This is a genomic window from Haemophilus sp. oral taxon 036 (genome assembly GCF_002998595.1).
In the GTDB taxonomy this organism is placed as follows: domain Bacteria; phylum Pseudomonadota; class Gammaproteobacteria; order Enterobacterales; family Pasteurellaceae; genus Haemophilus; species Haemophilus haemolyticus_K.
The window spans coordinates 1,186,885-1,244,555 of sequence record NZ_CP027235.1; the positions used below are offsets into that span (position 1 = coordinate 1,186,885).

Annotated in this window: 57 protein-coding genes and 1 other annotated feature (2 of these 58 only partly in view); of the genes, 37 read left to right on the forward strand and 20 right to left on the reverse strand. The window is 38.0% G+C overall.

Features of this window, described 5'->3' with window-relative positions; translation table 11 throughout:
- Positions 1-751, forward strand: partial view of a Dam family site-specific DNA-(adenine-N6)-methyltransferase gene (locus C3V42_RS05740; RefSeq protein ID WP_065265407.1) — the 3' portion only. It extends 104 nt beyond the left edge of the window; the window shows 751 of its 855 coding nt (coding positions 105-855); its start codon lies off the left edge, out of view; it ends in the stop codon at positions 749-751.
- Here C3V42_RS05740 and C3V42_RS05745 read toward each other — a convergent pair.
- Positions 741-1,070: a DciA family protein gene (locus C3V42_RS05745; protein ID WP_065265487.1), complete on the reverse strand. Its 330-nt coding sequence runs from the start codon at positions 1,068-1,070 to the stop codon at positions 741-743. The two genes, C3V42_RS05740 and C3V42_RS05745, sit on opposite strands and share 11 nt — an antisense overlap.
- Before the next feature lie 77 nt (positions 1,071-1,147).
- On the opposite strand from C3V42_RS05745, the gene secM reads away from it, so the two are divergent.
- The 3 genes from secM (at position 1,148) to mutT (ending at position 4,756) form a co-directional block, all read left to right on the forward strand.
- Positions 1,148-1,450, forward strand: a complete 303-nt coding sequence (secM, locus tag C3V42_RS05750) for a secA translation cis-regulator SecM (protein ID WP_065265406.1) — start codon at positions 1,148-1,150, stop codon at positions 1,448-1,450.
- A gap of 125 nt (positions 1,451-1,575) precedes the next feature.
- Positions 1,576-4,281 (forward strand): preprotein translocase subunit SecA, encoded by a 2,706-nt coding sequence (secA, locus tag C3V42_RS05755; RefSeq protein WP_048952773.1) that lies wholly within the window; start codon positions 1,576-1,578, stop codon positions 4,279-4,281.
- Between the two features lie 64 nt (positions 4,282-4,345).
- Complete coding sequence (mutT, locus tag C3V42_RS05760) at positions 4,346-4,756, forward strand: 8-oxo-dGTP diphosphatase MutT (protein ID WP_048952774.1); 411 nt, start codon at positions 4,346-4,348, stop codon at positions 4,754-4,756.
- An 82-nt stretch (positions 4,757-4,838) separates the two neighbouring features.
- Here the strand turns inward: mutT and holA are convergent, their stop codons facing one another.
- From holA to yggU, 4 genes are all read right to left on the reverse strand, one after another.
- A complete protein-coding gene (holA, locus tag C3V42_RS05765) occupies positions 4,839-5,873 on the reverse strand; it encodes a DNA polymerase III subunit delta (RefSeq protein ID WP_048952775.1) in 1,035 nt (344 codons plus the stop codon).
- Positions 5,873-6,376, reverse strand: a complete 504-nt coding sequence (gene lptE / locus C3V42_RS05770; RefSeq protein WP_048952776.1) for an LPS assembly lipoprotein LptE — start codon at positions 6,374-6,376, stop codon at positions 5,873-5,875. Before lptE ends, holA begins: the two co-directional genes overlap by 1 nt.
- 95 nt (positions 6,377-6,471) lie before the next feature.
- Positions 6,472-9,057, reverse strand: coding sequence for a leucine--tRNA ligase (gene leuS, locus C3V42_RS05775; protein WP_048952777.1), 2,586 nt, complete (start codon positions 9,055-9,057; stop codon positions 6,472-6,474).
- A gap of 128 nt (positions 9,058-9,185) precedes the next feature.
- On the reverse strand, positions 9,186-9,473 hold the full coding sequence (yggU, locus tag C3V42_RS05780; RefSeq protein ID WP_048952778.1) for a DUF167 family protein YggU: 288 nt from the start codon (positions 9,471-9,473) through the stop codon (positions 9,186-9,188).
- Between the two features lie 151 nt (positions 9,474-9,624).
- On the opposite strand from yggU, the gene uppS reads away from it, so the two are divergent.
- The 13 genes from uppS (at position 9,625) to C3V42_RS05845 (ending at position 21,913) form a co-directional block, all read left to right on the forward strand.
- A complete protein-coding gene (gene uppS, locus C3V42_RS05785; RefSeq protein ID WP_048952779.1) occupies positions 9,625-10,344 on the forward strand; it encodes a polyprenyl diphosphate synthase in 720 nt (239 codons plus the stop codon).
- Positions 10,345-10,365: 21 nt separating this feature from the next.
- Positions 10,366-11,232: a phosphatidate cytidylyltransferase gene (locus tag C3V42_RS05790; protein ID WP_048952780.1), complete on the forward strand. Its 867-nt coding sequence runs from the start codon at positions 10,366-10,368 to the stop codon at positions 11,230-11,232.
- 9 nt (positions 11,233-11,241) lie between these two features.
- Positions 11,242-12,573 (forward strand): sigma E protease regulator RseP, encoded by a 1,332-nt coding sequence (gene rseP, locus C3V42_RS05795; RefSeq protein WP_048952781.1) that lies wholly within the window; start codon positions 11,242-11,244, stop codon positions 12,571-12,573.
- 21 nt (positions 12,574-12,594) lie between these two features.
- Positions 12,595-14,976, forward strand: a complete 2,382-nt coding sequence (bamA, locus tag C3V42_RS05800) for an outer membrane protein assembly factor BamA (RefSeq protein WP_048952782.1) — start codon at positions 12,595-12,597, stop codon at positions 14,974-14,976.
- Between the two features lie 105 nt (positions 14,977-15,081).
- Positions 15,082-15,675, forward strand: a complete 594-nt coding sequence (locus C3V42_RS05805; RefSeq protein WP_048952783.1) for an OmpH family outer membrane protein — start codon at positions 15,082-15,084, stop codon at positions 15,673-15,675.
- 15 nt (positions 15,676-15,690) lie between these two features.
- Positions 15,691-16,716, forward strand: coding sequence for a UDP-3-O-(3-hydroxymyristoyl)glucosamine N-acyltransferase (gene lpxD, locus C3V42_RS05810; RefSeq protein WP_048952784.1), 1,026 nt, complete (start codon positions 15,691-15,693; stop codon positions 16,714-16,716).
- Positions 16,717-16,861: 145 nt separating this feature from the next.
- Positions 16,862-17,266, forward strand: a complete 405-nt coding sequence (gene fabZ / locus C3V42_RS05815; RefSeq protein WP_044233196.1) for a 3-hydroxyacyl-ACP dehydratase FabZ — start codon at positions 16,862-16,864, stop codon at positions 17,264-17,266.
- Positions 17,267-17,280: 14 nt separating this feature from the next.
- Positions 17,281-18,069, forward strand: a complete 789-nt coding sequence (gene lpxA / locus C3V42_RS05820; RefSeq protein WP_005642748.1) for an acyl-ACP--UDP-N-acetylglucosamine O-acyltransferase — start codon at positions 17,281-17,283, stop codon at positions 18,067-18,069.
- A gap of 66 nt (positions 18,070-18,135) precedes the next feature.
- Positions 18,136-19,308: a lipid-A-disaccharide synthase gene (gene lpxB / locus C3V42_RS05825; protein WP_048952785.1), complete on the forward strand. Its 1,173-nt coding sequence runs from the start codon at positions 18,136-18,138 to the stop codon at positions 19,306-19,308.
- Positions 19,301-19,906: a ribonuclease HII gene (gene rnhB / locus C3V42_RS05830; protein ID WP_048952786.1), complete on the forward strand. Its 606-nt coding sequence runs from the start codon at positions 19,301-19,303 to the stop codon at positions 19,904-19,906. Before lpxB ends, rnhB begins: the two co-directional genes overlap by 8 nt.
- 27 nt (positions 19,907-19,933) lie before the next feature.
- Entirely contained in the window at positions 19,934-20,527 is a 594-nt protein-coding gene (gene mog / locus C3V42_RS05835) for a molybdopterin adenylyltransferase (protein WP_048952787.1), read from the forward strand.
- Between the two features lies 1 nt (position 20,528).
- Positions 20,529-20,867, forward strand: a complete 339-nt coding sequence (gene glnB / locus C3V42_RS05840; protein ID WP_005627040.1) for a nitrogen regulatory protein P-II — start codon at positions 20,529-20,531, stop codon at positions 20,865-20,867.
- Positions 20,867-21,913 (forward strand): AI-2E family transporter, encoded by a 1,047-nt coding sequence (locus C3V42_RS05845; RefSeq protein ID WP_048952788.1) that lies wholly within the window; start codon positions 20,867-20,869, stop codon positions 21,911-21,913. The genes glnB and C3V42_RS05845 overlap by 1 nt, the downstream gene beginning before the upstream one ends.
- A gap of 38 nt (positions 21,914-21,951) precedes the next feature.
- On the opposite strand, the gene priA is transcribed toward C3V42_RS05845, so the two are convergent.
- Positions 21,952-24,144 carry a primosomal protein N' gene (gene priA, locus C3V42_RS05850; protein ID WP_048952789.1) on the reverse strand — a complete coding sequence of 731 codons (2,193 nt, stop codon included), beginning with the start codon at positions 24,142-24,144 and terminating at the stop codon, positions 21,952-21,954.
- Positions 24,145-24,227: 83 nt separating this feature from the next.
- Between priA and trmB the strand changes: the two genes are divergently transcribed.
- The 11 genes from trmB to C3V42_RS05905 all read left to right on the forward strand — a co-directional run bounded on the left by trmB (position 24,228) and on the right by C3V42_RS05905 (position 36,255).
- Positions 24,228-24,968 (forward strand): tRNA (guanosine(46)-N7)-methyltransferase TrmB, encoded by a 741-nt coding sequence (gene trmB / locus C3V42_RS05855; protein WP_048952790.1) that lies wholly within the window; start codon positions 24,228-24,230, stop codon positions 24,966-24,968.
- Positions 24,969-25,085: 117 nt separating this feature from the next.
- Entirely contained in the window at positions 25,086-25,430 is a 345-nt protein-coding gene (locus tag C3V42_RS05860; RefSeq protein ID WP_005632159.1) for a YggL family protein, read from the forward strand.
- Positions 25,431-25,618: 188 nt separating this feature from the next.
- On the forward strand, positions 25,619-26,161 hold the full coding sequence (gene napF, locus C3V42_RS05865) for a ferredoxin-type protein NapF (RefSeq protein WP_048952791.1): 543 nt from the start codon (positions 25,619-25,621) through the stop codon (positions 26,159-26,161).
- The gene (locus C3V42_RS05870) at positions 26,151-26,429 is read left to right on the forward strand and encodes a chaperone NapD (protein WP_048952871.1); all 279 of its coding nucleotides are present in this window, start codon (positions 26,151-26,153) and stop codon (positions 26,427-26,429) included. Before napF ends, C3V42_RS05870 begins: the two co-directional genes overlap by 11 nt.
- A gap of 40 nt (positions 26,430-26,469) precedes the next feature.
- Positions 26,470-28,962: a nitrate reductase catalytic subunit NapA gene (napA, locus tag C3V42_RS05875; RefSeq protein WP_048952792.1), complete on the forward strand. Its 2,493-nt coding sequence runs from the start codon at positions 26,470-26,472 to the stop codon at positions 28,960-28,962.
- Positions 28,963-29,068: 106 nt separating this feature from the next.
- The gene (locus C3V42_RS05880) at positions 29,069-29,632 is read left to right on the forward strand and encodes a nitrate reductase cytochrome c-type subunit (RefSeq protein ID WP_048952793.1); all 564 of its coding nucleotides are present in this window, start codon (positions 29,069-29,071) and stop codon (positions 29,630-29,632) included.
- An 11-nt stretch (positions 29,633-29,643) separates the two neighbouring features.
- Entirely contained in the window at positions 29,644-30,246 is a 603-nt protein-coding gene (locus C3V42_RS05885; RefSeq protein WP_048952794.1) for a NapC/NirT family cytochrome c, read from the forward strand.
- A 155-nt stretch (positions 30,247-30,401) separates the two neighbouring features.
- A complete protein-coding gene (ftsN, locus tag C3V42_RS05890; RefSeq protein WP_048952795.1) occupies positions 30,402-31,226 on the forward strand; it encodes a cell division protein FtsN in 825 nt (274 codons plus the stop codon).
- Between the two features lie 139 nt (positions 31,227-31,365).
- Positions 31,366-31,932 carry a TetR/AcrR family transcriptional regulator gene (locus tag C3V42_RS05895; RefSeq protein WP_106013956.1) on the forward strand — a complete coding sequence of 189 codons (567 nt, stop codon included), beginning with the start codon at positions 31,366-31,368 and terminating at the stop codon, positions 31,930-31,932.
- A gap of 29 nt (positions 31,933-31,961) precedes the next feature.
- Positions 31,962-33,158 carry an efflux RND transporter periplasmic adaptor subunit gene (locus C3V42_RS05900; protein WP_048952797.1) on the forward strand — a complete coding sequence of 399 codons (1,197 nt, stop codon included), beginning with the start codon at positions 31,962-31,964 and terminating at the stop codon, positions 33,156-33,158.
- Positions 33,159-33,177: 19 nt separating this feature from the next.
- Positions 33,178-36,255 carry an efflux RND transporter permease subunit gene (locus C3V42_RS05905; RefSeq protein ID WP_048952798.1) on the forward strand — a complete coding sequence of 1,026 codons (3,078 nt, stop codon included), beginning with the start codon at positions 33,178-33,180 and terminating at the stop codon, positions 36,253-36,255.
- Between the two features lie 74 nt (positions 36,256-36,329).
- Here the strand turns inward: C3V42_RS05905 and proB are convergent, their stop codons facing one another.
- The gene (gene proB / locus C3V42_RS05910; protein WP_048952799.1) at positions 36,330-37,433 is read right to left on the reverse strand and encodes a glutamate 5-kinase; all 1,104 of its coding nucleotides are present in this window, start codon (positions 37,431-37,433) and stop codon (positions 36,330-36,332) included.
- Positions 37,434-37,533: 100 nt separating this feature from the next.
- Between proB and folA the strand changes: the two genes are divergently transcribed.
- The gene (gene folA / locus C3V42_RS05915) at positions 37,534-38,022 is read left to right on the forward strand and encodes a type 3 dihydrofolate reductase (protein ID WP_048952800.1); all 489 of its coding nucleotides are present in this window, start codon (positions 37,534-37,536) and stop codon (positions 38,020-38,022) included.
- Here folA and tadA read toward each other — a convergent pair whose 3' ends face one another.
- From tadA to ampD, 6 genes are all read right to left on the reverse strand, one after another.
- The gene (tadA, locus tag C3V42_RS05920; protein ID WP_048952801.1) at positions 38,023-38,556 is read right to left on the reverse strand and encodes a tRNA adenosine(34) deaminase TadA; all 534 of its coding nucleotides are present in this window, start codon (positions 38,554-38,556) and stop codon (positions 38,023-38,025) included.
- Entirely contained in the window at positions 38,556-39,407 is an 852-nt protein-coding gene (locus C3V42_RS05925) for a thymidylate synthase (RefSeq protein ID WP_106013957.1), read from the reverse strand. Before C3V42_RS05925 ends, tadA begins: the two co-directional genes overlap by 1 nt.
- A 9-nt stretch (positions 39,408-39,416) precedes the next feature.
- Positions 39,417-40,223, reverse strand: a complete 807-nt coding sequence (lgt, locus tag C3V42_RS05930) for a prolipoprotein diacylglyceryl transferase (RefSeq protein WP_106013958.1) — start codon at positions 40,221-40,223, stop codon at positions 39,417-39,419.
- 8 nt (positions 40,224-40,231) lie between these two features.
- Entirely contained in the window at positions 40,232-41,029 is a 798-nt protein-coding gene (locus tag C3V42_RS05935; RefSeq protein WP_106013959.1) for a sulfite exporter TauE/SafE family protein, read from the reverse strand.
- Complete coding sequence (rppH, locus tag C3V42_RS05940) at positions 41,029-41,619, reverse strand: RNA pyrophosphohydrolase (protein ID WP_005631202.1); 591 nt, start codon at positions 41,617-41,619, stop codon at positions 41,029-41,031. Before rppH ends, C3V42_RS05935 begins: the two co-directional genes overlap by 1 nt.
- 525 nt (positions 41,620-42,144) lie before the next feature.
- On the reverse strand, positions 42,145-42,699 hold the full coding sequence (ampD, locus tag C3V42_RS05945) for a 1,6-anhydro-N-acetylmuramyl-L-alanine amidase AmpD (protein ID WP_106013960.1): 555 nt from the start codon (positions 42,697-42,699) through the stop codon (positions 42,145-42,147).
- Between the two features lie 114 nt (positions 42,700-42,813).
- Here ampD and ppdD point away from each other — a divergent pair, with 114 nt between their 5' ends.
- Genes ppdD through C3V42_RS05965 form a run of 4 tightly spaced genes read left to right on the forward strand, consistent with a single transcriptional unit; the run spans position 42,814 to position 46,548 of the window.
- Positions 42,814-43,254 (forward strand): prepilin peptidase-dependent pilin, encoded by a 441-nt coding sequence (gene ppdD, locus C3V42_RS05950; protein ID WP_106013961.1) that lies wholly within the window; start codon positions 42,814-42,816, stop codon positions 43,252-43,254.
- Positions 43,251-44,645: a GspE/PulE family protein gene (locus C3V42_RS05955; protein WP_106013962.1), complete on the forward strand. Its 1,395-nt coding sequence runs from the start codon at positions 43,251-43,253 to the stop codon at positions 44,643-44,645. The genes ppdD and C3V42_RS05955 overlap by 4 nt, the downstream gene beginning before the upstream one ends.
- A complete protein-coding gene (locus tag C3V42_RS05960) occupies positions 44,642-45,859 on the forward strand; it encodes a type II secretion system F family protein (protein ID WP_106013963.1) in 1,218 nt (405 codons plus the stop codon). Before C3V42_RS05955 ends, C3V42_RS05960 begins: the two co-directional genes overlap by 4 nt.
- A complete protein-coding gene (locus C3V42_RS05965; protein WP_048952810.1) occupies positions 45,859-46,548 on the forward strand; it encodes an A24 family peptidase in 690 nt (229 codons plus the stop codon). The genes C3V42_RS05960 and C3V42_RS05965 overlap by 1 nt, the downstream gene beginning before the upstream one ends.
- 234 nt (positions 46,549-46,782) lie before the next feature.
- Here the strand turns inward: C3V42_RS05965 and era are convergent, their stop codons facing one another.
- From era to grcA, 5 genes are all read right to left on the reverse strand, one after another.
- Positions 46,783-47,691 (reverse strand): GTPase Era, encoded by a 909-nt coding sequence (era, locus tag C3V42_RS05970; RefSeq protein WP_009766812.1) that lies wholly within the window; start codon positions 47,689-47,691, stop codon positions 46,783-46,785.
- On the reverse strand, positions 47,688-48,371 hold the full coding sequence (gene rnc, locus C3V42_RS05975) for a ribonuclease III (RefSeq protein WP_106013964.1): 684 nt from the start codon (positions 48,369-48,371) through the stop codon (positions 47,688-47,690). The genes era and rnc overlap by 4 nt, the downstream gene beginning before the upstream one ends.
- Before the next feature lies 1 nt (position 48,372).
- On the reverse strand, positions 48,373-49,422 hold the full coding sequence (lepB, locus tag C3V42_RS05980) for a signal peptidase I (protein WP_106013965.1): 1,050 nt from the start codon (positions 49,420-49,422) through the stop codon (positions 48,373-48,375).
- A gap of 8 nt (positions 49,423-49,430) precedes the next feature.
- Positions 49,431-51,227: a translation elongation factor 4 gene (lepA, locus tag C3V42_RS05985; RefSeq protein WP_106013966.1), complete on the reverse strand. Its 1,797-nt coding sequence runs from the start codon at positions 51,225-51,227 to the stop codon at positions 49,431-49,433.
- A gap of 159 nt (positions 51,228-51,386) precedes the next feature.
- A complete protein-coding gene (gene grcA, locus C3V42_RS05990; RefSeq protein ID WP_005628746.1) occupies positions 51,387-51,770 on the reverse strand; it encodes an autonomous glycyl radical cofactor GrcA in 384 nt (127 codons plus the stop codon).
- Between the two features lie 267 nt (positions 51,771-52,037).
- Here grcA and ung point away from each other — a divergent pair, with 267 nt between their 5' ends.
- The gene (ung, locus tag C3V42_RS05995) at positions 52,038-52,697 is read left to right on the forward strand and encodes a uracil-DNA glycosylase (RefSeq protein ID WP_048952815.1); all 660 of its coding nucleotides are present in this window, start codon (positions 52,038-52,040) and stop codon (positions 52,695-52,697) included.
- Between the two features lie 14 nt (positions 52,698-52,711).
- Here the strand turns inward: ung and priC are convergent, their stop codons facing one another.
- Positions 52,712-53,290, reverse strand: a complete 579-nt coding sequence (priC, locus tag C3V42_RS06000) for a primosomal replication protein PriC (protein WP_106013967.1) — start codon at positions 53,288-53,290, stop codon at positions 52,712-52,714.
- A gap of 29 nt (positions 53,291-53,319) precedes the next feature.
- A complete protein-coding gene (locus C3V42_RS06005) occupies positions 53,320-54,672 on the reverse strand; it encodes a Na+/H+ antiporter family protein (protein WP_106013968.1) in 1,353 nt (450 codons plus the stop codon).
- A gap of 103 nt (positions 54,673-54,775) precedes the next feature.
- Positions 54,776-54,897 (reverse strand) — a sequence feature (His leader region).
- Between the two features lie 390 nt (positions 54,898-55,287).
- Between C3V42_RS06005 and C3V42_RS06010 the strand changes: the two genes are divergently transcribed.
- The 3 genes in view from C3V42_RS06010 to C3V42_RS06020 are tightly spaced (each overlapping or abutting the next) and all read left to right on the forward strand, a layout consistent with a single transcriptional unit that may run on beyond the window.
- On the forward strand, positions 55,288-56,241 hold the full coding sequence (locus tag C3V42_RS06010; RefSeq protein ID WP_164994249.1) for an ABC transporter permease: 954 nt from the start codon (positions 55,288-55,290) through the stop codon (positions 56,239-56,241).
- Positions 56,234-57,193: an iron chelate uptake ABC transporter family permease subunit gene (locus tag C3V42_RS06015; RefSeq protein WP_106013970.1), complete on the forward strand. Its 960-nt coding sequence runs from the start codon at positions 56,234-56,236 to the stop codon at positions 57,191-57,193. Before C3V42_RS06010 ends, C3V42_RS06015 begins: the two co-directional genes overlap by 8 nt.
- On the forward strand, positions 57,184-57,671 hold the 5' portion of the coding sequence (locus tag C3V42_RS06020; protein WP_106013971.1) for an ATP-binding cassette domain-containing protein. The gene runs 274 nt beyond the window's last position; only the first 488 of its 762 coding nucleotides appear in the window; the start codon lies at positions 57,184-57,186; the stop codon falls past the right edge of the window. The genes C3V42_RS06015 and C3V42_RS06020 overlap by 10 nt, the downstream gene beginning before the upstream one ends.

A 57,671-nucleotide genomic window follows, 5' to 3' on the forward strand; every position in this document is an offset into this window, starting at 1 on the left:
CTTTCCTAAGAGAAAACAATGTCTTATTGAACCGTTCGTCGGAGCAGGGGCCGTTTTTTTAAACTCAAATTTTGAGCGCTATATTTTGGCTGATATTAATCCTGATTTAATTAATCTTTTTAATATAGTGAAAGAAAATGTAGATGTTTACATTGAGGCTTGTAAAACCATTTTTTTTGCCCCTAATGCGAATGATCCTGATTACTACTATGACAAACGTCGCCAATTTAATGCTTCAACTGATCCTTTTGAACGATCTGTGCTTTTTCTCTACTTAAATCGCTTTGGGTTTAATGGACTATGTCGTTATAACAGCAAAAATGAATTTAATGTGCCTTTTGGCGCATATAAAACGCATTATTTCCCAGAGAACGAGTTACGTTATTTTGCACATAAGGCACAAAGTGCAATATTTTTATGTGGCGATTTTCAGCAAACATTTGCATTAGCTGATAAAGATTCGGTGATTTACTGCGATCCGCCTTATGCTCCCTTATTGCAGGATTCAAATTTTACGAGCTATGCGGGTAATGAGTTTAGTTGTGAGCATCAACGCATTTTAGCTGAACTCGCAAAATTCACACAAAAAGAAAAACAAATTCCGGTTTTAATATCTAACCACGATACCAAATTTACCCGAGAAATTTATAAGGGGGCTAAATTTAAACGTGTGAAAGTACAACGTTCGATTAGCCAGAGCTCAGAAAAACGAGTAAAAGTAAGAGAGTTGATTGCGATTTTTAAGGTGTAATCTTTGATAGCTCAGGGTTTATAACGATATCCAATTTTATGATTTGTGGAAAATCCTCTTGAATTAATTTTATAAGTTCAGTTTGACGAAATAAGATTCCTTGACGCACTATTGCATTCGATACTTCTAAAAAAAGACTATTACCGTTAACGGAACCAATACGAAATTTTCCGTGAAATTCCTGTGGAAAAATGCGGTTAAATTTTTGATTAAGTTCATTGATGGCAAGGCCTTTTTTCATTATTTGGGCGAAGGGTGATTGCTCAAGCACATCCATAATATTGACTGCTTTTTGATAACGTTCAGCCTTGTTTTCCATAAAGTCTGCCCCCATAAATGACATTAGTTTAGATTTCCGCTACAATACACGCAATTTTCATAATAAACAACGAGACGATGATTTCAGGCACTGTCAAACCGACTTTTTGGTCGCGATTACTTTTAAGTATCATCGCGATTTTTGCTTTGCCTAACGCACAAAGTTTTGAAAATCAAAATAATGCGGAAAATTATTCCTCGAGTGTTTCAATTCAACAAGCGTTAGAGACGGTAAAAGTTGCACGTGAAGTGCAACGACAAGCCATTCCTCAACCTTCAATTTCCCCCCAAACTGAAAAACAACTTAAAATTCAACCGCACTTTTTAGCTGATGCGTTGAATCCTAGTGCGCCAATTCGAGCAGGCCCTTTGCTTATTTAATTTTTCTGTTTTTTGTGAAGAATATTGCTATTGAAATAGCGATATTTTTAAAAAATTATTGTGCATGAAATAAAGTTTTTCATACGCATTTAACTATTTAACTTATATATTTAAAAAGAGAAATTATGAGCATTTTAACGAAAATTTTTGGCAGCCGTAACGACCGTATTTTACGTAAATTAAGAAAACAAGTTGCAAAAATCAATAAATTAGAACCTGAGTTTGAAGCTCTCACAGATGAACAACTTCGTGCAAAAACAGATGAATTCCGTCAACGTTTAAGTGCGGGCGAAACTTTGCAACAAATTTTACCAGAAGCATTCGCAACGGTACGTGAAGCAAGTAAGCGCGTGCTTGGTATGAGACATTTTGATGTTCAGCTTATTGGTGGGATGGTATTGACTAATCGCTGTATCGCAGAAATGCGCACTGGTGAAGGTAAAACATTAACGGCGACTTTGCCTTGTTATTTAATCGCACTTGAAGGTAAAGGCGTTCATGTTGTGACGGTGAATGATTATCTTGCTCGCCGAGATGCAGAAACAAACCGTCCGTTATTTGAATTTTTGGGCATGAGTGTAGGCGTAAATATTCCTGGTTTACCGCCGGAAGAAAAACGTGCCGCTTATGCAGCAGATATTACTTATGCAACCAATAGTGAACTTGGTTTTGACTACTTACGTGACAACTTAGCTCACTCAAAAGAAGAGCGTTTCCAACGTACTTTAGGGTATGCGCTGGTGGATGAAGTAGATTCCATCTTAATTGATGAAGCCCGTACGCCATTGATTATTTCTGGTCAAGCGGAAGACAGTTCTGCGCTTTATATTGCAGTCAATAAACTGATTCCAAACTTAATTAAACAGGAAAAAGAAGATACAGAAGAATATCAAGGCGAAGGGGACTTTACTTTAGATCTTAAATCTAAACAGGCACACTTAACAGAACGTGGCCAAGAAAAAGTGGAAGATTGGTTGATTGCGCAAGGTTTAATGCCTGAAGGGGATTCTTTGTACTCTCCTGGTCGAATCGTATTGCTTCATCATGTTATGGCAGCCTTGCGTGCGCACACATTGTTTGAAAAAGATGTCGATTACATTGTGAAAGATGGTGAAATCGTGATTGTTGATGAACATACTGGTCGAACAATGGCTGGGCGTCGTTGGTCAGATGGTTTACATCAAGCCATTGAGGCAAAAGAAGGGGTTGAAATTAAGAGTGAAAACCAAACTGTTGCGTCAATCTCTTACCAAAACTACTTCCGTTTATATGAGCGTCTTGCGGGTATGACGGGGACTGCGGATACCGAAGCGTTTGAGTTCCAACAAATTTACGGATTGGAAACCGTTGTGATTCCAACAAACCGCCCAATGATTCGTGATGATCGCACAGATGTGATGTTTGAAAATGAACAATATAAATTTAATGCGATTATTGAAGATATCAAAGATTGTGTAGAACGCCAGCAACCAGTATTAGTGGGGACGATTTCAGTAGAAAAATCGGAAGAGTTATCTAAGGCTTTAGATAAAGCGGGTATCAAACACAATGTGTTGAATGCGAAATTCCACCAACAAGAAGCGGAAATCGTGGCAGAAGCGGGTTATCCTGGTGCGGTGACTATCGCAACGAATATGGCGGGGCGCGGTACGGATATTATCCTTGGTGGTAACTGGAAAGCGCAGGCTGCCAAATTAGAAAATCCAACTCAAGAACAAATTGAAGCGCTTAAAGCTGAGTGGGAAAAGAACCACGAGATCGTAATGAAAGCAGGTGGTTTGCATATTATCGGTACGGAGCGTCATGAATCTCGCCGTATCGATAACCAGTTGCGTGGTCGTTCTGGTCGTCAAGGTGACCCTGGATCTTCTCGTTTCTATCTTTCTTTGGAAGATGGCTTAATGCGCATTTATTTAAATGAGGGTAAACTCAATTTAATGCGTAAAGCGTTCACCGTGCCTGGTGAGGCTATGGAATCGAAAATGTTGGCGAAAGTGATTGCATCTGCTCAAGCAAAAGTTGAGGCTTTCCATTTCGATGGCCGTAAAAACCTACTTGAATATGATGATGTTGCAAATGACCAACGTCATGCAATTTATGAGCAACGCAATTATTTGCTTGATAATGATGATATTTCTGAAACTATCAACGCAATTCGCCACGATGTATTTAATAGCGTGATTGATCAATATATTCCACCGCAATCTTTGGAAGAACAATGGGATATTAAAGGGCTTGAAGAACGTTTAGCTCAAGAGTTTGGTATGGAATTACCAATTTCTCATTGGCTGGAAGAAGACAATAATCTTCACGAAGAAAACTTGCGTGAACGCATCGTAGAAGTCGCCGAAAAAGAATATAAAGAAAAAGAAGCGCTAGCTGGTGAAGAAACCATGCGCAACTTTGAAAAAGGCGTCATGTTACAAACCTTAGATGAGCTTTGGAAAGAACACCTAGCTGCGATGGATTATTTGCGCCAAGGTATTCATTTACGCGGTTATGCGCAAAAAGATCCAAAACAAGAGTATAAAAAAGAATCTTTCCGTATGTTTACGGAAATGTTGGATTCTTTAAAACACCACGTCATCACGACGTTAACGCGTGTACGTGTGCGTACTCAAGAAGAAATGGAAGAAGCTGAACGTGTTCGTCAGGAGATGGCTGCTCGTATCAATCAAAATAATTTACCTGTGGATGAAAATGGTCAGGCAATCCAAAATTCAGATTCTGAAGATTATTCAGATCGTCGCATTGGACGCAATGAGCCTTGTCCTTGTGGTTCAGGAAAAAAATATAAGCATTGTCATGGTAGTCGTGCTGCTCGCCATTAATGATTAGCCAAAGTGCGGTGATTTTTCACCGCACTTTTTTCATAGATGCTATTGGATAGAAGAAATGGATAAAAAAATTATACAAGTTTCTGCAGGTATTATTCGTAATGAGTTTGGTCAGATCTATTTAACGCAGCGTTTAGAAGGACAGGATTTTGCGCAATCTTTAGAATTTCCAGGTGGAAAAGTGGATGCGGGGGAAACCCCAGAACAGGCTTTAAAACGTGAACTGGAAGAGGAAATTGGCATTGTGGTATTAAATGCTGAACTTTACGAGCGCTTCCAATTTGAATATCCAACAAAGATTATTTCTTTTTTCTTTTATGTTGTAGATGAATGGATTGGTGAGCCTTTTGGGCGAGAAGGGCAAGAAGGTTTTTGGGTTGAGCAACGTGCATTAGATGCAGGACAGTTCCCGCCAGCTAATGCAAAATTAATTCAGCGATTACTGAATGAAGCGAATAATTATCTTTAAAATAAACCCCAGTTTTTAGCTGGGGTTTATTTTTAATCTATTGCTTGCAAGGAATGTGAATTCACAGCTGAAAAATAGTGCTCTACAAACAAATTTTTACAGATAAATCAGCGAGTTTAATCCACACTTCATCGCTAAATTCTTGCTTAGCAAGACGTTCTATATTGGCGAGCTCTTGAATAATTTCGTAGAGCTTTTGGTAGGTTAAACGTTGAATCGCACTTAAAAAGAGCGGTCGGTGATTTTGCCAGATTTTTAGACGATCAAATTCAGTCTTAATTTGTTGAGTTGGAAGTTTTTCCGTTGTCATAATACGTTGCTGTGGTTTGGTGAGTTCAAGCAACGTAAATAATTCTCGCTGTAGTGTGCGTAATAAAATAACAGGTTGCACATCTTCAGCTTGTAACCCTTTTAAAATACGTTTAGCGCGATTTGCTTTTCCTATTAACAAAGCATCAATCCATTGAAATGGTGTAAAAATCGAGGATTGTTCTACGACGCTAATTACTCGATTGTAGTTAAGTTTATGGTCAGGGTAGAGCAAATCTAAAAGCTGCAGAGCTTGTTTGAGCGCGAGCAGGTTATTCTCATAACTGTAACAAAGTTGTTGGATTGCTTCATCATCAGCTTCTAACCCCATCGCTTTGGTACGATTTTTTACCCAGCGAGGGAGATTTTCAGCCGTAGGTGTTTGGCAATTTACAAGAATCGCACTGGTTTCATATTGGTTTAGTTCAACAAACCATGCTTGGTTTTCATTTGCTTTTGCTAGCTTTGCAATTTGTAAAATCAGCAAGATATCGTCATGTAGAACCGAAATAAATTCTTGCAGATTTTTCTGTAAAAGTGCGGTGAAATTTTCAGGTAAATTTAATACCATGACTTGTTTATTAAAAAACAATCCCATGGACTGACAGGATTCTATGAGTTGTGCCCAGTCAGTTTGGCTATCAATCTGAATGTTATTTTTCTCATCGAATCCTTGTTGGTTGGCTGTTTTATAAATGGCATCTTTACTTTCACTCAGTAACAATGGATCTTGCCCTACCAAAAAGTAAACTTTGGCTAAACGTTGGGAAAGATGTTGATTAAGTTGCTCAGGGAAGATGCGATTCATTATTTGTTTTTCACTTGTTTTTCTAATGCAACCATTTTAGTAATGAGCTGACGTGCAGCTTGTTCTCGCATATCATTCCAAATTACTTCTCGTTCGCTAGATTTAGCTAATGCTGCGCGAGAGTTATCAAAGAAAGTGCGGTTGACTTTTGCCGTGATTGGGTGACTTTCACCATTCGCTAAACGAATACTTGCTTCCACTTCTAACATCAATACTTTTTCAGCTTCGCGTCCGCGTTTAAAGACGGAGGCTACTTCATCATTTGTGCGGAATTTATTTATGCGCAAAACAGGAATGCCTTGAGTCGAATTGACGAGTTGAACATTATTCGCTTGTAACTGATTGCGCATCGCTACTGACATTTCGCTGTATGGATCGGGGCTTTCAAATGTAAGAGTTCGTAATTCTTGTGGAATTAATGTACCGTTTTGAAAATGCCAGCCGCAAGCAGAAAGCGCGGTAATGCTTGCTACAATGAACAATGCTTTGATTGATTTAATCATAAAAATTACCTTTATTATGGAGTGTATAAATTTAAAATCCATACACTAATAAAGATAGAATCTGTGAAATATCAATATTCCACAGATTCTACGGATTATAGTTTAACCACAAAATTCAACATTTTTAATGGAATATAGATTTCTTTAAGGATTTCTTTTCCATCAAGGAATTTTGCAACATTAGGATCTGTTTTGGCTGCCTCTTTAATTTCTTCTTCTGAAGAGGTTGCTGGGACAGTCACTTTTCCACGAACTTTGCCATTTACTTGCACAACAATGAGTTTTTCATCTTCTACCATTGCGGCTTCATCAGCTTTCACCCATTCAGCGGTATCGATGTTGCTTTCATTTCCTAGTGCTTGCCATAATTCAAAGCAGATATGTGGCGTAATTGGATAAAGCATACGAACAACTGCACTTAATGCTTCCGCCATGACCGCTCGATCTTGATCGCTTTCTAAGGAAGCCTTAGTCAGTTTATTCATCAACTCCATTACTGCTGCAATTGCAGTATTAAATGTTTGACGGCGACCAATATCATCGCTCACTTTCGCAATCGTTTTATGTATTTCACGGCGAAGCGCTTTTTGCGCTGTTGAAAGTGCGGTGATATCTAGGCTAGTTTTTGCTGGATTTTGTTGATATTGATATACCAAGTTCCAAACACGCCCTAAGAAACGTTTCGCACCTTCTACGCCAGATTCTTGCCATTCCAAGGTCATTTCTGCTGGAGAGGCAAACATCATAAACAGACGAACGGTATCGGCACCATATTTTTCTACCATTTCTTGTGGGTCAATACCGTTATTTTTGGATTTCGACATTTTGGTCATGCCACTGTGGACTAGTTCACGCCCTTCAGGATCGGTGGCTTTAATGATGCGACCTTTCTCATCACGCTCAAGGGTCACTTGAGTTGGGCTTACCCAAATACGCTCATTGGTTGGACTGGTGTAGTAGAAGGCATCTGCAAGCACCATACCTTGACATAATAATTTATCGGCTGGTTCGTCACTGGTTACAAATCCTGCATCACGCAATAATTTGTGGAAGAAACGGAAGTAGAGCAAGTGCATTGTTGCGTGTTCAATACCACCGATATATTGATCCACTGGTAACCAATAGTTTGCTTCTTCCGCATCAAGCATGCCATTTTGATATTGTGGACAAGTGTAGCGAGCGTAATACCAAGAGGATTCCATAAAGGTATCAAAGGTATCCGTTTCTTTTAACGCTGGTGCGCCGTTAAGCGTTGTTTTTGCCCAATTAGGATCAGCTTTAATTGGACTTTTCACGCCATCCATTACCACATCTTCAGGCAGAATAATAGGTAAATCTTCCATTGGTGCAGGTACTACATCGCCATTTTCAAGGGTTAGCATCGGAATTGGAGCGCCCCAATAACGTTGGCGAGAAACACCCCAGTCACGTAAACGATAATTAACTTGACGTTTTCCAACACCTAATTTTTCTAATTTATCCGCAATGCCGTTGAAAGCACCATCAAAATCTTTACCATTAAATTCAGCTGAGTTAACGAGTTTGCCGTGTTCAGTAAAGGCTTGTTTGGTTAAATCAATTTCTTCATCAGCAATGGGTTCAATAACTTGCTTGATTTGTAAACCGTATTTTTGAGCAAATTCAAAGTCACGTTGGTCGTGAGCTGGAACCGCCATTACTGCGCCAGTACCGTAGTGCATTAATACGAAATTCGCAACCCAAATTGGTAATTTTTCACCTGTCAATGGATGAATGGCAAATAAGCCTGTTGCCATTCCTTTTTTCTCCATTGTCGCAAGATCAGCTTCTGCCACTTTTGCGTTTTTCGCTTCTTGGATAAAGGTGGCTAATTCAGGATTATTTTGAGCAGCTAAACTTGCTAATGGATGTGCTGCCGCAATGCCTAAATAACTCACACCGTAAAAGGTATCTGGACGCGTGGTGTAAACCGCTACTTTTTCGTTGGTATCTGCAACATCAAAAGTAATTTCTACCCCTTCAGAACGACCAATCCAGTTGCGCTGCATGGTTTTTACCATGTCAGGCCATTGTGGAAGGGTATCTAAACCACCTAATAATTGCTCTGCATAGTCAGTAATTTTGATAAACCATTGTGGGATTTCTTTTTGTTCCACAGGTGTATCACAACGCCAGCAACAACCTTCGTGTACTTGCTCGTTTGCGAGTACGGTTTCATCATTCGGACACCAGTTTACTGTTGAGGTTTTTTTGTACACTAAGCCTTTTTTGTAAAGCTCAGTGAAGAACCATTGTTCCCATTTGTAGTATTCTGGTTTACAGGTTGCGATTTCACGATCCCAGTCGAAACCAAAGCCTAAAAGCTGAAGTTGTTTTTTCATGTAGGCAATGTTTTCGTACGTCCATTTAGCTGGCGCAGTTTTGTTTTTAATTGCGGCACCTTCTGCCGGTAAGCCGAAAGCATCCCAACCAAATGGTTGCAATACGTTTTTACCTAGCATACGTTGATAACGAGAAATTACATCACCAATAGTGTAGTTGCGCACATGCCCCATATGCAGGCGGCCAGAAGGATACGGGAACATAGAAAGACAGTAATATTTTTCTTTAGATTCGTCTTTGATTGCTTTGAAAACTTTATTTTCTGCCCAATATTGTTGAACCTTTGGTTCGACCATATCGGGGCGATATTGTTCTTGCATAAAATCACCTTAAATTTTAACCGCACTTTTGCAGCATTTTGACAATAGAAAATGTGGCATAGAATACCGTAAAACGGCATAAATTGATAGGGTTGGAGATCAAAGTGCGGTGATTTTTTTCTTTGTTTTTACAATAGATTTTGAATTTCTTTTGGAATTAATTTGGGGTCAGGAATCCAAACTTGTTTGTGTCTGCTCAATTCCCCTTTTTCTAAAATAATACTGCTTTTGGGCACTTTGAAGGATTTACTTAAAAATTTCAATAAATGCGCATTTGCTTGACCATCAACAGGTGGCGCAGTAATGGTAATTTTTAGTTCATCATCGTGAATGCCAGCAATATGATCTTTACTGGCTTTTGGCTGTAAGAATATTCTTAATCTAATGCCGTCTTTATTTTGTTCAATCGCATACATAAATTCTCGTTTTGTTTATTTTTCTTTATTATAAAAATGAATTATGTAAAAAATAAAGTGTGGATTAGGGATCGCTAATCCATAGCAAGCAAATACAACTTATGATATAGTTCACAGCCGAATTTATAGGGATCTTTTTATAATAAAAATAATGATAGAACTCGATCAAAACAATATTCCAAAACACGTTGCCATTATTATGGATGGTAATGGGCGGTGGGCAAAACAGAAAAATAAAATGCGTATTTTTGGTCATACCAATGGCGTATCTGCCGTTCGCCGAGCGGTAAGTTATGCTCGCCAAACTGGCGTGAATTTCCTTACACTTTATGCCTTTAGTAGCGAAAATTGGAATCGACCAGAGCAAGAAGTCAGCGCGTTAATGACGCTTTTTATGCAAGCTTTAGATCGCGAAGTAAAAAAATTACATAAAAATAATATTCGGCTGAAAATTATTGGCGATGTATCTCGTTTTAGTGAATCTTTACAAGAAAAAATTGCAAAAGCGGAAAATTTAACAGAAAAAAATACCGCACTTACGCTCAATATCGCTGCAAATTATGGTGGATGTTGGGATATTGTACAAGCGACAAAACAACTTGCAGAAAAAGTAAAAAATAATGAAATGAGCGTTGACGAGATTGATGAAATGACTTTTCAGCGTCATTTGGTGACACAAGATGAACCACCAGTTGATCTATTGATTCGTACGAGTGGTGAACAACGAATTAGTAATTTTTTATTATGGCAAATTGCATATGCGGAACTTTATTTTTCCGATGTGCTGTGGCCAGATTTTGATGAGGCGGAATTTAACCGCGCCATCGCCTGTTATCAACAACGTCATCGCCGTTTTGGTGGGACAGAATAATTCAATAAATGGATTAAAATTATGCTTAAACAACGAGTTTTATCTGCCATTGTGTTAATCGTAGCGGTGTTATGTGCGCTATTTTTATTCACGCCTTTTTATTTTGCCCTCGCTTTAGGTGCAGTAGCGACTTTAGGCGTTTGGGAATGGACTCAGTTTGCTCGCCTTAAACAGCCTTTAGCGCGGTTTTGTGTTGCTGCTTTTTTAGGTGCTTTTATTTTTTTATGGCTCTACACTGAGGGTAACTATTTAGATGCGGGTCGTGTGTTTGAACAGCATCTTCAGCTTTTATTGATGAACGCTGTTGGTTGGTGGATTTTAGCTTTATTGCTTGTGGTGAGTTATCCTCAATCAGCTAAATTTTGGTCTAAAAATCCTCTTTTACAGCTTTTATTTGCCTTTTCTACTTTAATCCCATTTATCGCGGGGGTATTACGTTTACGTTTAGAACACTATACCCATGATCCTTATCACGGCTTATTTTTATTACTTTATGTATTTGTGCTTGTTTGGGCGGCTGATTCTGGTGCTTATTTTAGCGGACGTGCATTTGGTAAACGTAAACTTGCGCCAAAAGTTTCACCTGGTAAAAGCTGGGAAGGTGTTGTTGGTGGATTAATTACTGCGTTAGTGCTTGCTTTTGTGTTTATTCATTTCTCTGGCGATGCTTTAGTTGGTGATCGAAATATCACTGGATTCGTTATTCTTTCCGTTGCAACAGTTGCAATTTCGGTATTGGGTGATTTAACTGAAAGCATGTTTAAACGTGAGTCTGGTGTGAAAGACAGCAGCCAATTGATTCCTGGTCATGGGGGTGTATTAGATCGCATTGATAGCTTGACTGCAGCGGTACCTTTTTTCAGCTACTTCTATTTCTTTGTGTTATAAGGATTTTGAATGTCATTTTTGTGGTCGCTAGGTTCTTTTATCATTGCTATTGCGGTATTGGTATCCGTTCACGAATATGGACACTTTTGGGCTGCTAGAAAGTGCGGTATAAAAGTCCATCGTTTTTCAATTGGCTTTGGTAAGGTAATTTGGAAACGAATCGATAAGCATGGTACAGAATTTGCGGTCTCAATGATTCCTTTAGGCGGCTATGTAAAAATGCTTGATGGACGTAATGAAGCGGTTCCAGTTGAACAAAAGCCACAAGCATTTGACAGTAAAAGCGTATTACAACGCGCATTTGTGATTATTGCAGGACCTTTGGCGAATTTTATTTTCGCGATTTTTGCATATTGGGTCATCTACCTTTATGGAATGCCAAGTGTTAAACCTGTGATTGAATCGATAACGCCAAGTTCAATCGCGGCACAAGCTCACATTGAACCTAATACGCAAATTCTTGCTGTTGATGGCGAAGAAACTCAAGATTGGGAAACCATCAATATGCTACTTGCCACAAAAATGGGTGAGCCTAATGTTGAAATTACCCTTTCTCCTTTTGGTTCTAATGTTGAACAACAACGTACTTTAAATCTTACAAATTGGACTTTTGATCCTGAAAAAGAAAGTGCTTTTGAGGCATTAGGGATTATGCCTATGCGTCCTAAAGTTGAAATGGTGCTTTCTAAAGTTGTTCAAGGTTCTCCCGCTGAGAAAGCCGGTTTACAAATCGGTGATAAAATTTTAAAAGAAAATTTAACCGCACTTCCTTGGCAAGATTTTATAAAACAGGTCGAACAAGGCGAATCTTTTTCTATTAAAGTTGAACGTAATGGGGAAACGCTTGACAAAATTATCACTCCAGTGCGTAATCAGAGTGGAAAATGGTTTGTGGGTGTGAGTCCTACTTTTATAAAATTAGGTGATGAGTACCGCACAGAGTTAAAATATGGTATTCTTGAATCAGTTCAAAAAGGTATTGAAAAAACAACTCAGCTTTCTCTTTTAACATTAAAAGTATTAGGAAAACTGATTAGCGGTGATTTGTCATTAAATAATTTAAGTGGGCCAATTTCTATTGCTAAAGGTGCGGGAGCATCATCAAGTATTGGATTCATTTATTTTTTGAGTTTTATGGCATTAGTCAGTGTTAATTTGGGTATTATGAATCTATTTCCGTTGCCTGTGTTAGATGGTGGCCATTTAGTTTTTCTTGCAGTTGAAGCAATAAAAGGAAAACCTATTTCAGAACAGGTACAAAATGTCTGTTATCGAATTGGTGCGGCGTTGTTGCTAACATTAACAGCGTTTGCGTTATTTAATGATTTTTTACGTCTATAATTTTTATATAGGATACAGTCGATGAAAAAACTTCTCATAGCAAGTTTATTATTCGGTACAACGGTAAGCGCATTGGCTGCGCCTTTCGTTGCTAAAGAAATTCGTATTGAAGGTGCGCAAGGTGACCTAGAGCAGTCTATTCTTGCAAGTTTGCCTGTGCGAGCAGGACAGCGTGTAACAGATCAAAATGTTGCTAATATTGTTCGCTCGTTATTCGTTAGTGGACAGTTCGATGATGTTAAAGCTCGTCAAGACGGGGATGCGTTAGTTGTCAGTGTGGTTGCAAAACCGATTATTGCGGATGTTCAAGTTAAAGGAAGTTCTGCAATTCCAGCTGATGTAATTAAACAGAATTTAACCCAGAGTGGTATAGCAACTGGCGCGGTACTTAATAGAACAATATTAAATGAGTTTGTTAAAGCCGTTAAAAGAGATGGTTATGAAGCCAAAGGGCGTTATAACGCAAAAGTTGAAGCGATAGTGAATACATTACCGAATAACCGTGCAGAAGTTATTGTTCAAATTGATGAAGATGATACTGCAAAATTAGATTCAGTAACTTTTAATGGAAATGAATCAGTAAGTAGTAGCACACTTCAAGAACAAATGGAATTACAGCCTGATGCGTGGTGGAAATTGTGGGGCAATAAATTTGAAGGTGAGCAATTTGGTAAAGATTTGCAAGCAATTGAAGAGTATTACCATAATAACGGTTATGCAAAAGCGCACATTACCAAGCAAGATGTTCAGCTAAATGATGAAAAAAAACGTGTTACTGTTTCTATTGATATAAATGAAGGGCAGAAATATGATTTACGTGGGGCCCGTATTGTCGGTAATGTTGGCGGTATGGCAACAGAACTTGAGCCTTTACTTTCAAAATTGCATTTAAATGATACTTATCGTCGTAGCGATATTGTTGATGTAGAGAATGCTATCAAAGCAAAATTAGGAGAGCGAGGCTATGGCAGTGCAACGGTTAATTCAGTGCCTGATTTTGATGAAGAAAATAAAACGTTAGCCATCACTTTTGTAGTTGATGCAGGTCGTCGTTTAACGGTTAGAGAGGTTCGTTTTGAAGGTAATACTGTTTCCGCGGATAGCACATTGCGCCAGGAAATGAGACAACAAGAAGGTACTTGGTATAATTCCCAACTTGTTGAATTAGGAAAAGTTCGTTTAGATCGTACGGGCTTTTTTGAAACTGTAGAAAGTAAAATTATCCCAGTTCAAAACAGTTCTGATGAAGTCAATGTTATTTATAAAGTAAAAGAACGTCAAACAGGTAGTATCAATTTTGGTATTGGTTATGGTACAGAAAGTGGTATTAGTTATCAGGCAAGTGTTAAACAAGATAACTTTTTGGGTACTGGTGCGGCAGTAAGCCTTGGTGGAACCAAAAATGATTACGGCACAAGCCTTAATCTTGGTTATACAGAGCCTTATTTTACTAAGGATGGTGTAAGCCTTGGTGGTAACGTATTCTTTGAAAATTATGATAATTCAAAAAGTGAGACTTCATCTACTTATAAACGTACTACCTATGGTGGAAACCTTACTTTAGGCTTCCCTGTTAACGAAAATAATTCATATTATATGGGTTTAGGCTACACCTATAATAAGATTAGTAATTTTGCGAGAGAATATAATCGTGATTTGTATCTATCATCAATGAATTTTAACGGGAATTCTATTAAAACAGATGATTTTGATTTTTCATTTGGGTGGAACTATAACAGTCTGAATAGAGGTTATTTCCCTACGGAAGGGGTAAAAGCAACGCTTGGCGGTCGTGTTACGGTGCCTGGTTCTGATAACAAATATTATAAATTAAGTGCAGATATCCAGGGATTCTATCCACTCGATCGAGATCATCGTTGGGTTATTTCTGCAAAAGCATCAGCGGGTTATGCGAATGGATTTGGTAATAAACGTTTACCGTTTTATCAAACTTATACCGCAGGTGGTATTGGTTCATTGCGTGGCTTTGCTTATGGCGCAATAGGGCCTAATGCTATCTACTATCGGAATGATGCTTCAGGACGTCATCCTGAATGGGTTCCAAGCACCGATGTTGTTGGTGGTAATGCGATTACAACAGCAAGTGCTGAATTAATTGTGCCAACGCCATTTGTTGGAGACAAGGGACAAAACTCGGTGAGAACATCTTTGTTTGTAGATGCAGCAAGTGTATGGAACACTAAATGGAAAGCTGAGGATAAGGCTAAATTTGCTAATTTGCCAGATTATAGTTCACCTAGTCGTATTCGAGCATCTGCTGGTGTAGGTTTCCAATGGCAATCACCAATTGGACCGTTGGTTTTCTCTTACGCAAAACCGATTAAGAAATATGAATATGATGATGTAGAACAATTCCAATTTAGTATTGGTGGTTCATTTTAATAAATTGAACTTTTTGTTGTATCATCATTCAAAGAAAACGTTCTATACTAAATTTGTTTTAGTGTAGAAAGTATTAATAACTCATTGTTTAAGGAAATTTATAAAATGAAAAATGTTGTAAAAGTAACCGCACTTGCATTAGGTATTGCACTTGCTTCAGGCTACGCTGCTGCTGAGGAAAAAATTGCTTTCATTAATGCAGGTTATGTTTTCCAAAACCATCCAGATCGTCAAGCTGTTGCAGATAAATTAGATGCAGAATTTAAACCTGTTGCTGATAAATTAGCTGCAAGCAAAAAAGAAATTGATGATAAAATTGTTGCAGCACGTAAAAAAGTAGAAGCAAAAGCAGCTGCATTAGAAAAAGATGCGGCACGCTTAAGCAAAGCTGATATTCAAAAACGTCAAGATGAAATTAATAAACTCGCTGCTTCTGAAGACGCTTCATTACAAAAATTGATGCAAGAACAAGATAAAAAAGTGGCTGAATTTCAAGCTCAAAATGAAAAACGTCAAGCTGAAGAGCGTGGTAAATTGCTAGATAGTATTCAAACTGCAACAAATAATTATGCAAAAGCAAATGGTTATAGCTATGTGCTTGATGCAAATTCAGTCGTATTTGCGGTAGAGGGTAAAGACATTAGTGATGCTGTGTTAAAAACAATTCCTGCAACACAAAAAACAGAAGAGAAAAAATAATAGGCTTTATTAATCATGTTAAAAACCTATTCTTTACAAGAATTGGCAACTCAAATCGGCGCTACCGTTCGCGGTAACGCCGATGTCGTTGTAGAAAATATCGCTCCTCTTGATAAGGCTCAATGTCATCAGCTTACCTTTATTTCTAATACAAAGTTCCGTTCTTTATTAAAAGATTCTAAGGCTGGTATCTTGGTTGTATCCGAAGCAGATGTAGAGTTTTGTTCACCTGAAAGCAATTTATTAATCGTAAAAGATCCTTATGTTGCCTATGCCATTTTAGCCCAATATATGGATACTACACCTAAAGCAGCTCAAGGTATTGCACCTAGCGCGGTAGTCTCTGGTCATGCATCTTTGGGAGAGAATGTCTCTATCGGTGCAAATACTGTTATTGAAGATGGCGTTGTTCTTGGCGATAACGTTATTATTGGTGCAAATTGCTTTGTGGGTAAAAATACAAAAATCGGTGCGAATACACAGCTTTGGGCAAATGTAAGTATCTATCATGATGTAGAAATTGGTATAAATTGTTTAATTCAATCGGGTGCAGTGATTGGTAGCGATGGTTTTGGTTATGCAAATGATCGTGGGCGTTGGATTAAAATTCCACAAGTTGGTCAGGTAATTATTGGTAATAATGTTGAAATAGGTGCTTGCACTTGTATTGATCGTGGTGCTTTAGATGCAACTGTTATTGAGGATAATGTTATTATTGATAATCTTTGTCAAATTGCCCATAACGTACATATTGGTACCGGCACCGCGGTTGCGGGTGGGGTCATTATGGCTGGAAGCTTAACAGTTGGGCGGTATTGCTTAATTGGTGGTGCGAGTGTAATCAATGGTCATATGGAAATCTGCGATAAGGTAACTATTACAGGTATGGGAATGGTGATGCGTCCAATTACTGAGCCTGGCGTCTATTCATCTGGTATTCCATTGCAAACGAACAAAGCATGGCGTAAAACTGCGGCATTAACTTTGGGAATTGATGAAATAAATAAACGTGTGAAAGCATTAGAGAAGAAGATTAATTAATTTATTGTAGAGCGCACCAACTTTTATGGTGCGTTTTATTTTTAGCCGTAAATATCGTATAATCCAAGAGATTTTATTTGTTTATTTTTTGTAAGGTGTCAACGTGTCAGAACAACAACCAAGAGTGATCGAATCAAAAGAAATTATGACTTTATTACCACATCGCTATCCATTTTTATTAGTGGATCGCGTATTGGATTTTAAAGAAGGCGAATGGTTAAAAGCGATTAAAAATATTAGCGTCAATGAGCCTTGTTTCACAGGTCACTTCCCTGGCGAACCTATTTTACCGGGCGTTTTAATCTTAGAAGCTTTGGCACAGGCAATGGGCATTTTAGCCTTTAAAACTCACGAATTAAAAGGCGGTGAATTATTCTATTTCGCAGGTATTGATGAAGCGCGCTTTAAACGCCCAGTGTTACCTGGAGATCAAATGGAATTAAACGTTCAAGTGATTAAAGAACGCCGTGGCATTACTGCATTTACCGGTGTTGCAACCGTAAACGGTGAAATTGCTTGTGAAGCAAAACTAATGTGCGCTCGTCGTTAATTAAGAGGGTAAATATGATCCACCCAAATGCAAAAATCCATCCTACAGCCTTAGTTGAAGAAGGCGCAGTTATTGGTGAAGGTGTTGTTATCGGGCCTTTCTGTATTGTTGAAGGCACTGTTGAAATTAAAGCTCGCACTGTATTGAAATCTCACGTTGTCGTACGTGGCGATACGGTTATTGGCGAAGATAATGAAATCTATCAATTCGCTAGCATTGGTGAAGTGAACCAAGATTTAAAATATAACGGCGAAGCAACCAAAACGATTATTGGTAATGGCAACCGAATTCGTGAACACGTGACAATCCATCGCGGCACCATCCAAGGCGGTGGCGTAACCTCTATTGGCAATAACAATTTATTAATGGTGAATGTTCACGTTGCACACGATTGCCAAATTAAAAACAACTGTATTTTAGCAAACAATGCAACGCTTGCAGGTCACGTAGAATTAGATGATTTCGTGATTGTTGGTGGTATGTCAGCAATTCACCAATTTGTAATCGTTGGTGCACACGTCATGTTAGGCGGTGGTTCTATGGTAAGCCAAGATGTACCTCCTTACGTTATGGCTCAAGGCAACCACGCCCGTCCATTCGGCGTAAACTTAGAAGGTTTAAAACGTCGTGGTTTTGATAAACCAACCATGCACGCAATCCGTAACGTTTATAAAATGATCTATCGTAGCGGTAAAACGCTCGAAGAAGTGTTACCAGAAATTGAGCAAATTGCGGAAACCGATTCAGCGATTAGTTTCTTTGTTGAATTTTTCAAACGTTCAACTCGCGGTATTATTCGTTAATAAAGTATCTCTGTTTTCAACCGCACTTTGCACACCAAAGTGCGGTTATTTTTTAGGGTAAATTTGATGAACAAAACAAATCCAACCATTGCTCTTGTTGCTGGAGAAGTATCTGGCGATATTCTCGGGGCGGGGTTAATTCGACAGCTCAAAGCTCATTATCCTAATGCTCGCTTTATTGGCATTGCAGGCCCAAGAATGTTAGCTGAAGGCTGTGAAACGCTCGTCGATATGGAAGAGCTTTCAGTCATGGGCTTGGCTGAAATTTTGAAACATCTTCCTCGCCTGTTGAAAATTCGCAAAAATGTCATTCAAACTATGCTGCAAGAAAAACCTGATGTTTACATCGGCATTGATGCGCCTGATTTTAATTTGGATGTAGAACTCAAGCTCAAAGCAAACGGAATTAAAACTATTCATTACGTAAGCCCCTCTGTATGGGCATGGCGTCAAAATCGCATCCATAAAATTGCCAAAGCGACCCATCAAGTTCTTGCCTTTTTGCCTTTTGAGAAAGCCTTTTACGATAAATTTAATGTGCCTTGCCGTTTTATTGGGCACACAATGGCAGATGCTATTCCGCTCAAACCAAACCGTGCCGAAGCCTGCCAAATGCTCCAGATTGATCCCACACAACGCTATTTAGCTATATTAGTTGGAAGTCGTGGATCAGAAGTGGAGTTTTTGACTGAGCCTTTCTTGAAAGCCGCTTTATTGTTAAAAGAACAATTCCCTGATTTACAATTCCTAGTTCCTTTGGTGAACGAAAAACGACGAATTCAATTTGAAGCCATTAAAGCTAAAATTGCGCCAAATCTAGATCTGCATTTAATTGATGGCAATGCACGACAAGCAATGATCGCAGCTGATGCTACACTTCTTGCTTCCGGAACAGCTGCACTTGAAGCAATGCTTTGTAAATCACCCATGGTGGTTGGCTATCGAATGAAACCACTGACCTATTTCTTAGCAAAACGTTTAGTGAAAACCGATTATATTTCTTTACCAAACTTACTTGCGAATGAAATGCTCGTTCCTGAAATGATTCAAGAAGAATGCACGCCAGAATTACTCGCTGAAAAACTATCTGTTTATCTTTCTGATGATGAAAGTGCGGTAAAAAATCGCCATGTTTTAATTCAGCACTTCACAGATTTACACCAAAAAATTCAATGCAATGCCGATAAGCAAGCAGCTCAAGCGGTCATTGATTTATTAGAAGGAACAGAAAATGTTTGAATATCCACAAGGCTATGAATTGATCGCTGGCGTTGATGAAGTTGGGCGAGGCCCTCTAGTTGGGGCTGTTGTAACGGCAGCCGTTATTTTAGATCCGAATAACCCAATTGAAGGCCTCGCTGATTCTAAAAAACTTTCTGAGAAAAAACGTTTAGCACTTGCTGAAGAAATCAAAGAAAAAGCTCTTGCTTGGGCATTAGGACGAGCTGAAGCTAACGAAATTGACGAGATAAATATCCTGCAAGCCTCCTTGCTGGCAATGACTCGAGCGGTAAAATCTTTAAAAATTCAACCGCACTTTGTGTTGGTTGATGGCAATAAGATCCCAAAAGATTTAAATATTCCAGCGCAAGCCGTCGTAAAAGGCGATAGCCTTGTGGCGGAAATCAGTGCAGCCTCTATTTTGGCGAAAGTGGCACGAGACCAAGAAATGGAAGAATTAGACAAGCAATATCCAGAATACGCTTTCGCCCAGCATAAAGGCTATCCAACCAAATTACATTTGGAAAAATTAGCTGAACTTGGCGCATTACCGCAACACCGTCGTAGTTTTACACCTGTTAAAAAGGTATTGGAAACTAAATTTACTGATAAATAGATATATACACTTAAAATAAGGAAAAATATGACCGCACTTTTAAAAATTGGTCTGGTGTCTGTTTCTGATCGAGCATCAGCAGGCGTGTATCAAGATCAAGGCATCCCAGAATTACAGGCTTGGTTAGAACAAGCGCTTGTTGATCCTTTCCATTTGGAAACAAGATTAATCCCCGATGAACAGCCAGTTATTGAACAAACATTAAAAGATCTGGTGGATGAACAAGGTTGCCATTTAGTGCTGACAACCGGAGGAACAGGGCCTGCAAAACGCGATGTAACGCCTGACGCCACCCTTGCGGTAGCAGATCGAGAAATGCCGGGTTTTGGCGAACAAATGCGCCAAGTTAGTTTGCATTTTGTGCCCACTGCAATTTTATCCCGTCAAGTGGGCGTGATTCGTAAGGAAAGCCTGATTTTAAATCTTCCTGGTCAGCCTAAAGCGATAAAAGAAACCTTAGAAGGCGTGAAAGATAAAGAAGGAAATGTGCTTGTAAAAGGCATTTTTAGTGCAGTGCCTTATTGTTTGCAATTGATTAACGGCTTATATATTGATACCAAGCCTGAAATCATCGAAAGTTTCCGTCCTAAATCTGCAAGACGTGAAAATCTGGAGAAATAGCATGAAAAAAATCGAAGCAATGATTAAACCGTTTAAATTAGATGATGTGCGAGAAAGTCTTTCAGATATTGGTATTTCAGGTATGACAATCACGGAAGTACGTGGATTCGGTCGCCAAAAAGGTCATACAGAACTTTATCGTGGTGCAGAATATATGGTGGACTTTCTGCCGAAAGTGAAATTGGAAGTAGTGGTTCCTGATGAGCTTGTGGATCAATGTATTGAAGCTATTATTGAAACGGCACAAACAGGCAAAATTGGTGACGGCAAAATTTTTGTTTATAACGTTGAGCGAGCGATCCGAATTCGCACAGGCGAAGAAAACGAGGATGCGATTTAGTGCAAAATAATTTAAATTTACACCGCACTTTGCTTGGCATTGCTTCGGTGATTATTATCTTAGCTGGCGTAAAATTGGCGGCAGAAATTGTGGTGCCATTCTTGCTATCGCTGTTTATCGCGATAATTTGTTCACCGATGATTAAGGCGATGACGCAACGCCGAATTCCTCATTGGTTAGCTATTACTTTGCTTTTCGTCTTGATTTCTTTGGTGTTTTTCTTCTTAGTCGGGTTGATTAACAGCACTGCAAGAGAATTTACCCAATCTATTCCACAATATAAAGTTTTGCTTTCACAACGCGTGAGTGATTTAACTGGATTATTGCAGCGTTTCAATTTGCCTTTCACGCTTTCACGTGAAACCATCCAAGAAAATTTTGACCCAAGCATCATTATGAATTTTGTGAGCCGAGTATTGCTGAATTTTTCTGGTGTGGTGAGTAATGTGTTTGTTTTGGTATTAGTCGTGATTTTTATGCTTGCTGAAGCGCCAACAATGAAACATAAATTTGCTATGGTGATTAGTTCCACCCCTCATGATGCCGCCAAAGAAGAACGCCATATTGATCGCGTTTTGCAAGGCGTAATTGGTTATCTTGGCATTAAAAGTATCACGAGCTTGCTTACTGGTGTTGGTATTTTTATTTTGTTGGAAGCCTGTGGGGTTCAATATGCCATTTTGTGGGCAACCTTGAGTTTCTTGCTGAATTATATTCCCAATATTGGTTCTATCATTGCAGCTATTCCAATTATTGTGCAAGCCTTATTACTGAATGGTTTTGGCATTGGCTTTGGCGTGGCAATAGGTGTTATTGCGATTAATATGGTTGTCGGTAACATTATTGAACCTAAAATGATGGGTGAGCGATTAGGGCTTTCAACCTTAGTGGTGTTCCTTTCATTATTGTTTTGGGGATGGTTACTTGGAACAGTGGGAATGCTACTATCTGTTCCCCTTACAATGGCATTAAAAATTGCCTTGGAGTCGAGCCCCAATACGGCGAAATATGCCTGTCTATTGGGTGATGTCGAAGATTTCAAATAGATTTTATAGAGAAAGTGCGGTGAATTTTCACCGCATTTTTATGATAAGTCTTGCGGATCGATGTCCAAAATTAACCGCACTTGGCTGTTTTTTTCAAGTTCGGCTTGTTGATATTCTCTCAATGCTTTTTGCAACGTCATTCTTGACGGATGTTGCAATAATAACTGCCAGCGATATTGCCCTGCTTTTTTGCTGAACGGTGCAGGCATTGGACCAAGCATTTGCAATCCCGTGATTTGCTTTGATTGAAAAAAATCTACAATCTGGCTTAAGCAATTTTCTGCAAGCTCAGAATGTCTAGCCTGTGCTTTGAATAACGCCTGGAAAGTGAAAGGCGGCAATCCCATTGAATGGCGTAATTGTAAGGTTTCTTTTGCAAAAGCTTGATAGCCATTCGCTAATAACGTAGTGAGCAAAGGATGATCAGGATAATGTGTTTGTAGCACGACTTCGCCTTGTTTATCGGCACGCCCTGCACGTCCAGCAACTTGAATATAAAGTTGAGCTAAACGTTCTTCTGCACGAAAATCCAGTGAAAATAATGCACTATCTACATTCACTAAGGCAACGAGAGTAACATTCGGAAAATGATGTCCTTTCGCAAGCATTTGTGTGCCAATCAAAATTTGACTTTTGCCTTGTTGAATATCTTCTAAATAACCTTCCAATTTTCCTTTACGCGCAGTGCTATCGCGGTCGATTCGCGCTACAGAATAATGAGGAAATAGCATTTTCAAGGTTTCTTCTAATTGTTCCGTGCCGAGACCTGTAGTGACTAAATGAGTCGAGCCACAATCACCACATTGTCGAGGAATAGTTTTCTGAGCGCCACAATGATGACAACGCAATACATTTTGATGCTGATGATAGGTATAAGGTTTTTCACAATGAGGGCATTGTGCGATCCAACCACATTCGTGGCAAAGCAATACGGGCGCAAAGCCACGACGATTCAAGAAAAGTAACACTTGATTGCCTTTCTCTAGATGAGCTTTCATTCGTTCCAATAAAGGTTTTGAAAGCCCGTTTTGTATGTATTGATTTTTCAAATCAATAACAAAATGGCGAAGTGCGGTGGAACTCCCCGCTCTTTTTGACAAAACTAAATGTTGGTATTTGCCGTTTTGTACATTATTAATACTTTCTAAACTTGGCGTGGCGGAACCCATTAATACGGCAATATTCAGTTTTTGAGCTAGCACAATCGCCAAGTCTCGCGCGTGATAACGCCAGCTGTCTTGCTGTTTGTAAGACGCATCGTGTTCTTCATCCAAAATAATTGCACCAAGATTAGAAAATTGCGTGAACAATGCCGATCTCGTGCCAATCACAATGGCACTTTGTCCTGAACGAGCACGATCCCATACATAAAGCCGTTGCGTATCGGTTAAATTAGAATGCAGCACATCAATTTCTACGTTGAAACGCGCTTTGAAACGGTGCACTGTTTGTGGTGTTAGCCCGATTTCGGGTACAAGTACTAATACTTGCTTACCCGATTTTAAAATTTCTTCAATATATTGCAGATAAATTTCTGTTTTACCTGAACCAGTCACCCCATCGAGCAGCCATACATTGAAGCCAGAATGAAAGAGCAATTGGCTAAACGCTAAGGATTGCTGCTTATTTAAGGTTAAACGATTTTCAGCATTGACAATTGGGTTATTGCCTAAGCTTTGTTGCCAGCTTAGGGGCGTTGTTTGGATAGTAATTTCCTCAATAAACCCTTTGGCTTTTAAGGTTGACCAAATCGCAGAGGAAAACTCATTATTGCCTTTTTCAAGATCTATTTCAGATAAGCATTGTAGGGCTTCAACTTGCTTTTTCGAGCGTTTTAACAGGCCTTGTTCAAGGGCATTTTTCCCCGCATCTGTAATTCGCCAAAAAGTGCGGTCATTTTTCACCGCACTTTCGCCGTTACGCAATTTCACAGGCAAGGCTTGAAATAACACATCGCCTAATCCCGCTTGATAATAATTTGCTGCCCAATGAAGCCAATCCCAATAAATTGGGGTAAAGAGCGGTGCTAAATCCAATGGTTGAAGAATGGCTTTAAGTTTATCCTCTGGAACGTCTGATTTTGTTGGGAAATTAGCCACAATCGCTACGCGTTTTTGCGTACCAAAAGGCACAAGAACACGCATACCGATTTGTAATGAAACATCATCGGGGACGAGATAATCAAATAAACGAGGAAGCGGCACAGCCAGTGCCACTCGGACAATTTTCATAATCAACCTTGGGAAAAAATTTGCCCTATTATACGAGAAAAACGTGTATAATCGCCGCCAATTTTTTCACGAACAAGATTTTTATGACACAAACTTTTGCTGATCAAAAACGTAAAACCGTTGAAACCGCAGAATTTACCGAAGATGGCCGTTATAAACGAAAAGTCCGTAGTTTTGTGCTCCGCACTGGTCGTTTGAGCGAATTTCAAAGAAATATGATGAATGATAACTGGGGAACACTTGGTTTAGATTATCAAACGGAACCTTTTGATTTTGTGAAGATTTATGGCAATGATAATCCAGTTGTATTAGAAATTGGCTTTGGAATGGGAAAATCGCTCGTGGATATGGCTTTTGCTAATCCTGACAAAAATTACCTTGGTATTGAAGTTCATACTCCTGGCGTTGGTGCTTGTATTGCTTATGCTGTGGAAAAAGGCGTAACGAATTTACGTGTGATTTGTCATGATGCAACGGAAATTTTACGAGACAGTATTGCAGATGGTGCGCTTGGCGGTTTACAGTTATTTTTCCCCGATCCTTGGCATAAAGCAAAACATCATAAACGTCGTATTGTTCAACCGCACTTTGTGGCACAAGTGGTACAAAAATTAGGTGAAAATGGTTTTATCCATATGGCGACAGACTGGGAAAATTATGCAGAGCAAATGCTAGAAGTATTAAGCGCAAACACTGATTTAGTGAACATCTCGAAAAATGGCGATTATATTCCAAGACCAGATTTTAGACCTTTAACTAAATTTGAAGCCAGAGGCCACAGACTTGGTCATGGTGTTTGGGATTTATACTTTGTGAAGAAATAAGCCTATTTTGAGCAAGTTAACTTTTGGGTGAAGATTGAAGTTGGGGAAATCCGATGCCAAATTCACGAATTTAATATAGAATACTGATTTGAATACGACCTTAATAGGAGAAATACCATGTCTAAATCTTACAATCAACGTCAACGCAAAAAACTTCACCTCGCTGAATTCCAAGAACTTGGTTTTCTTGTAAATTTCCAATTTGCAGAAGGTACTGCGATTGAAACTGTAGATGAAATCGTTGATCGTTTTATTAACGAAGTGATTCAACCAAATGGTCTAGCTTATGAAGGTAGCGGGTATTTACATTGGGAAGGTTTAGTTTGCCTAGAAAAAATTGGTAAATGTGATGAAAGCCACCGTGAAACTGTGAAAAAATGGTTAGAAACAAATGGTTTGCAACAAATTGAAGTAAGCGAATTATTTGATATTTGGTGGGAATATCCAGCAAAAGCAGAGTAGTTTTGTTAAAATATCGCGGTAAAAAACAACTATGTCGAGTTATTTTTTATTACGATTTAAATTTGATCTATCACAAAGAAAGTTCAAAAAAAGTAAATAACTACCTATTTTGGGTGGTTCCTATTCCTGGTTAGGAACTTCATAATCACCAACCCAAAAGTACTGACGGATTTATAGAAGGCACCTGGATGACTGTTGAAAACTTACCCCGCAGACAATTTTTACGAGGTAAATTTTTAACGTCTTTGCATACGAAAACCGAGCAAAAACAAGGCTTTGATGGGGTTCGCCCTCCTTGGACCGTTGAAAATTCTATTTTTGTAGAGCAATGTACGCGCTGTGGCGATTGTCTTTCTGTCTGTGAAACCAATATTTTGGTAAAAGGCGATGGTGGATTCCCTGAAGTGTGTTTCGATAAGGGGGAATGTACTTTTTGTGGAAAATGTGTAGATATATGTAAACAACCAATTTTCCGTTCTTGTTCTGAGCAACCTTGGAACCATAAAATTGAGATTGGTAAAGATTGTTTAACGGAAAAAAATATAGCTTGTCGTAGTTGTCAAGATAATTGCCCAAAGAACGCAATTAAATTTCGTTGGCAAGCAGGTGGAATAGCCAAGCCTGTATTAGATGTGGATGCTTGTAATGGTTGTGGCGCTTGCATTCAACGTTGTCCTGTCGATGCAATAACTTTGTTTTATCCATCTCACAATAATGAAAATGAAAATTAACGATTTAATAAAAACAGATACAGTTGAGAAATGGCAGGTTTGTGGCATTGTTGTGCAATGTATGGTGTCAAAACTTGGTATAATTCAAAGTGAGCTTTCCAAATTACCTGATACTGAAATTCATGCAGTCAATGAGGAAAATGGTAAAATTGTTGCAGTAATGCAAGCAAATAGTCAGAAAGAATTAGCTAATCGTATGGAATTGGCTAGAGATATTGATGGTGTTATTACGGTTTCGTTAGTTTATCATCAAGTAGAAGATAATTAGTTTTTTATTTTTTAGTGTTAATAATAGTGGGGGAAACACTATGAGCATAAGTCGTCGTGACTTTATGAAGGCAAATGCTGCTGCAGCGGCAGCAGTTGCTGCTGGTATTAGTATTCCAATCAAAAATGTTGCAGCGGAAGAAAATATCAATAAAGATATTCATTGGGAAAAAGCACCTTGCCGTTTCTGTGGTACAGGTTGTAGTGTAATGGTTGGTACACAAGATGGCCGTGTTGTTGCTACTTATGCCGATCCAGATGCTGAAGTAAACCGTGGATTGAATTGTATTAAAGGGTTGTTCTTATCTAAAATTATGTATGGTAAGGATCGTTTAACCCAGCCATTGCTTCGAATGAAAGATGGTAAATATGATAAAAATGGTGAGTTTACGCCAGTAAGTTGGGAAACTGCATTTACTGTATTTGCGGATAAAACGAAAGAAGCAATTCGTAAGAAAGGTCCAAGTTCTGTTGCACATTACTGCTCTGGTCAAACTACAGTTATTGAAGGCTACGCAAAATCTAAATTCTATAAAGCTGGTTTACGTTCAAACAATATTGATCCAAATGCGCGTCAATGTATGGCATCTGCCGCAACTGGCTTTATTCGTACCTTTGGTGTTGATGAACCGATGGGATGTTATGATGACATCGAGAATGCGGATGTTATGGTGCTTTGGGGCTCTAATATGGCTGAAATGCACCCAATTTTATGGTCACGTATTGCCGATCGCAAATTAAACCACCCAGATCTGAAAATTTTTGTTCTTTCAACGTTTGAACATCGTTCATTTGAATTAGCAGATTATGGCATTGTATTCATTCCTCAAACAGACCTAGCTATTGCTAACTATATTTCAAACTATATCATCCAAAATGGTGGTGTAGATGAGAAATTTGTTGCAGAAAATACTAAATTTAAAAAGGCTACAACAGATATTGGTTATGCACTTAGACCTGATCATGCTTTAGAAAAAGCTGCGAAAAATGCGGGGAAAGGTGCAGGTAAAATGCTTGATTTTACCTTTGATGAATATAAGAAATTTGTATCAGAGTATGATCTTGAGTATACCCATAAACTAACAGGAGTTCCTAAAAATCAATTAGAAGCACTTGCGCAAGCATATGCTGATCCAAAAACAAATGTTACTTCATTCTGGACAATGGGTGTTAACCAGCATACTCGTGGTGTGTGGTTAAACCAAATGTTACATAGTTTACATTTATTAACAGGCAAGATTTCTAAACCAGGTAACCACCCATTCTCTTTGACGGGTCAACCATCTGCTTGTGGTACTGCTCGTGAAGTTGGAACATTCCCACACCGTTTACCTGCGGATATGCTTGTTACAAACCCACAACATGTGGCAAAAGCAGAAAGTATTTGGAAGTTGCCAGCTGGTGCGGTGCAAACGCAAGTTGGCTTGTCAATTAATGAAATTGACCGTGCAATGAAAGATGGCAAAATCAATGTTTACTGGCAAATGTGTAATAACCATATGCAGTCTGGCCCAAATAGTAATCAGGAACGTATGCCAGCTTGGCGAGATCCACAAAACTTTATTGTTGTATCGGATCCTTATCCAACAGCAAGTGCAGTAGCGGCTGACTTAATTTTACCAACTGCAATGTGGGTGGAAAAAGAAGGGGCTTTTGGTAACGCTGAGCGTCGTACCCAAGCATGGAAACAGCAGGTAAAAGCACCTGGTGAGGCAAAATCTGATTTATGGCAAGTTCTTGAGTTTTCTAAATATTTTAAAACTGATGAAGTCTGGCCAAAAGAATTGCTTGACGCTAATCCGCAATTTAAAGGTAAAACGTTATATGAAGTGCTTTATTTAAATGGCAACGTGAATAAATTTGAAAAACCAACAGATCATTTAAATGATGATGCTGAGCATTTTGGCTTCTATTTACAAAAAGGTTTATTTGAAGAATATGCTGAGTTTGGGCGCGGTCACGGACACGATTTAGCACCATATGATATGTATCAAAGTGAAGAAGTTCGTGGATTACGTTGGCCTGTCGTAAATGGTGTTGAAACACGTTGGCGTTATCGTAAGGGCTATGACTTCTTTGCTTCTAAAGACCGTGAAGTAGATTTCTATGGTCAAAAAGATAAAAGAGCGGTTATTTTTGCCGCACCTTATGAGGCACCTGCAGAATCACCAGATGAAGAATACGATATGTGGTTATGTACTGGCCGTGTTTTAGAACATTGGCATACAGGTACTATGACACGTCGTGTACCAGAAATTCACCGTTCATTCCCAAACAATGTTGTATATATGCATCCGCTAGATGCTGAGGCACGTGGAATGCGTCATGGCGATAAAATTAAATTGATTACTCGTCGTGGTGAGATGGTATCTTATTTGGATACACGTGGACGTAATAAGCCACCTCGCGGTTTAGTTTTCACTATGTTCTTTGATGCGGGTCAGCAAGTTAACCGCTTAACCTTAGATGCGGCAGACCCAATTTCAAAAGAAACTGACTATAAAAAATGTGCAGTTAAAGTAGTAAAAGCGTAAAACGTATGCGGTCATAGTAAAATAATAGAAATATGGCCGCACTTTATCGTATTTTTTAACGGCTTATGCCAATTTTGTGAAAATAAATTCACAAATGGAGTGAAAAATGAAAAAGATGATGGCCATGATTATGGCATTATTGGGATGTTCAGCCATGCTTCATGCTGAAGTTTATCCGAATACTAATGTAGAAGTGGTGAAATCAGGTGTTGAAAATGCACATGAAGCGATTCAACCTGAGTTTAAAAATAACCTAAAAGATACAGGTATCCAACCTCGTGATATGCTTTTTGCACCTCCTGTAGTACCACACAGTATTAAAGGGATGCAAGTGAGTAAAAACACAAACCGTTGTTTAGAATGCCATAATGCTGATGTAGCTCAACTTGTTGGCGCTACTGTACCAAGTAAAACTCACTTTTATGATCGTGAAGGGCATTTAGGCGATACAGTCTCTGCACGTCGTTATTTCTGTTTACAATGTCATGTTCCACAAACTGATGCAAAACCGATTGTTGAACAAACATATCGCTCTACGCCAGGTTATGATAGAAAAGCAGATCAACCGTTACCACAAGTGACTAAAACGCCTGAATATAAAGAAAAATTTGAGGAAACGCTCAAAGAATTTGGTCATTCTTCAGATAAATATTTGAACCAACATCATTAAGGTGAGCAAAAATGAAAAAATTAACAAATTTAATTAAATCTTTTTGGCATTGGTTCAGAACACCAAGCCGAATTGCAGTGGGAACAATCATTTCACTTGCATTTATTGCAGGAATTTTGGCTTGGGTAGGCTTTAATTATGGTCTAGCTGAAACCAATACAGAAAAATTCTGTTCAAGCTGTCATACAAATGATGTTTATCCTGAATATTTGCATAGTACCCATTTTCAAACACGTACAGGTGTAGGCGCGAGCTGTCCAGATTGTCATGTTCCACATGAGTTTGGTCCAAAAATATTGCGTAAAATTGTTGCAGCAAAAGAAGTTTATGCATTTTATACTGGTAAAGTGGATACTATTGAGAAATTCAATGAACGTCGTTTACATATGGCTGAAAATGAGTGGGCACGTATGAAGGCGAATGATTCTCAAGAATGTCGTAACTGCCATAAAATGGATCGTATGGATCGTTCTCAACAAAAAGGAGTAGCGGCGAAGATGCATAAGTTCGCTGAAGAAAATGGTAAAACTTGTATCGATTGTCATAAAGGTATTGCACATAAGTTACCCGATATGAAAGATGTCGAATCAGGATTTAAGAAAGAAGAGAAATAATTCTTTCAGCAATGTATAGGAAAAATACCGCACTCTTTAAAAGTGCGGTATTTTTTTATCTGATTTTTATCCTAGAAAAAAAGTGAATTTTTCAGTAAAATCGTCGAGTTTCATAAAATGATTAAAAAAAATTACTCAAAGTTTAGGGATTTATCGTGGCTCATCGAGATTTTGTTGCGCGTCGTGGCGTAAATAAGAAAAAAGGAAAAAATAAGAATATTTTAATTGGGATGATGATTGCAGTTGTCTTTGTATTTGGTATTGGGCTTTATTTCCTGAAAAATAAAACAGAGGAAAAAGCAGTGAAAGAAATTATTCCTCAAACAGAAAAAACGCAGCCTAAAAGTATTTTACCTAATCGTCCTGAAGAAGTTTGGAGTTATATTAAAGCATTAGAAACGCGTACAGTGCCTGTTGATGATAAGCCATCAAGTGTAGAAAAAAATATGCGTTTAACAGAAGAACAACGTCAAGTCTTAATCCAAATGGAGAAAGATCAAAAAGCAGCAGAGGAAGCTCGTAAATTAGCTGAACAACAAGCAGCTCAAGAATCTACTAAGGTTGATAATTTATCAAAAAGTACGGTGGTTCAGCAATCATCACCGGCTAAAACAGAGCAAGTCAAAAAAGTGGAAACCGTAAAAATTGACACTCTTAGCACTGAAGCCGAAAAAAAAGCTAAACAAGCTAAATTAGATACAACGAAGAAAGTGGAATCTATTAAAACTGTTGAGCCAGTTAAAACTACAGAGAATGAAAATAGCAATAAGAAGTTTGGTTTACAGTGTGGTGCTTTTAAGAACCGAGCCCAGGCTGAAAGTTTACAGGGAAGATTGGCAATGACAGGTTTGAATGCACAAGTACAAGTAAATGGTGAATGGAATAGAGTACGAATTGGAAATTTCGCCAATCGAGATGCAGCAATGCAAGCTCAGAGTAAAGCAAAGGGTGTCGCAGATTGCGTGGTGATTGGTATGTAATCAATCAGTTAATTTTACAGGTTAAGTGCGGTGATTTTTCACCGCACTTTTTTTGTTCTTTGACTTGCTAAAAAACAAAAAAACAATAAAATGAACGTTCATTCATTTGGTGTATCAATATATTTTATCTAAGGATTTTATGCGACAAGCAAAGTCTGATTTAACTGAGCAAATTTTTCTAGCTATGGATCGCTTGATGGCAAAAGAAGGTTTAAATCAACTTTCTATGCATAAGCTTGCAAAAGAAGCGAATATAGCAGCTGGCACCATTTACCTTTATTTTAAAAATAAAGATGAATTGCTTGAACAATTTGCTCATCGTGTGTTTGCGATGTTTATGGCGACGCTTGAAAAGGATTACGATGAAACAATGTCTTTTTTCGAGCAATACCGACGGATGTGGTGGAATATCTGGTATTTCCTGAAAGAACATCCAACAATTTTATCAAATCTGAATCAATACCAATCTTTACCAAACTTTATTGAAGTTTGTAAGAAAATGACAATTAATAGCCGCTGGGAGCTTTTTTGTAAAAAAGCTCAGCAGGCTGGCATACTTGCTATTTTGCCAAATCATTTACTTTTTTTATTAAGTTTAAAAAGAGCGGTGATTATTGCATCTGAGCTTAAGTTTTTTGATGTAGTACTTACTGAGGACATTTTAGAATCTATCATTGAACGCTCTTGGCGAGCAATTCAGAAATAGTCGTTATCTTTTATTACGGAGCTTTAAAAATGAGTCAAACTCAATCTCAGAGACCAAAACGTTCACATGCTTTCTTTATGAAAGTGATTTTGGCTGTTTTTGTCTTAATTTTTGCGGGCGTTATTGCTTTTAGTTTTATTCGCAACATGATGATTGGAAAATTTCTAGCCAATATGCCTGAGTCAACGAATCCAGTAACTGCCTTAGAGGTTAAGCCTAGCGAATGGACACCTGTAATTAATACAACAGGTCTTGTTCGTCCAAATCAAGGGGCAATGTTAAGTGCACAAAATGCGGGGAGCGTTTCACATGTATTTGTTCAAAATGGACAATCAGTGAAAAAAGGTGATCGCTTAGTGGAGCTAGATAGTTCTGTTGAACGTGCAAGTTTACAAGCTGCAGAAGCTCAACTTCCAGCACTTCGTCAGACTTATCAACGTTATGCAAATCTTTTAAAAAGTAATGCGGCATCTCGTCAAGATGTTGATAATGCAAAATCAGCATATGATGCTCAACTAGCCAATATTGAATCTCTAAAAGCAACCATTGAGCGCCGTAGTATTGTTGCGCCATTTGATGGAAAAACGGGTATTGTTAAAGTTAATGTAGGGCAATATGTCAATATTGGTACAGAAATTGTTCGTGTAGAAGATACGAGTTCAATGAAGGTTGATTTTGCTATTTCTCAAAATGAATTAGATAAATTACATATTGGTCAACGTGTTACAGCAACGACGGATGCGCGTAAAGGCGAAACATTTTCAGCTCATATCACGGCGATTGAACCTGCAATTAATTCATCAACGGGTTTGGTTGATGTACAAGCTACTTTTGAACCCGAAGATGGTCGCCAATTACTTTCTGGTATGTTTTCTCGATTACGCATAGCCTTACCTACAGAGAAAAATCAAGTTGTCGTTCCCCAAGTCGCAATTAGTTACAATATGTATGGTGAAATTGCCTATTTATTGGTGCCATTATCAGACAAAGATAAAGAAAAATTATCAGGTAATGATAAATTCGATCGTTTGTATCGAGCTAAACAAATCACTGTATTTACGAAAGATCGTCAAGGTATTTATTCTCAGTTACAAGGTAATGAGATAAAACCAGGTGATAAAATTATTACAGGGGGGCAGCAAAATATTAGCAATGGTAGCCTTGTAGAATGGATTGAAAAAGACATTGTTGGTGGCTCTGAGCCCGCTAAAAAGACTAATCTTTAATTCAACTTAGGAAATACGAATGAAATTTACTGATATCTTTATTCGTCGCCCTGTTTTAGCGATTTCAATTAGCTTGCTTATTATTATTTTAGGATTACAAGCGATTTCAAAACTGGCCGTGCGTGAATATCCTAAAATGACAACTACCGTAATTACGGTAACGACAGCTTATCCAGGTGCAGATGCAAACTTAATTCAAGCTTTTGTGACATCTAAACTTGAAGAGTCTATTGCTCAGGCGGACAATATTGATTATATGTCATCATCAAGTTCACCTAGTGCATCTGTCATTACAGTGAAAATGAAATTAAATACCGATCCTGCAGGAGCATTAGCTGATGTGCTTGCTAAGGTAAATGCGGTACGTTCTGAATTGCCACAGGGTATTGAGGATCCAACAGTGGCTTCCTCTTCAGGTGGTACGGGGATTATGTATATTAGTTTCCGTTCAAAAAAATTAGATTCTAGCCAAGTTACCGATTATATTAATCGTGTGGTGAAACCTCAGTTCTTTACAATAGAAGGTGTTGCCGAGGTACAAGTATTTGGTGCGGCAGAGTATTCGTTACGTATCTGGCTTGATCCTGAAAAAATGGCTGCGCAAAATCTTTCTGCGCCTACGGTGATGTCGGCGCTATCTGCAAACAATGTACAAACTGCTGCGGGTAATGATAATGGCTATTTTGTTACTTATCGTAATAAAGTTGAAACCACAACAAAATCAGTTGAGGATTTAGGCAATTTAATTGTTAGTACTAAGGGTAATGAGCTTGTTCGGTTACGAGATATCGCCACGATAGAATTGAATAAAGAAAATGATAACTCACGCGCAACAGCGAATGGTTCTGATTCTGTGGTGTTAGGGATCAACCCTACTTCAACAGCGAATCCATTAACTGTTGCTGAAAAAATTCGACCGCTCTTTGAAACGATTAAGCAGCAACTCCCTGATAGCATGGAAGCCGATATTCTCTATGATCGTACGATTGCGATTAATAGTTCCATACATGAAGTGATTAAAACGATTATCGAAGCGACAGTTATTGTATTAGTCGTCATTTTGATGTTTATGGGTTCACTTCGTGCGATTTTAATCCCAGTTTTAACCATTCCAATTTCATTAATTGGCGTGCTAATGATGTTACAAAGTTTGAATTTTTCTATTAACTTAATGACATTATTAGCCCTTATTCTAGCAATTGGTTTAGTCGTAGATGATGCGATCGTTGTACTTGAAAATGTGGATCGTCATATTAAAGAAGGTGAAACACCATTTCGAGCGGCAATTATAGGAACACGTGAGATTGCTGTGCCTGTTATTTCAATGACGATTGCGCTAATTGCAGTTTATTCTCCGATGGCGCTTATGGGAGGAATTACAGGAACGCTGTTTAAAGAGTTTGCATTAACGCTTGCTGGAGCTGTGTTTATATCCGGTATTGTAGCATTGACACTTTCACCAATGATGAGTAGTAAGTTACTTAAAGCTAATGTCAAGCCAACGAAACTGGAACAACGCGTAGAACATACACTAAGTAAAGTAAATAAAATTTACGATTATATGCTTGATATTGTCATGCAAAATCGTAAATGTATGCTTACATTTGCTGTGGTAATTTTTGCAACACTACCTTTCTTGTTTAATTCACTGTCCAGTGAATTGACACCAAAAGAAGATAAAGGCGCATTTCTGGCAATTGGTAATGCCCCATCTAGTGTTAATGTTGACTATATTCAAAATGCAATGAAACCATATATGAAGAATGTGATGGATACACCTGAAGTTTCATTTGGTATGAGCATTGCGGGGGCGCCAAGTTCTAATGGCTCACTTAATATTATTACCTTAAAAGATTGGAAAGAAAGAGATCGTAAACAAGCAGCAGTAATGAATGAGCTGAATACGAAAGCAAAATCAATTCCTGAAGTATCGGTATCTGCGTTTAATTTCCCTGAAATAGATACAGGCGAGCAAGGCCCTCCAATTGCCATTGTGTTAAAAACAGCACAGGATTACAAAGCGTTAGCAAATACAGCTGAAAGCTTGGAAAAAGCTATGAAAGCATCAGGTAAATTTATTTATACTAATTTAAATTTGGCCTATGATACGGCCCAAATGACGATATCTGTAGATAAGGAGAAAGCTGGAACTTATGGTATTACGATGCAACAAATAAGTAACACGTTGGGGAGTTTCTTATCAGGTGCAACGATTACTCGAGTGGATGTCGATGGGCGTGCTTATAAAGTGATTTCGCAAGTAAAACGAGATGATCGTTTATTTCCAGAAAGCTTCAAAAACTATTATTTAACAGCATCAAATGGACAATCTGTACCATTAAGTAGTTTAGTTAGTATGAAACTAGAAACGCAGCCAATGTCATTAGCTCGTTTTAGTCAATTAAACTCTGCTGAAATTGGTGCAGTTGCGATGCCAGGTTCATCTACAGGTGATGCGATAGCGTGGTTGCAGGATTATTTCAAAAATAACTTACCGCAAGGATATACTTATGATTTTAAATCAGAGGCTCGCCAGCTTATTCAAGAGGGGAATGCACTTGCGGTGACATTTATTTTAGCCGTTATCATTATTTTCCTGGTTCTTGCGATTCAATTTGAATCAATACGAGATCCAATGGTTATTATGATTTCGGTGCCTTTAGCAGTAAGTGGAGCATTACTCACATTAAACTTATTGTCTTTTTTCCAAATTGACGGAACGACATTAAATATCTATTCGCAAGTTGGATTAATTACATTAGTCGGTTTAATTACCAAACATGGTATTTTAATGTGTGAAGTGGCAAAAGAAGAGCAGTTGAATCATGGTAAAACGCGTATTGAAGCAATTACATCAGCTGCGAAAGTACGTTTGCGTCCGATCCTTATGACTACTGCAGCAATGGTAGCTGGATTAATTCCATTACTTTATGCTACGGGCGCTGGGGCTGTATCTCGTTTTAGCATGGGGATTGTTATCGTAGCAGGATTATCTATTGGGACAATTTTCACTTTATTTGTCTTACCAGTAGTTTATAGCTACATTGCAACAGAACATAAGCCATTACCAGAATTTAAAGAAGATTTAACAAATTGATACACATAAAAATTATGTAAAAAAAACCGCACTTTGGTCAATGAGCAAAGTGCGGTTTTTTTAGTTAAAACATTTTATAAAATAATCAAATCATCACGGTGCATCGCGACAGAGCCATATTCATAACCAAGAATACATTCAATCTCTGTCGAGTTTTTACCTTTAATCAGTTGTAATGCATCACTATTATAACGAGGCATACCAAGCGCAATATCTTTACCGGACTGTGTACGAATCTTTACAACCTCACCACGAGAAAAACATCCTTCAATTGCAATAATACCAGCAGGGAGAAGCGATTTGTTTTGTATTAACATTGCATGTTCTGCACCATCGTCAATTGTAATAATGCCAGCGGAAGGGGCTGCAAAAAGCCATTGTTTCCGACTTTCTAAACGATTAGATTGATGAGCAATAAATTTTGTACCAATATTATGGTCATAAGCTAAATCAGCAATTACATTTGGCTGATTGCCTGGCGCAATAATTGTTTCAATACCTGAACGCGTTGCAACATCAGCAGCGATAATTTTTGTCATCATTCCACCTGTACCAAGATTTGTCCCTGAACCTCCTGCAATGGCACGAATATGATCGGTGATTTGTTCTACGATTGGAATTAATTTTGCATCTGGGTTTTTACGCGGATCACTATCAAATAATCCTTGCTGGTCTGTGAGTAGATAAAGTTGTTCAGCTTGAACAAGAATAGCCACTAATGCAGATAAATTATCGTTGTCACCGACCTTAATTTCCGCTGTTGCAACAGCATCATTTTCATTTATCACAGGAATAATTTGATTATCTAACAGGGCATGTAATGTATCGCGAGCATTGAGAAAACGTTCACGATCTTCAATATCCGCACGGGTTAATAAGATTTGTCCAATATGAATATCATAAATAGCAAATAATCTTTCCCAAGCCTGAATTAATTGGCTTTGACCTACTGCAGCAAGTAATTGTTTTGATGCGATTGTTGGGGGTAAGCTTGGATGATTTAAATAGTGTCTGCCAGCCGCAATTGCGCCCGAAGTAACGATAACGATTCGAAATCCATCATGGTGTAATTGCGCAATTTGACGAACAATTTCCATCATATGCGGTGAATTTAATTTTGGAGTACCTTGTGTTAGTGTACTTGTTCCAAATTTTACAACTATTGTTTTTTTAGTCATAAGTTTTTCCAAGTTTTTTATTTATATTTTTACGTTATCACTAAATCAATGAAAAATCACTTAATATCAGGTATAGTAAAGTAAATTTTAGGGGAAATTTATGACATTGAGTTTAATTGTAGCGACAACCTTGAATAATGTGATTGGTAAAGATAATCAGATGCCTTGGCATTTACCTGCAGATTTGGCATGGTTTCGCCGTAATACAACAGGTAAGCCCGTAATAATGGGGAGAAAAACCTTTGAAAGTATTGGTAGGCCCCTGCCAAAACGAATTAATATCGTACTTTCTCGTCAACCGTTTGAACATGAAGGGGTGATTTGGAAAAATAGTTTTGAAAGTGCGGTTAATTTTGTGAATGATTGCGATGAAATTATGCTAATCGGTGGTGGTGAATTATTTAAACAATATTTACCAAAAGCGGATAAACTTTATCTTACACAAATTCAATCTGAAATTGAAGGAGATACATTTTTTCCTACACTTGATTGGAACGAATGGATCGTTAAATTTGAAGAATATCGTCAGGCTGACGAAGATAATGAGTATGATTGTCGATTTTTGATTCTTGTTCGTAGCGAAAAATAATTATCTTTCTTCATAAGATGCTACATGCAATTGTTGTTTTTGTTTTTCTGCTTTTTTCTGTTCACGGCGTTTCTGAAAAAATGCGCTTAATTTATGACTACACTCTTCTGCTAATACACCAGATGTAATCTCCAGAGTATGATTCATCTTATAATCATCAAAAAAATGGAAACGTGATCCAACAGCCCCAGTTTTATAATCAGAAGCGCCGAACACAAGGCGTTTAATTCTGCTATGCAAAATTGCCCCAGCGCACATTGTGCAAGGCTCTAATGTCACATAAAGCGTAGTATTCAGTAAACGATAATTTTGAATATTTTTCGCGCCATTACGCAAAGCGATGATTTCAGCATGTGCGGTAGGATCGCTTTGAACAATGGAAAGATTCCAACCATCTCCAATAATATTTCCAGCATCATCTACCAAAACCGCTCCCACAGGAATCTCACCTAATGCTTCCGCTTTATCCGCAAGATTAAGGGCATAGCGCATCATTTTCTCGTCAAATTCTGACCGCACTTTTGCTACATCCATTAGACGGAAAAAGGATATTTAATCGGATCATGAGATTGATAGCCAACAACTTTGAAATCATCCATCGTGACCCAAGTTTCCAAATCTTCAAGCGTTTTTATATCTGGATTAATTTCTAATTTTGGCAATGGGAAAGGCTCGCGTTTAAGTTGTACATCACGCATTAACTCAAGCTGATCTTCATAAATATGCGCATTCACAATTTTATGATATGCCTTGCCTGCTTTTTTGCCCGTGATCTGAGCCATAAGCGCTAAGAAAGTAAACACCTGAATTTGATTGAAATTCAATCCAAGCGGAACATCACAAGAACGTTGATAACTAGTAAGATGTAAAGTATCGCCCACAAGAGAAAAAGTATGCGTATGCATACAAGGACGAAGACAACCAAGCTCAAACTCACCAGGGTTAAAGAAGGTTAAAATTTCCCCTCTATCATCAATGCCCTTTGTCAAATTATTAACAATTTTGCGTAGCTGATCGATGGTTTCACCATTAGGCTTACGCCATGCCCTACCTTGCACACCATATACGCGCCCCATATCATCAACGCCTCTACGGTGTGGATTCTCGAGCCATGCGGCATTTTCATTCGCATTGGCATCCCAAGTTTTAGTACCAAGTGCTCGGAAATCAGCAGCATTGTCATATCCACGAATGTAACCTAAAAATTCGGCAATTGCAGCTTTCCAATAACTTTTACGCGTAGTAATCAACGGAAATTGATTATTCGCCACATCATATTCTAAATCTGCATTAATAACAGTGAGACAGCGCTTACCTGTACGCTCATTGGCAACCCATTCACCTTCATTAACAATACGACGACACAGATCAAGATATTGCTTCATAAAAATCTCCTATTTTATTACCGCACTTTTGCGTGAATAAGCCCAAGCCATAATTAAGGCACCACCAATAATCATCGGTAAACAAAGTGCTTGTCCTCTTGTAATGACCCCAAAGAAATTTTCAACTTCAGGTTCACGCACATATTCCACAATAAAACGGAAGATGCCATAACCAATTAAGAATAAGCCTGCAACAGAGCCCATTGGACGTGGCTTTTTAATAAAAATATTCAGAATCGTAAACAACACTACGCCTTCTAAAAAGGCTTCATAAAGTTGGGATGGATGACGAGGAAGTAATAGCGGATCATTCGGGAAAATCATTGCCCAAGGCGCATCCGTTTCGCGTCCCCATAGCTCAAGATTAATGAAATTACCAATTCTACCTAAACCTAAACCAAACGGAATCAAAGGTGCAACAAAATCAGCTGTTTGCCAAAAATTACGTTTTTGTGAATAAGACGTCCAAATCATGGCAACAATGACGCCTATTAAACCGCCATGGAAAGACATTCCACCTTCCCAAACACGGAATAAATAAAGTGGCTCTTGTAAGAAACGATCCAAATTATAAAAAAATACATCGCCAACACGTCCGCCAATAAATACGCCCATAAAACCGTTGAAAAGTAAGGTATCAACCTGATCCACGGTCCAACCGCTATTTGGGCGATTAGCACGGCGAACCGCAAGCCAGCGTGCAAAAATAAAACCTAAAAGGTACATCAAACCATACCAACGTAAGCCGATATTGCTATCACCAAGAGTAAAAATGGTTGGATCAAAATGAGGCAGAAGCAAGTAATTTGAATTCATAATTTTCTCTATCTAATAAACATATCAACAGCAATAGTAATTAATAAAAGTGCAAATCCTTTCTTTAAAGTTGGCACCGGTAGTTTTGAGGTGGCTGTCGCACCAAGTTTTGATGTGAAAAACGATGTGGCAGTAATACATAACACTGCAGGGAAATAAATGTAACCTAAAGAATATTCCGGCATTGCCGCATTCCCCAAGCCACTTAACATGAAACTGAACATTCCAGAAGTTCCGAGTAACATGCCACAGAAAGCCGAGGAACCAATAGCCTTTTTCATATCGATACCGCGAGAATTTAAAAACGGCACAATAAATCCGCCACCACCGATACCTGCAGCACTAGATGCCATGCCAATTAAAATACCACCGATAATAGACGATTGAGTCGTTAAAGGCTTAACTGTTTTATTTGTCTTAGGTTTAATAGATAAGACCATTTTAACTGCGAGATAAACAACTAAACAGGCAAATAATTTACTAGAAATATCGCGATCAAGTTTTCCGATAAAAAAACCGCAAATAAACACGCTAACCATGATGCTCGGAGCAAGGATCTTCACAGCACTCCACACAACATTACCTAACTTATGATGTCGCTGAGCCGAAGAAAAGCCAGTAATCACAATCGTTGCGAAAGAGGTTCCAAGTGCGGTAGACATTAATAAAGGTTCTGGCACGCCCACCATTGGCAATAAGTACACCAATACAGGAACAATCAGCAATCCGCCACCAATACCAAAAAGCCCCGCAAAAAAGCCAGCAACCGCCCCCACAAGCAAACAAAGTAAAATAAAGCTAAGCATTATGAATTCCTTGTTTTATTGAAAGAACGTTTTGGAAATTTTGAACCATTATATTTTTTAGGATGAGTATAAGATTTTTGCTCCAATTCTCGTGCAGGTTGATACACAGGAGGATTTTCTGAGAACAATACACCCGAAAACTCTTTCATCGCTTTGCGATACACTTCTTTTTTGAAAGATACGACCTGACGAACAGGATACCAAAAACTCACCCAACGCCATCCATCAAATTCTGGCGATTTAGTCGTTTGCATATTGATATTTTTTTCATCGCCAACAAGCTGCAACAAAAACCAGCGTTGTTTTTGCCCTATACACATTGGTTTGCTGTCATAACGCAACAAACGTTTTGGTAATTTATAACGCAACCAATGCTTAGATACATATAAAATGCGAACATCTTTAGGCTGTAGACCAACTTCTTCGTACAGTTCACGATACATCGCTTGCTCGGCACTTTCATTATCATTAATGCCACCTTGCGGAAACTGCCACGAATTTTGCCCACAGCGCTTCGCCCAAAGCACTTGCCCGTTGCGATTACAAATCACAATACCCACATTTGGACGGTAGCCATCAAAATCGATCACTATCGTTTTACCTTAAATTTTTCATACAAAAATAGTCTGCAGATTGTTTCATAAATCAGTGTTTTTATCAACCAAAGGGCTGGTTACACAATAAAATACACAGATTGTGGATAACATTGTGAATAACGGATTTCTGATTGTGAATTGATTGAGTAAAAACAGGAAAGGATCCTTATCACATCGAACTTAAAAATAAATTGAGTTATTTTCAATCTAAAAATCTAAAGAAAAAATAAACCACACTTTTTACATACAAAAATAGAAGAAAGTGCGGTAAAAAAATACAATTTTTAAAGGGACGCCATTCACCAAAGATCTTTTAACAATCTCTTTGAGTTATTCAATATTTCTGTGGATAAAATTGTGATTGAGAAAATCTATAATGTTGTATAACTCAAAAAAACCTTTCTAAGACAATTCCAAGAGAAATTTTTTCCATTTTAATTCAATCACTTAAAAATAAATCATAACAATATTTGTAATACACAGAAGTCTCTAAATTTTAGTGTTTAATTTTTAAACAAATTATTTTAGGCTGGCAAAATAACGTTCCCAATCGAAATATTGACCAGGATCGATCTTACGTCCTGGCGAAATATCACAATGCCCAACAATTCGTTCTTTCGTAATTTTAGGGTAATTTTTCATGATTAAGTTAGTAAGCTCTTGCAATGCCAAATACTGCTCATTAGTAAAAGGCTGCTCATTACTACCTTCTAACTCAATTCCAATGGCAAAATCATTACATTTTTCTCTTCCTTGAAAGCTAGATAATCCAGCATGCCAAGCCCTATGCTTGAAATTAACATATTGCGTGATTCGCCCATCTCGTTCAATCAAACAATGGGCAGAAACACGCATTTGATGAATTTCTTCAAAATAAGGATGAATCTTAGGATCTAATTTCCCTTGAAAAAAATCATCCACATATCCACCACCAAATTGTTCTGGCGGTAAGCTAATGTAATGGATCACAAGAAGTGAAATATCCTGTAAATCTGGGCGTTCATCAAAATGCGGAGATCGAATTTGTCGACAATCAGTCAGAAATCCTTTCTCAATATCTTTTATTTTTCGCATACATTTTTCCTATTTTTGCGATCAGGATCGCAGAAAAAGTGCGGTCTGTTTTACAAAACAATTTTCCTTTTTCACAATATTTCAGCCAATAAAGGCTTAACGAAAGGAAAATAAATGAAACTAACTACACAAACTACCTTGAAGAAAGGGTTTACCTTAATTGAATTGATGATAGTCATCGCCATCATCGCGATTTTAGCCACTATCGCTATTCCTTCTTATCAAAATTATACCAAAAAAGCTGCGGTATCCGAATTACTGCAAGCTTCTGCACCTTACAAGTCAGATGTGGAATTATGCGTTTATAGCACAGGCAAACCTTCTAGTTGCTCAGGAGGAAGCAATGGAATTGCAGCTGATATTACAACAGCAAAAGGCTATGTAAAATCAGTGACAACAAGCAACGGTGCAATAACAGTAGCGGGTAATGGTACATTAGATGGAATGAGTTACACACTCACAGCGGAAGGCGATAGTGCAAAAGGCGTTACATGGAAAACCACCTGTGGCACAACGAATGCCGATATTTTCCCTGCTGGATTCTGTTCAAAATGATCGACTTAACTAGTGCAAAACCTCGTGTAAAAGCACAAAATGGCGAGATATTTACGATCTCGCCAGACCTATGGGGGCGTAATCAGCAACAACAGTCGCTACTCTTACGTTATTTTGCGTTACCACTCAAAGAAGAAAATAATCGTCTCTGGCTAGGTGTAGATTCTCTTTCTAATCTTTCCGCCTGTGAAACTATTGCGTTTATAACCGGTAAACTTGTTGAGCCAGTTTTATTAGAAAGCTCTCAACTTAAAGAACTATTACAGCAACTTGCTCCTAATCAACCTAAAGTGGAAGAGCAAGTTAAATATTACCAACATCAAGAACAGTCCCATCTTGAACAACAAGATGATGAGCCTGTCATTCGCTTGCTTAATCAAATTTTTGAATCCGCTTTACAAAACAATGCCTCAGATATTCATTTGGAGAGCTTATCGGATCATTTCCAAGTTCGGTTTAGAATTGACGGTGTTTTACAAGCTCAGCCTCCACTTAGTAAAAATTTGGCTAATCGAATTATTTCTCGCCTAAAACTACTCGCTAAATTAGATATCAGTGAAACCCGCCTTCCACAAGATGGGCGATTTCAATTTAAAACTACGTTTTCCGATATTCTTGATTTCCGTCTTTCAACACTCCCAACTCATTGGGGAGAGAAAGTTGTCCTGAGAGCACAGCAAAATAAACCAGTAGAACTCAGCTTTTCTGAACTGGGCATGACAGAGACTCAACAGCAAGCATTTCAACGCGCACTTAGCCAACCACAAGGATTAATTTTAGTAACCGGCCCAACAGGAAGTGGGAAAAGTATCTCACTTTACACCGCACTTCAGTGGCTAAATACGCCTGATAAACATATTATGACCGCCGAGGATCCCATTGAAATTGAGCTTGATGGCATCATTCAAAGCCAAATTAATCCACAGATTGGATTAGATTTTAGCCGTCTATTACGCGCTTTTTTACGTCAAGATCCCGACATCATTATGCTAGGTGAAATTCGCGATGAAGAAAGTGCAATGATTGCACTACGTGCCGCCCAAACGGGGCATTTGGTGCTTTCAACTTTACATACCAATGATGCAATATCTGCAATTTCTCGCTTACAACAACTCGGTATTCAACAACATGAGATTGAAAACAGTTTGCTGCTCGTCATTGCTCAGCGTCTTGTACGAAAAATCTGTCCAAAGTGCGGTGGAAATTTAATAAATTCTTGTGATTGCCATCAAGGTTATCAAGGTCGAATCGGCGTGTATCAATTTCTACATTGGCAGCAGAATGGCTATCAAACGGATTTTAAAAATTTACATACGAGTGGTTTAGAAAAAGTTAGCCAAGGCATAACAGATGAGAAAGAAATTGAACGTGTGTTAGGTAAAAACTCATGACTAAAAAACTTTTTTATTATCAAGGTAGTAACGCATTAAATCAGAAACAAAAAGGCTCAATTATTGCGGATACGAAACAACAAGCACACTTTCAATTAATAAGCCGCGGCCTTACTCACATCAGATTACAACAAAACTGGCAATTTGGGGCAAAGCCCAAAAATTCAGAAATCAGTGAATTACTCAATCAATTAGCGACATTGCTACAGTCCGCAATTCCGTTAAAAAACAGTCTGCAAATTTTGCAACAAAATTGTACTCAAATTATGCTCAATGAATGGCTTGAACGACTACTGCAATCCATTGAATCTGGTTTAGCATTCTCACAGGCGATTGAACAACAAGGGAAATATCTCACACAACAAGAAATTCAACTGATTCAAGTGGGAGAAATGACGGGCAAACTTTCCGTTGTTTGTAAAAAAATAGCCACGCATCGTAGCCAATCTTTAGCATTACAACGCAAATTACAGAAAATTATGTTATACCCATCAATGGTGTTGGGAATTTCTCTATTATTGACACTCGCATTACTACTTTTTATCGTGCCTCAATTTGCTGAAATGTACAGTGGCAATAATGCTGAGTTACCAACAATAACCGCAATATTGCTCTCTATATCCAATTTTCTTAAGCAAAATATTGGCATTTTGCTATTTTTCGCTTTTAGTTGTTTTCTATTTTATAACTTCTATCTAAAACGCCAGACCTGGTTTCATCAACAGAAAAATCAACTTATTTCTATCACGCCTATTTTTGGCACAATTCAAAATCTTTCACGTTTAGTGAACTTTAGTCAAAGTTTACAAATTATGTTGCAGGCTGGCGTACCGCTTAATCAAGCACTAGAGAGTTTTCTCCCTCGCATACAAACGTGGCAAACCAAGAAAACGCTTGTAAATGACATCGTATTAGATAAAGAAGTGCGGTCAATTTTACAATGGGTTTCTCAAGGTTATGCCTTTTCTCATAGTGTAAGTAGCGATCTTTTCCCGATGGAAGCACAACAAATGCTACAAATTGGCGAGCAAAGCGGAAAACTCGCTTTGATGCTAGAGCATATCGCGGATAATTACCAAGAAAAACTTAATCATCAAATTGACTTACTCTCACAAATGCTAGAGCCATTAATGATGGTGATCATCGGCAGTCTGATTGGAATTATTATGATGGGAATGTATTTACCTATCTTTAATATGGGCGCAGTGATTTAATGATTTACTTAGCCTCATTTTTATTCGGCGGGATTAGTGGCGTAGTTTTATGGTGTTATGTATCAGTGTTTATTACTTGTTTACAGAAAGATATTTACGATGCTTATATTGAATTGTTCCCAGAAAATGCCCCATTTTTTCAACCTGATGCTTCGACAATTCAACAGAAAAAGTGCGGTCATATTTTAGTTTACTTTTTTAGTGTCGGTTTTTTATTTCTCTTTTTGCATTTGATATTAAAAAATGAATCCCTCTCATTATGGGCTGGAGTAGTACTTCTTATGCTTTGGACAATGAGTTACCTTGATTGGCATTATCAACTTATTTCTCCAACGCTTTGCTTAGCATTATTTGCTTTAGGCGTATTAGGGGCTTATTTCTATTTTTCCCCCTTATCGTTAATCGAAAGCTTGCAAAGCTCAGCTGGTTTTTTCTCTGTTTTTGGTCTTATCTATGGAGGGGCAAAAGTTTATTATGGCAAGGAAGTTTTTGGTAAAGGTGATTGGTGGTTGTCATTAGGGATAGGTAGCTTTATTCCATTGTCACATTTACCACACTTTTTACTCATAGCGTGCTTATTAGGAATCGTTTTTACATTGGTTTATCGACGAAAATCCCAATTCTTACCCTTTGCACCTTTTATGTGTATATCGGCAATCGTGTTATTTATTGTCCAAATTTATACTTAATTGTACTATTTATGCCAAAATAATTTAAACATAGGACGTCTATTTACCACATTTATAATCAAAGCTTGTTAGTTGGATTCCTCCGCAATTTTGATCCCTATATAGTAGATAAAAGACTGAAAAAGTAGTTGCTAAATTGAATCAATAGGAAAAATAAAAGGATATTTTTTATGGAAAAATCACATTATGCCTAGCATAATGCGATTTTAAGAATATTAGAAATATCACCGCACTTTATTCATCCATATATCCTAAACTACGCAGTGCACGTTCATCGTCAGCCCAACCTGATTTTACTTTCACCCAAAGTTCAAGATGGACTTTGTTATCAAATAAACGTTCCATATCAGCGCGTGCTTCCATACCAATAGTTTTAATTTTTTGACCGCCCGCACCAATTACCATTTTTTTCTGACCTTCACGTTCAACGAGAATTAGTCCATTTATTTCATAAGTGCCACGTTCATTCACTTTGAACTGTTCGATTTCAACAGTCACAGAATAAGGCAATTCTTCACCCGTAAAACGCATTAATTTTTCACGGATTATTTCCGATGCCATAAAACGTTGTGAACGGTCTGTGACATAATCTTCTGGAAAATGATGCACACCTTCGCGTAAAGATTGGCGTACAATTTTCTCTAATTCATGAACATTATTACCACGCTGTGCAGAAATTGGCACAATGTGAGCAAAATTAAATTTACTGCTAAGTTCCGTAATAAACGGCAATAAATCATCTTTATTTTTGATGTTATCGACTTTGTTAATAGCTAACACAACGGGTGCTTTTGCATTGCGTAATTTGTTTAGCACCATCTCATCATCTGCATTCCAGTGTGTGCCATCTACGACAAAAATAATTAAATCAACATCGCCGATAGCACTACTTGCTGCTCGGTTCATTAAGCGGTTAATAGCACGTTTCTCTTCAATATGAAGTCCCGGCGTATCCACATAGATTTCTTGATATGCCCCTTCAGTTTTAATCCCAACAATACGGTGACGCGTGGTTTGTGCTTTACGCGATGTAATTGAAATTTTTTGTCCTAAAATTTTATTTAAGAGCGTTGATTTACCCACATTTGGGCGACCTACGATAGCAATAAAGCCGCAATAGGTTTTGTCGAATTGTTCGGTCATTTGATGTCCAGTTCTTTTAAAATTTGTTCTGCTGCTGCTTGTTCAGCTTTACGACGGCTAGATCCTTTTGCAACAAAAGTGCGGTCAATTTTATCCACACTTTTCACTTTGCATTCAACTGTGAAAATTTGGCAATGGGCTTCCCCTTGAATATTGACTACTTCATAAGTTGGCAATGGCAGATGTTTACCTTGTAAATATTCTTGCAAACGAGTTTTCGCATCTTTTTGGTTATCGCCCGGTTTGATTTCAGCCAATAATTGTTGATACCAATTTCGAATCACTTGGGTCGTCACAGCCAATCCTTGATCCAAAGACATTGCGCCAATAATCGCTTCTACGCAATCGGCAAGAATAGATTCGCGGCGAAAACCACCGCTCTTTAGCTCGCCAGAACCAAGCGACATATAATCGCCCAATTCAAATTGACGCGCTAAAATCGCTAAAGTGGGCTCTCTCACCAAAGTAGCTCGCATACGGCTCAGCTCACCTTCATTACAATGTGGAAACTGATGATAAAGCGCCTCAGCGATAGTGAAATTAAGAATAGAATCGCCTAGAAATTCTAGGCGTTCATTATGTTGAGCCGCCGCACTTCGATGCGTAAGTGCCTGCTTTAAAAGCGCAATATCATTAAAACGATAGCCGATTTTACGCTCAAGTCGATCTAAATGATTCATCTTATTTTATTGCTGTAAAGAAACGATCAAAACGGAAACCTGTTGGCCACTCATTCGCTTCTTTTTCTAAGCTCATCCAAATATAAGTGGCTTTACCCACAATATTTTTTTCAGGCACAAAGCCCCAGAAACGGCTATCATCGCTGTGATCGCGGTGATCACCCATCACAAAATACTGCCCTTCTGGCACAAGCCATTCAGCAGTTTGCATACCTTCTTGTGGGAAAAACTCAGGACCTGAATAACGACGATATTCGCTAATTAACACATTGTGTGTCACATCACCTTTTTCAGTCAATTCTAATTCATTTGGAAAAGCGGGATTTGTTGGATTTTGTGTATATTCAAACGCCTTGGTTTCGCAATCAATTTCACAAGGTTTGCCTTCTTTGCCATATACCACTTTTAGCGTTTTTTGTTCCGGATCAAAAATGACGCGATCTCCGCCCTTTCCAACAATACGCTTAATATAATCGACACCAGACATATTATCTTTTGAGCTTAGCGCTAAATTTTCTGCAAAAGCAGCTCGAGTTGCACCTAGGCCCGTACGAATTAAAGCTTGTTCAGGTGCCTTGAATACAATAACATCCCCACGTTGAGGTTTATTTCCAGCAATAATTGTATTTTGGAAAATAGGATCTTTGATGCCATAAGTATATTTGTTTACGATTAAAAAATCGCCCACTCGTAGGGTTGACTCCATTGAGCCAGAAGGAATTTGAAATGGTTCAAATAAAAAAGAACGCACTAAGAATACGACAGAAAGTACTGGAAAAAGAGATGATAAAAATTCAGAAGCCTCAGAGACCGGTTCAATTTTTGCTTTTTCTTCATCTGTTAATGCCTGACCTGAACGCTGTTCAGCACGTGCGATTTTACGATTCCGTTTTGGCGTTACCACAAAATAATGGTAGCACCATAAGACCCCTGAAAGTGCGGTCAAAATTAGCAGTACAATACTGAATGTGTTTGGTAATTGGAAATAATCCAATAATTTCCATACTCCAAAACCAACAGCTAGTAAAATTACAAAAAATAAATTTGACATAATTTCCCTTATTTATCTTTTCCTACGTGTAAAATTGCTAAAAACGCTTCTTGCGGCACTTCTACGTTACCTAAAGACTTCATACGTTTTTTACCTTCTTTCTGTTTCTGTAAGAGTTTTTTCTTACGGCTCACGTCACCACCATAACATTTTGCCAATACGTTTTTACGTAATTGTTTTACGGTTGAACGCGCAATAATGTGGTTACCAATCGCGGCTTGAATAGCAATATCAAATTGCTGACGAGGAATTAACTCACGCATTTTTTCAACCAATTCACGACCACGATATTGTGAATTATCTTTATGAACGATTAAAGCCAAAGCATCTACTCGTTCGCTGTTAATCATAATATCCACGCGAACCATATCTGCAGCTTGGAAACGTTTAAAACCGTAATCTAACGAAGCATAACCACGCGATGTTGATTTTAATCGGTCAAAGAAGTCTAGAACAACTTCGCCCATTGGAATTTCATAAGTCAGCGCAATCTGATTACCGTGATATACCATATTAGTTTGCACGCCACGTTTTTCCACACAAAGAGTAATGACGTTACCTAAATATTCTTGCGGCACTAACATATTACATTCTGCAATCGGCTCGCGGATTTCAGCAATATTATTAAGCGGAGGCAATTTCGATGGACTATCGACGTAAACAATATCACCATTCGTTAACTGCACTTCGTAAATTACTGTTGGTGCAGTAGTGATAAGATCTAAATCATACTCACGTTCTAGGCGCTCTTGAATGATTTCCATATGTAAAAGGCCAAGGAAACCACAACGGAAACCAAAACCAAGTGCGGTAGAATTTTCTGGCTCATAGAAAAGTGAGGCATCATTTAAACTTAATTTGCCGAGAGCATCGCGAAACGCTTCATAATCATCAGAACTTACAGGGAAAAGTCCAGCATAAACCTGCGGTTTTACTTTTTTAAAGCCTGGTAAAACTTCAGTTGCAGGATTATGTTGAAGCGTTAAAGTATCCCCAACTGGCGCACCTAAAATATCTTTAATCGCACAAACTACCCAACCAACTTCACCGCATTCTAAAACGGCAGTATCTTCTTGTTTTGGCGTGAAAATCCCTAAACGGTCTACATTGTAAGTTTGCCCTGTAGACATCACTTTAATTTTATCGCCTTTACGTAATACCCCATTTTTAATGCGAACTAAAGATACCACACCCAAATAGTTATCGAACCAAGAATCAATAATCAATGCTTGTAATGGTGCATTAGGATCACCTTCTGGTGCTGGAATTTTTGCAACGATTTCTTCTAATACATCTTCGATACCGACACCCGTTTTAGCAGAGCATCGAACCGCTTCCATCGCATCAATTCCCACGATATCTTCAATTTCTTCCGCTACGCGTTCAGGATCTGCTGCAGGTAAATCGATTTTGTTTAAAATCGGTACCACTTCTAAATCCATTTCGATTGCGGTATAACAGTTTGCTAAGGTTTGAGCTTCTACTCCTTGACCTGCATCGACTACCAACAACGCCCCTTCACAAGCAGCAAGAGAGCGAGACACTTCATAGGAAAAGTCCACGTGTCCCGGTGTATCGATAAAGTTTAATTGATAAGTTTCGCCATCTTTGGCTTTATAATTTAAAGTAACACTTTGTGCTTTGATGGTAATTCCGCGCTCACGCTCAAGATCCATAGAATCTAGCACTTGCGCTTCCATTTCGCGATCCGAAAGGCCACCACAAGTTTGAATCAAACGGTCAGAAAGCGTCGATTTACCGTGGTCAATATGGGCAATAATAGAAAAGTTGCGAATATTCTTCATAAAAGATAGTTTTTCTCAAAAAAATCAATAAATTTAACTGGCGGATTGTACCTGAAAAGCATGGAAATCGCTAGGGATGAAAGGGAAAAGTGCGGTCAAATTTTAGATAAAACAAAACCCCGAATTAATTCGGGGTTTCTTTTTTCATTCAAGCTGAAATTATAGGCTTTCAGTGAAAGTACGAGTGATAACGTCGCGTTGTTGTTCCGGAGTTAAAGAGTTGAAACGTACTGCGTAACCAGAAACACGGATAGTTAATTGTGGATATTTATCTGGGTTATTTACCGCATCTTCTAAAGTTTCACGACGTAATACGTTTACGTTTAAATGTTGGCCACCTTCAACTTTAACAGTTGGTGCTACGTTTACTGGTAATTCACGGTATTCGATTTGACCTAATTCGCTCACTGCAACAACTTGGTCTTCAGCGAATTCGCCTTTTGCACATAAGCAACGAGCTTCATTTTTTTCGCTGTCTAACAACCAGAATGAATTAAGCAAATTGTCATTTGCCGCTTGAGTAATTTGAATACCTTTAATCATAATAGCCTCCTAATTGGCATTGAATAATCATAAAAACTGTATAAATTTTATCAAATAATTTGAAGGTTTCAAATTATTTTAGATTTTTTTTGATAAAGAACAGGTTATCTTTTTAGGATAATTTTAAAAACTTGATCTAAATTAAGTTTTGGTCATTTCTATAGCGGTTTATTTAAAATTGTTTAACATTAATTTAACTTTTAAGCTTTTTATTACCTTAATTTTTTTGTTTATAATAAGAACAAACTTATTAATAGGATCACAATAATGAAAACCTGGACAGATGTTATCGGAAAAGAAAAAGAACAACCTTACTTTCAACATGCACTACAACAGGTTCATCTTGCAAGAGCAAGCGGGAAAACGATTTATCCCCCACAAGAAGATGTATTTAATGCATTCAAATATACCGCTTTTGAAGATGTGAAAGTTGTGATTCTAGGTCAGGATCCCTATCATGGTCCAAACCAAGCTCATGGATTAGCTTTTTCGGTAAAACCTGAAGTAGCCATTCCCCCTTCCCTATTAAATATGTATAAAGAACTCACACAAGATATTTCTGGATTTCAAATGCCATCACATGGTTATTTAGTCAAATGGGCAGAACAAGGAGTATTGTTGCTCAACACTGTGCTTACCGTGGAGCGTGGTATGGCTCATTCACATGCTAATTTCGGTTGGGAGACATTCACCGATCGTGTTATTGCGGCGCTTAATGAACATCGTGAAAAACTCGTATTTTTACTTTGGGGCAGTCACGCACAAAAAAAAGGGCAAATTATTGACCGCACTCGTCACCTTGTTTTAACGGCTCCGCATCCTTCCCCGTTGTCAGCACATCGAGGTTTCTTTGGCTGTCATCATTTTTCCAAAACGAATAAATATTTAGAAGAAAATGGGATAAATCCCATTGATTGGCAGATTTAATATGATAATCCTCATTATAAAGTGTGATTTTCTTGTTCTTCTTTGAATGCCAAATATTCTTCTAATAGATCTATCGCATCTTGGCATTTTTGATGGCGTTGCTTATAACGTTCTGCGAGCTGTGTATGGCGAATCGCATCATCGTGAAGGGGAGATGTTCGTGCTAAATCACATTGTTCCTGGTAAAGTTTATTTAGTTTTTCTAATGCTTCATAATATTTTTCTAGACGTTCTCTTGGCGGTAACCTGTGAATGTTATGTTGTGGACTTTTAACGGGCGCGAATGTAGCTGATGAGGATTGAGTATTTAACGTATTTTTTTTGCGTGCTAATGCTTCTGAAAGCACCGTGCACTGAGCCACTAAACGTTCTGCTAGATAGGCATAGTGAGTGGGAATGTCCGATTCTAACATTTTAATCTTATCAAGCGTTTGGTTTAGCTCAGTTAGATAAAAACCGACAGTTTGCCCGTACTCACTAAATAAAGAGCGGTCAAATTTAGCAAAGATTTTTTCTTCACGTTGAGGTAAATAATCCTGATAAAGATGCTGAACTTTTTGTTCCAGACGTTGAATTAGTAATTGAATCGCCATAAAAATCCCCCAAAGGGGGATTATAATCGCTAAAGATACATAGCTGCAATCCAGCCAAACACTAATAATGGAATATTATAGTGAATAAAGGTTGGAACAACGGAATCCCAAATGTGATCGTGTTTACCATCTATATTTAATCCTGATGTTGGACCCAATGTTGAATCAGAGGCGGGGGAGCCCGCATCTCCTAAGGCGGCTGCAACACCTACAATAGCTACAGTGGCTAATGGAGAAAAACCGAAAGATAAACAAAGTGGCACATAAATGGAAGTAATAATCGGCACTGTAGAGAATGACGACCCAATTCCCATCGTAATTAATAACCCGACTAGTAACATTAGAAACGCCGCTAACCCTTTGCTCTGTACCGCACCATTACTTAAACCTTGAACCAAATCCGTGACGCCTGTTGTTGCATTAATGACATTCGCAAAACCAGATGCGGCAATCATCACAAAGCCGATCATCGCCATTAGATGTAACCCTTTTTGAAAAATATCATTACTTTCTTTCAGTTTAAAAATACCAAATACAGCAAAAATAATTAACCCGACTAGCCCACCAATAATAGTTGAACTTGTCATTAATTGCGTGGTAAATGTGGCTATAATCGCAATTACACTGGCAATAATTTGTTTTGATTTAATGTTTGCAATGTGAGCTTCAATTTCTTTTGTAGTGGGTTCTTCAATAGTAACATCATATTCACGTGGCTTACGATAACTAATAAATACAGCAATAAACAGGCCTAAAATCATACCGCTTACAGGCAAGAGCATTGCAAGAGAAACTTGTGCAACATCAGTATGTAATCCGAGAGCTTCCCCCGCTTGATTAATATTTTTTACTAAAATACTTTCAATAAAAATTTTACCGAAACCAACGGGAAGCAACATATAAGTAGCGGTTAAACCAAAGGTGAGTACACAAGCGATAGCACGGCGATCGATTTTTAAACGATTAAAAATAGAAAGGAGTGGTGGCACAACAATAGGAATAAAGGCAATATGTACGGGAAGAAGATTTTGTGATGAAATAGCAAATAAGGCGAGTACCCCAAAAATAAAATATTTAAACCATACTAAGTTGCTAGAAGTAGGCGTTTTATTCATTTTGGTAATAATTTTATAAGCAATTAAATCAGTGATACCTGATTTAGAAATCGCAATAGCAAACGCACCAAGCATCGCATAATTCATCGCCACTTCAGCACCGCCACCTAAGCCTCCAGTGAAGGTTTCAATAGTTTTACTTAAACTTAGATCACCGCAAAGCCCAGCAGTGAGAGAGGCAGTCACAAGAGCAATAATTACATTAATACGCAGTAAGCTAAGAGTGAGCAAAACAATGATCGAAATAACAACAGGATTTGATAACATTTTGTTTTTCCTTATAAATTAAATAGTGAATACTGTACTGTAAAAATTTGACGTATTGAATAAATAGTGATGTTGCATAGTATAATCTCCTTTTATCACCATAAAATAAAACCCCTCGAAAGTTGCCTTCCGAGGGGTAACATTTAGATTATCCTGTCAGCTCGGAAGAAATCTTCCAAGCACACCAAAAACCTGAAAGATTATTCAGTTAAATGGTGATGATGGTGACGACGGATAATAAACATATTAAATCTCCAAATAGATAATAGTTCCCAAGTTACTGGAAAAATAAGGAGAATGCAACAAGTTTTTATATTTTTTATAGAATAGCTATGTGAGGTTATGATTCGTTAGTTACAACCGACAGAACAGGTTTATCAGGTGGATCGATTATTTAATCAACTAAATAGTGTTGAAAGGGATAAATTAATTTCGTTAATTGAGCAAATAATCGAATGGAAAAATAGCGGAAAAAACTACCGTACTTTTATTGAGTAAAGTGATGTATTATTTTCCTGCTCTGAAAAGATAAACTACACACGTATTTAATTTAAATTTCTTTTAATCATTCAATATGCTATCCTCTTATAATCAATAATTATTCTCATTATAATGATGTTTAAACGGCGATATTGGATTTTTCTGCTTATTTTGCTTTCGGTTATTTCACTTTTTCTTGGGGTAAGTTCCGTCACTATGAGGGGCTTATTCAATTTGGAAGATAGTCAATGGCAAATATTTCTAGATAGTCGAGTGCCTCGTTTAGTAAGTATTTTGATTGCTGGTGCTTCTTTAAGTATTTGTGGGTTGGTGATGCAGCAATTAAGCAGAAACCGTTTCGTTTCTCCCACAACTGCAGGCACAATGGATAGTGCGCGTCTTGGCATTTTATTGGCCATTCTCTTTTTTCCAGGTGCATCAATGTTTTTAAAAACAGTTATTGCTGTGCTTGTTTCTTTTATTGGATCGCTATTATTTATGAGCATTCTTTCCCGTTTAAAGTTTAAAGATACTATTTTTGTGCCATTGGTGGGAATGATGTTTGGCAATGTGATCAGTTCAATCACCGCATTTATTGCATATCAACAAGATTTATTGCAAAACCTTTCTGGTTGGCTTCAAGGGGATTTTTCATTAGTGATGAGCGGGCGCTATGAATTGCTTTATTTTAGCCTGCCGATGCTGATTATTTCTTATTTATTTGCACAGCGTTTTTCGATTGTAGGAATGGGAAAAGATTTCGCTACTAATCTTGGGCTAAATTATAACCAAGTGCTTTATATAGGTTTGCTTATTGTATCGACAGTTTCATCGATTATTATTGTTTCTGTTGGGGTAATTCCTTTTCTGGGTCTTATCGTTCCAAATTTAGTGACTCTATATTTAGGTGATAATCTCAAAAAAATTCTTTCTCACACCGCACTTTTAGGTGCCGTTTTTGTATTGTTTTGCGATATTTTGGGGCGTTGTTTGATTTATCCTTATGAAATTTCTATTAATGCAGTAGTTGGTGTGATGGGAAGCGGTATTTTCTTGTATTTTTTATTGAAAAGGTACCGTTATGCGTAAATCATCCATACTTCGTATTGCGATTTTAGGCATATTAGCACTTGTCAGTATTGCATTATTTCTTGGGTATCATTTACCAAATCGTTGGCAATATGCTTTAAATAATCGGGCATTAACGATATCCGCTATTGTGATAACCAGCATTGCTATTGCCCTTGCGACGATGCTATTTCAAACAGTGGTGAATAATCGTATTCTCACGCCAAGTATTTTAGGGCTAGATTCATTGTATTTACTGATTCAAACTGGAATTTTATTTTTATTTGGTTCAAAGACATTGTTGTCTATCAATCCTTTTGTCCTATTTCTTATGAGTACAGGTGTAATGATTGGTTTTATGCTTGTGCTTTATCATTTCTTATTTAAAAGAGAATCACAAAATATTTTCTTTTTATTGCTCGTTGGTATTGTTTTTGGCACTTTTTTCGGTAGCTTAACCACCTTTATGGAGGTGTTGATTGATCCAAATGAGTTTCAAATTTCGCAAGATTTTGGTTTTGCGAGTTTTAATCGGATTAATACTAAGATTCTTTGGCTGGCGTTAGCGATGTTAGTGGCGGTGATTTTATATAGCCTACGTTACTGGAAGTATCTTGATGTGTTGGCACTAGGGCGAGAACAGGCACTGAGTCTGGGTGTGGATTATCAACATATGGTTAAAAAATTGTTGATTATTGTAGCTATTTTAACATCTGTCTCGACCGCCCTTGTCGGCCCCTTAGTTTTTTTAGGGCTTCTTGTGATGAATATCACCTTTGAATTCATGCAGGATTATCGCCATAAACTCTTGATTCCTGCTGCGATGTTACTTGCTGTATTTACGTTAGTTTGTGGGCAATTTTTATTGACACAAGTCTTTACATTCAGCACGCCGCTAAGCGTTATCATTAATTTTGTAGGCGGATTATATTTTCTTTCTTTGTTATTAAGAGCAAATAAAAAATGGCAATAGAAATTAAGCATATTTGTAAATCTTATGGCGAAAAAAAAGTGGTGGATGATGTTTCACTCGTGATCCCAACAGGAAAAATCACTTCATTTATTGGGCCAAATGGGGCGGGGAAAAGTACCGTACTGGGTATTATCAGCCGTTTATTAACAGCTGATAGTGGTGAAGTCTATTTGAATCATTTGCCATTAAAAGAACAAAAAAACACTGATATTGCACGCAAAATGGCGATATTAAAACAATCGAATCACGTTAATCTACGAATTACGGTGGAAGAATTAGTTGCGTTTGGTCGTTTTCCTTACTCGAAAGGAAACCTAACAGAAATTGACCGCACTTTTATTGATAATGCCATTAAATATATGAACTTAGATGATATTCGTGAGCAATATATTGAAAACCTGAGTGGGGGGCAACGACAACGGGCTTATATTGCTATGACACTAGCACAAGATACTGATTATATTTTGCTTGATGAACC

Coding starts and splice junctions, on each gene's coding strand:
- C3V42_RS05790 (WP_048952780.1), top strand. CDS start 10,366: ATGCTTAAACAACGAGTTTTATCTGCCATTGTGTTAATCGTAGCGGTG.
- napA (WP_048952792.1), top strand. CDS start 26,470: ATGAGCATAAGTCGTCGTGACTTTATGAAGGCAAATGCTGCTGCAGCG.
- C3V42_RS05745 (WP_065265487.1), bottom strand. CDS start 1,070: ATGGAAAACAAGGCTGAACGTTATCAAAAAGCAGTCAATATTATGGAT.
- trmB (WP_048952790.1), top strand. CDS start 24,228: ATGACACAAACTTTTGCTGATCAAAAACGTAAAACCGTTGAAACCGCA.
- lgt (WP_106013958.1), bottom strand. CDS start 40,223: ATGAATTCAAATTACTTGCTTCTGCCTCATTTTGATCCAACCATTTTT.
- yggU (WP_048952778.1), bottom strand. CDS start 9,473: ATGTATGCGATTGAACAAAATAAAGACGGCATTAGATTAAGAATATTC.
- rnc (WP_106013964.1), bottom strand. CDS start 48,371: ATGAATCATTTAGATCGACTTGAGCGTAAAATCGGCTATCGTTTTAAT.
- uppS (WP_048952779.1), top strand. CDS start 9,625: ATGATAGAACTCGATCAAAACAATATTCCAAAACACGTTGCCATTATT.
- glnB (WP_005627040.1), top strand. CDS start 20,529: ATGAAAAAAATCGAAGCAATGATTAAACCGTTTAAATTAGATGATGTG.
- proB (WP_048952799.1), bottom strand. CDS start 37,433: ATGACTAAAAAAACAATAGTTGTAAAATTTGGAACAAGTACACTAACA.
- mutT (WP_048952774.1), top strand. CDS start 4,346: ATGGATAAAAAAATTATACAAGTTTCTGCAGGTATTATTCGTAATGAG.
- ppdD (WP_106013961.1), top strand. CDS start 42,814: ATGAAACTAACTACACAAACTACCTTGAAGAAAGGGTTTACCTTAATT.
- secM (WP_065265406.1), top strand. CDS start 1,148: ATGATTTCAGGCACTGTCAAACCGACTTTTTGGTCGCGATTACTTTTA.
- lepB (WP_106013965.1), bottom strand. CDS start 49,422: ATGTCAAATTTATTTTTTGTAATTTTACTAGCTGTTGGTTTTGGAGTA.
- leuS (WP_048952777.1), bottom strand. CDS start 9,057: ATGCAAGAACAATATCGCCCCGATATGGTCGAACCAAAGGTTCAACAA.
- ung (WP_048952815.1), top strand. CDS start 52,038: ATGAAAACCTGGACAGATGTTATCGGAAAAGAAAAAGAACAACCTTAC.
- C3V42_RS05960 (WP_106013963.1), top strand. CDS start 44,642: ATGACTAAAAAACTTTTTTATTATCAAGGTAGTAACGCATTAAATCAG.
- C3V42_RS05805 (WP_048952783.1), top strand. CDS start 15,082: ATGAAAAATGTTGTAAAAGTAACCGCACTTGCATTAGGTATTGCACTT.
- lpxB (WP_048952785.1), top strand. CDS start 18,136: ATGAACAAAACAAATCCAACCATTGCTCTTGTTGCTGGAGAAGTATCT.
- priC (WP_106013967.1), bottom strand. CDS start 53,290: ATGGCGATTCAATTACTAATTCAACGTCTGGAACAAAAAGTTCAGCAT.
- lpxD (WP_048952784.1), top strand. CDS start 15,691: ATGTTAAAAACCTATTCTTTACAAGAATTGGCAACTCAAATCGGCGCT.
- C3V42_RS05885 (WP_048952794.1), top strand. CDS start 29,644: ATGAAAAAATTAACAAATTTAATTAAATCTTTTTGGCATTGGTTCAGA.
- C3V42_RS06010 (WP_164994249.1), top strand. CDS start 55,288: ATGTTTAAACGGCGATATTGGATTTTTCTGCTTATTTTGCTTTCGGTT.
- lptE (WP_048952776.1), bottom strand. CDS start 6,376: ATGATTAAATCAATCAAAGCATTGTTCATTGTAGCAAGCATTACCGCG.
- secA (WP_048952773.1), top strand. CDS start 1,576: ATGAGCATTTTAACGAAAATTTTTGGCAGCCGTAACGACCGTATTTTA.
- ampD (WP_106013960.1), bottom strand. CDS start 42,699: ATGCGAAAAATAAAAGATATTGAGAAAGGATTTCTGACTGATTGTCGA.
- holA (WP_048952775.1), bottom strand. CDS start 5,873: ATGAATCGCATCTTCCCTGAGCAACTTAATCAACATCTTTCCCAACGT.
- folA (WP_048952800.1), top strand. CDS start 37,534: ATGACATTGAGTTTAATTGTAGCGACAACCTTGAATAATGTGATTGGT.
- grcA (WP_005628746.1), bottom strand. CDS start 51,770: ATGATTAAAGGTATTCAAATTACTCAAGCGGCAAATGACAATTTGCTT.
- C3V42_RS06015 (WP_106013970.1), top strand. CDS start 56,234: ATGCGTAAATCATCCATACTTCGTATTGCGATTTTAGGCATATTAGCA.
- priA (WP_048952789.1), bottom strand. CDS start 24,144: ATGAAAATTGTCCGAGTGGCACTGGCTGTGCCGCTTCCTCGTTTATTT.
- C3V42_RS05880 (WP_048952793.1), top strand. CDS start 29,069: ATGAAAAAGATGATGGCCATGATTATGGCATTATTGGGATGTTCAGCC.
- rnhB (WP_048952786.1), top strand. CDS start 19,301: ATGTTTGAATATCCACAAGGCTATGAATTGATCGCTGGCGTTGATGAA.
- tadA (WP_048952801.1), bottom strand. CDS start 38,556: ATGGATGTAGCAAAAGTGCGGTCAGAATTTGACGAGAAAATGATGCGC.
- mog (WP_048952787.1), top strand. CDS start 19,934: ATGACCGCACTTTTAAAAATTGGTCTGGTGTCTGTTTCTGATCGAGCA.
- era (WP_009766812.1), bottom strand. CDS start 47,691: ATGACCGAACAATTCGACAAAACCTATTGCGGCTTTATTGCTATCGTA.
- fabZ (WP_044233196.1), top strand. CDS start 16,862: ATGACTTTATTACCACATCGCTATCCATTTTTATTAGTGGATCGCGTA.
- C3V42_RS05870 (WP_048952871.1), top strand. CDS start 26,151: ATGAAAATTAACGATTTAATAAAAACAGATACAGTTGAGAAATGGCAG.
- C3V42_RS06005 (WP_106013968.1), bottom strand. CDS start 54,672: ATGTTATCAAATCCTGTTGTTATTTCGATCATTGTTTTGCTCACTCTT.
- bamA (WP_048952782.1), top strand. CDS start 12,595: ATGAAAAAACTTCTCATAGCAAGTTTATTATTCGGTACAACGGTAAGC.
- C3V42_RS05895 (WP_106013956.1), top strand. CDS start 31,366: ATGCGACAAGCAAAGTCTGATTTAACTGAGCAAATTTTTCTAGCTATG.
- rseP (WP_048952781.1), top strand. CDS start 11,242: ATGTCATTTTTGTGGTCGCTAGGTTCTTTTATCATTGCTATTGCGGTA.
- lpxA (WP_005642748.1), top strand. CDS start 17,281: ATGATCCACCCAAATGCAAAAATCCATCCTACAGCCTTAGTTGAAGAA.
- C3V42_RS05965 (WP_048952810.1), top strand. CDS start 45,859: ATGATTTACTTAGCCTCATTTTTATTCGGCGGGATTAGTGGCGTAGTT.
- napF (WP_048952791.1), top strand. CDS start 25,619: ATGACTGTTGAAAACTTACCCCGCAGACAATTTTTACGAGGTAAATTT.
- C3V42_RS05900 (WP_048952797.1), top strand. CDS start 31,962: ATGAGTCAAACTCAATCTCAGAGACCAAAACGTTCACATGCTTTCTTT.
- C3V42_RS05925 (WP_106013957.1), bottom strand. CDS start 39,407: ATGAAGCAATATCTTGATCTGTGTCGTCGTATTGTTAATGAAGGTGAA.
- C3V42_RS05905 (WP_048952798.1), top strand. CDS start 33,178: ATGAAATTTACTGATATCTTTATTCGTCGCCCTGTTTTAGCGATTTCA.
- C3V42_RS05860 (WP_005632159.1), top strand. CDS start 25,086: ATGTCTAAATCTTACAATCAACGTCAACGCAAAAAACTTCACCTCGCT.
- C3V42_RS05935 (WP_106013959.1), bottom strand. CDS start 41,029: ATGCTTAGCTTTATTTTACTTTGTTTGCTTGTGGGGGCGGTTGCTGGC.
- C3V42_RS05955 (WP_106013962.1), top strand. CDS start 43,251: ATGATCGACTTAACTAGTGCAAAACCTCGTGTAAAAGCACAAAATGGC.
- lepA (WP_106013966.1), bottom strand. CDS start 51,227: ATGAAGAATATTCGCAACTTTTCTATTATTGCCCATATTGACCACGGT.